53 protein-coding genes (2 of these 53 cut by a window edge) are annotated in these 55,472 nt (G+C 65.5%); 28 read left to right on the forward strand and 25 right to left on the reverse strand.

Annotated elements, in window-relative coordinates; genetic code table 11:
• Positions 1–389: the 5' portion of an SDR family oxidoreductase gene (locus tag B6V73_RS08215; protein WP_088721678.1), read on the reverse strand. 295 nt of this gene lie to the left of the window's left edge; only the first 389 of its 684 coding nucleotides appear in the window; its start codon is at positions 387–389; the stop codon falls past the left edge of the window.
• Positions 390–455: 66 nt separating this feature from the next.
• Complete coding sequence (locus B6V73_RS08220) at positions 456–1,139, reverse strand: type 1 glutamine amidotransferase domain-containing protein (RefSeq protein ID WP_088724993.1); 684 nt, start codon at positions 1,137–1,139, stop codon at positions 456–458.
• A gap of 143 nt (positions 1,140–1,282) precedes the next feature.
• On the opposite strand from B6V73_RS08220, the gene B6V73_RS08225 reads away from it, so the two are divergent.
• Complete coding sequence (locus B6V73_RS08225; RefSeq protein ID WP_088724994.1) at positions 1,283–2,191, forward strand: LysR family transcriptional regulator; 909 nt, start codon at positions 1,283–1,285, stop codon at positions 2,189–2,191.
• A gap of 21 nt (positions 2,192–2,212) precedes the next feature.
• Here B6V73_RS08225 and kynU read toward each other — a convergent pair whose 3' ends face one another.
• Positions 2,213–3,403, reverse strand: a complete 1,191-nt coding sequence (kynU, locus tag B6V73_RS08230) for a kynureninase (protein ID WP_088724995.1) — start codon at positions 3,401–3,403, stop codon at positions 2,213–2,215.
• A gap of 173 nt (positions 3,404–3,576) precedes the next feature.
• Between kynU and B6V73_RS08235 the strand changes: the two genes are divergently transcribed.
• The 4 genes from B6V73_RS08235 to B6V73_RS08250 all read left to right on the forward strand — a co-directional run bounded on the left by B6V73_RS08235 (position 3,577) and on the right by B6V73_RS08250 (position 9,346).
• Positions 3,577–4,389 (forward strand): alpha/beta hydrolase, encoded by an 813-nt coding sequence (locus B6V73_RS08235; RefSeq protein ID WP_088724996.1) that lies wholly within the window; start codon positions 3,577–3,579, stop codon positions 4,387–4,389.
• Between the two features lie 150 nt (positions 4,390–4,539).
• Positions 4,540–5,685, forward strand: a complete 1,146-nt coding sequence (locus tag B6V73_RS08240) for an alpha/beta fold hydrolase (RefSeq protein WP_206185572.1) — start codon at positions 4,540–4,542, stop codon at positions 5,683–5,685.
• Positions 5,666–8,074, forward strand: a complete 2,409-nt coding sequence (locus B6V73_RS08245; protein ID WP_088724997.1) for a plasma-membrane proton-efflux P-type ATPase — start codon at positions 5,666–5,668, stop codon at positions 8,072–8,074. The genes B6V73_RS08240 and B6V73_RS08245 overlap by 20 nt, the downstream gene beginning before the upstream one ends.
• A gap of 27 nt (positions 8,075–8,101) precedes the next feature.
• Positions 8,102–9,346, forward strand: a complete 1,245-nt coding sequence (locus B6V73_RS08250) for an MFS transporter (RefSeq protein WP_088724998.1) — start codon at positions 8,102–8,104, stop codon at positions 9,344–9,346.
• 45 nt (positions 9,347–9,391) lie between these two features.
• Here the strand turns inward: B6V73_RS08250 and B6V73_RS08255 are convergent, their stop codons facing one another.
• Positions 9,392–11,125: an AMP-binding protein gene (locus B6V73_RS08255; RefSeq protein ID WP_088724999.1), complete on the reverse strand. Its 1,734-nt coding sequence runs from the start codon at positions 11,123–11,125 to the stop codon at positions 9,392–9,394.
• Positions 11,126–11,366: 241 nt separating this feature from the next.
• On the opposite strand from B6V73_RS08255, the gene B6V73_RS08260 reads away from it, so the two are divergent.
• The 4 genes from B6V73_RS08260 to B6V73_RS08275 all read left to right on the forward strand — a co-directional run bounded on the left by B6V73_RS08260 (position 11,367) and on the right by B6V73_RS08275 (position 15,065).
• Positions 11,367–11,672 carry a hypothetical protein gene (locus B6V73_RS08260; RefSeq protein ID WP_088719384.1) on the forward strand — a complete coding sequence of 102 codons (306 nt, stop codon included), beginning with the start codon at positions 11,367–11,369 and terminating at the stop codon, positions 11,670–11,672.
• 186 nt (positions 11,673–11,858) lie between these two features.
• Entirely contained in the window at positions 11,859–12,782 is a 924-nt protein-coding gene (locus B6V73_RS08265; RefSeq protein ID WP_075774663.1) for a histone deacetylase family protein, read from the forward strand.
• An 83-nt stretch (positions 12,783–12,865) separates the two neighbouring features.
• On the forward strand, positions 12,866–13,855 hold the full coding sequence (locus B6V73_RS08270; RefSeq protein WP_088725000.1) for an MBL fold metallo-hydrolase: 990 nt from the start codon (positions 12,866–12,868) through the stop codon (positions 13,853–13,855).
• A gap of 115 nt (positions 13,856–13,970) precedes the next feature.
• Entirely contained in the window at positions 13,971–15,065 is a 1,095-nt protein-coding gene (locus B6V73_RS08275; RefSeq protein ID WP_088725001.1) for a site-2 protease family protein, read from the forward strand.
• Positions 15,066–15,086: 21 nt separating this feature from the next.
• Here B6V73_RS08275 and B6V73_RS08280 read toward each other — a convergent pair whose 3' ends face one another.
• Complete coding sequence (locus tag B6V73_RS08280; protein WP_206185573.1) at positions 15,087–15,827, reverse strand: sulfite exporter TauE/SafE family protein; 741 nt, start codon at positions 15,825–15,827, stop codon at positions 15,087–15,089.
• A gap of 4 nt (positions 15,828–15,831) precedes the next feature.
• Complete coding sequence (locus tag B6V73_RS08285) at positions 15,832–16,497, reverse strand: TetR/AcrR family transcriptional regulator (RefSeq protein ID WP_206184175.1); 666 nt, start codon at positions 16,495–16,497, stop codon at positions 15,832–15,834.
• 64 nt (positions 16,498–16,561) lie between these two features.
• Here B6V73_RS08285 and B6V73_RS08290 point away from each other — a divergent pair, with 64 nt between their 5' ends.
• The 6 genes from B6V73_RS08290 (at position 16,562) to B6V73_RS08315 (ending at position 21,954) form a co-directional block, all read left to right on the forward strand.
• Positions 16,562–17,881, forward strand: coding sequence for an NAD(P)-binding domain-containing protein (locus tag B6V73_RS08290; protein ID WP_088725002.1), 1,320 nt, complete (start codon positions 16,562–16,564; stop codon positions 17,879–17,881).
• Positions 17,878–18,780 carry a bile acid:sodium symporter family protein gene (locus B6V73_RS08295; RefSeq protein WP_088725003.1) on the forward strand — a complete coding sequence of 301 codons (903 nt, stop codon included), beginning with the start codon at positions 17,878–17,880 and terminating at the stop codon, positions 18,778–18,780. The genes B6V73_RS08290 and B6V73_RS08295 overlap by 4 nt, the downstream gene beginning before the upstream one ends.
• On the forward strand, positions 18,777–19,715 hold the full coding sequence (locus B6V73_RS08300) for an SDR family oxidoreductase (RefSeq protein WP_088725004.1): 939 nt from the start codon (positions 18,777–18,779) through the stop codon (positions 19,713–19,715). Before B6V73_RS08295 ends, B6V73_RS08300 begins: the two co-directional genes overlap by 4 nt.
• Positions 19,712–20,482, forward strand: a complete 771-nt coding sequence (locus B6V73_RS08305) for an SDR family NAD(P)-dependent oxidoreductase (RefSeq protein ID WP_088725005.1) — start codon at positions 19,712–19,714, stop codon at positions 20,480–20,482. The genes B6V73_RS08300 and B6V73_RS08305 overlap by 4 nt, the downstream gene beginning before the upstream one ends.
• Before the next feature lie 198 nt (positions 20,483–20,680).
• Positions 20,681–21,706, forward strand: a complete 1,026-nt coding sequence (locus B6V73_RS08310) for a permease (RefSeq protein WP_088725006.1) — start codon at positions 20,681–20,683, stop codon at positions 21,704–21,706.
• 11 nt (positions 21,707–21,717) lie between these two features.
• Positions 21,718–21,954 (forward strand): thioredoxin family protein, encoded by a 237-nt coding sequence (locus tag B6V73_RS08315; protein ID WP_088718794.1) that lies wholly within the window; start codon positions 21,718–21,720, stop codon positions 21,952–21,954.
• 84 nt (positions 21,955–22,038) lie between these two features.
• Here the strand turns inward: B6V73_RS08315 and dctP are convergent, their stop codons facing one another.
• The 6 genes from dctP to B6V73_RS08345 all read right to left on the reverse strand — a co-directional run bounded on the left by dctP (position 22,039) and on the right by B6V73_RS08345 (position 27,660).
• A complete protein-coding gene (dctP, locus tag B6V73_RS08320; protein ID WP_088725007.1) occupies positions 22,039–23,109 on the reverse strand; it encodes a TRAP transporter substrate-binding protein DctP in 1,071 nt (356 codons plus the stop codon).
• Positions 23,110–23,139: 30 nt separating this feature from the next.
• Entirely contained in the window at positions 23,140–24,429 is a 1,290-nt protein-coding gene (locus tag B6V73_RS08325) for a TRAP transporter large permease (protein WP_075774653.1), read from the reverse strand.
• A complete protein-coding gene (locus tag B6V73_RS08330; protein ID WP_088725008.1) occupies positions 24,429–25,016 on the reverse strand; it encodes a TRAP transporter small permease subunit in 588 nt (195 codons plus the stop codon). The genes B6V73_RS08325 and B6V73_RS08330 overlap by 1 nt, the downstream gene beginning before the upstream one ends.
• 81 nt (positions 25,017–25,097) lie before the next feature.
• Positions 25,098–25,616: a flavin reductase family protein gene (locus tag B6V73_RS08335; RefSeq protein ID WP_075774753.1), complete on the reverse strand. Its 519-nt coding sequence runs from the start codon at positions 25,614–25,616 to the stop codon at positions 25,098–25,100.
• Complete coding sequence (locus tag B6V73_RS08340) at positions 25,616–26,506, reverse strand: aldo/keto reductase (RefSeq protein WP_088725009.1); 891 nt, start codon at positions 26,504–26,506, stop codon at positions 25,616–25,618. Before B6V73_RS08340 ends, B6V73_RS08335 begins: the two co-directional genes overlap by 1 nt.
• Complete coding sequence (locus B6V73_RS08345) at positions 26,506–27,660, reverse strand: LLM class flavin-dependent oxidoreductase (protein ID WP_075774650.1); 1,155 nt, start codon at positions 27,658–27,660, stop codon at positions 26,506–26,508. Before B6V73_RS08345 ends, B6V73_RS08340 begins: the two co-directional genes overlap by 1 nt.
• A 92-nt stretch (positions 27,661–27,752) precedes the next feature.
• Here B6V73_RS08345 and B6V73_RS08350 point away from each other — a divergent pair, with 92 nt between their 5' ends.
• The 3 genes from B6V73_RS08350 to B6V73_RS08360 all read left to right on the forward strand — a co-directional run bounded on the left by B6V73_RS08350 (position 27,753) and on the right by B6V73_RS08360 (position 30,629).
• Positions 27,753–28,469 (forward strand): GntR family transcriptional regulator, encoded by a 717-nt coding sequence (locus B6V73_RS08350; protein WP_088721693.1) that lies wholly within the window; start codon positions 27,753–27,755, stop codon positions 28,467–28,469.
• Between the two features lie 10 nt (positions 28,470–28,479).
• Positions 28,480–29,604, forward strand: a complete 1,125-nt coding sequence (locus B6V73_RS08355) for a Gfo/Idh/MocA family oxidoreductase (RefSeq protein ID WP_088725010.1) — start codon at positions 28,480–28,482, stop codon at positions 29,602–29,604.
• A gap of 329 nt (positions 29,605–29,933) precedes the next feature.
• Positions 29,934–30,629, forward strand: a complete 696-nt coding sequence (locus tag B6V73_RS08360) for an SDR family NAD(P)-dependent oxidoreductase (protein WP_088721695.1) — start codon at positions 29,934–29,936, stop codon at positions 30,627–30,629.
• Positions 30,630–30,641: 12 nt separating this feature from the next.
• Here B6V73_RS08360 and B6V73_RS08365 read toward each other — a convergent pair whose 3' ends face one another.
• Positions 30,642–32,318 carry a thiamine pyrophosphate-dependent enzyme gene (locus tag B6V73_RS08365; RefSeq protein WP_088725011.1) on the reverse strand — a complete coding sequence of 559 codons (1,677 nt, stop codon included), beginning with the start codon at positions 32,316–32,318 and terminating at the stop codon, positions 30,642–30,644.
• A gap of 110 nt (positions 32,319–32,428) precedes the next feature.
• A complete protein-coding gene (gene yghX / locus B6V73_RS08370) occupies positions 32,429–33,343 on the reverse strand; it encodes a YghX family hydrolase (protein ID WP_075774646.1) in 915 nt (304 codons plus the stop codon).
• A gap of 259 nt (positions 33,344–33,602) precedes the next feature.
• Between yghX and B6V73_RS08375 the strand changes: the two genes are divergently transcribed.
• Positions 33,603–34,742, forward strand: coding sequence for an HlyD family efflux transporter periplasmic adaptor subunit (locus B6V73_RS08375; RefSeq protein ID WP_088725012.1), 1,140 nt, complete (start codon positions 33,603–33,605; stop codon positions 34,740–34,742).
• Between the two features lie 12 nt (positions 34,743–34,754).
• A complete protein-coding gene (locus B6V73_RS08380) occupies positions 34,755–36,743 on the forward strand; it encodes a cellulose synthase catalytic subunit (protein ID WP_075774644.1) in 1,989 nt (662 codons plus the stop codon).
• Between the two features lie 17 nt (positions 36,744–36,760).
• Here B6V73_RS08380 and B6V73_RS08385 read toward each other — a convergent pair whose 3' ends face one another.
• Positions 36,761–37,339: a hypothetical protein gene (locus B6V73_RS08385; protein WP_088725013.1), complete on the reverse strand. Its 579-nt coding sequence runs from the start codon at positions 37,337–37,339 to the stop codon at positions 36,761–36,763.
• Between the two features lie 280 nt (positions 37,340–37,619).
• Between B6V73_RS08385 and B6V73_RS08390 the strand changes: the two genes are divergently transcribed.
• Positions 37,620–38,732, forward strand: coding sequence for a cache domain-containing protein (locus B6V73_RS08390; protein WP_088725014.1), 1,113 nt, complete (start codon positions 37,620–37,622; stop codon positions 38,730–38,732).
• 56 nt (positions 38,733–38,788) lie between these two features.
• Here B6V73_RS08390 and B6V73_RS08395 read toward each other — a convergent pair whose 3' ends face one another.
• A complete protein-coding gene (locus B6V73_RS08395; protein WP_088719385.1) occupies positions 38,789–39,325 on the reverse strand; it encodes a PAS and helix-turn-helix domain-containing protein in 537 nt (178 codons plus the stop codon).
• 124 nt (positions 39,326–39,449) lie between these two features.
• On the opposite strand from B6V73_RS08395, the gene B6V73_RS08400 reads away from it, so the two are divergent.
• Genes B6V73_RS08400 through B6V73_RS08410 form a run of 3 tightly spaced genes read left to right on the forward strand, consistent with a single transcriptional unit; the run spans position 39,450 to position 42,918 of the window.
• Positions 39,450–40,616 carry an acetyl-CoA acetyltransferase gene (locus B6V73_RS08400; RefSeq protein WP_088725015.1) on the forward strand — a complete coding sequence of 389 codons (1,167 nt, stop codon included), beginning with the start codon at positions 39,450–39,452 and terminating at the stop codon, positions 40,614–40,616.
• Positions 40,613–42,115 (forward strand): AMP-binding protein, encoded by a 1,503-nt coding sequence (locus tag B6V73_RS08405; RefSeq protein WP_088725016.1) that lies wholly within the window; start codon positions 40,613–40,615, stop codon positions 42,113–42,115. The genes B6V73_RS08400 and B6V73_RS08405 overlap by 4 nt, the downstream gene beginning before the upstream one ends.
• Complete coding sequence (locus tag B6V73_RS08410) at positions 42,115–42,918, forward strand: 3-hydroxybutyrate dehydrogenase (RefSeq protein WP_088725017.1); 804 nt, start codon at positions 42,115–42,117, stop codon at positions 42,916–42,918. Before B6V73_RS08405 ends, B6V73_RS08410 begins: the two co-directional genes overlap by 1 nt.
• Before the next feature lie 104 nt (positions 42,919–43,022).
• On the opposite strand, the gene B6V73_RS08415 is transcribed toward B6V73_RS08410, so the two are convergent.
• The 3 genes from B6V73_RS08415 to B6V73_RS08425 form a co-directional block, all read right to left on the reverse strand.
• Positions 43,023–44,561, reverse strand: a complete 1,539-nt coding sequence (locus B6V73_RS08415) for a tripartite tricarboxylate transporter permease (RefSeq protein ID WP_075774750.1) — start codon at positions 44,559–44,561, stop codon at positions 43,023–43,025.
• Between the two features lie 9 nt (positions 44,562–44,570).
• The gene (locus tag B6V73_RS08420; RefSeq protein ID WP_075774638.1) at positions 44,571–45,002 is read right to left on the reverse strand and encodes a tripartite tricarboxylate transporter TctB family protein; all 432 of its coding nucleotides are present in this window, start codon (positions 45,000–45,002) and stop codon (positions 44,571–44,573) included.
• A 66-nt stretch (positions 45,003–45,068) separates the two neighbouring features.
• Positions 45,069–46,034 (reverse strand): tripartite tricarboxylate transporter substrate-binding protein, encoded by a 966-nt coding sequence (locus B6V73_RS08425; protein WP_199224664.1) that lies wholly within the window; start codon positions 46,032–46,034, stop codon positions 45,069–45,071.
• A 114-nt stretch (positions 46,035–46,148) separates the two neighbouring features.
• Here B6V73_RS08425 and B6V73_RS08430 point away from each other — a divergent pair, with 114 nt between their 5' ends.
• Genes B6V73_RS08430 through B6V73_RS08440 form a run of 3 tightly spaced genes read left to right on the forward strand, consistent with a single transcriptional unit; the run spans position 46,149 to position 49,283 of the window.
• Entirely contained in the window at positions 46,149–46,829 is a 681-nt protein-coding gene (locus tag B6V73_RS08430; protein WP_075774637.1) for a response regulator transcription factor, read from the forward strand.
• Positions 46,822–48,234: a sensor histidine kinase gene (locus B6V73_RS08435; protein WP_075774636.1), complete on the forward strand. Its 1,413-nt coding sequence runs from the start codon at positions 46,822–46,824 to the stop codon at positions 48,232–48,234. Before B6V73_RS08430 ends, B6V73_RS08435 begins: the two co-directional genes overlap by 8 nt.
• Complete coding sequence (locus B6V73_RS08440) at positions 48,231–49,283, forward strand: ABC transporter substrate-binding protein (RefSeq protein ID WP_088725018.1); 1,053 nt, start codon at positions 48,231–48,233, stop codon at positions 49,281–49,283. The genes B6V73_RS08435 and B6V73_RS08440 overlap by 4 nt, the downstream gene beginning before the upstream one ends.
• A gap of 211 nt (positions 49,284–49,494) precedes the next feature.
• Here the strand turns inward: B6V73_RS08440 and pcaF are convergent, their stop codons facing one another.
• Genes pcaF through B6V73_RS08455 form a run of 3 tightly spaced genes read right to left on the reverse strand, consistent with a single transcriptional unit; the run spans position 49,495 to position 52,095 of the window.
• The gene (pcaF, locus tag B6V73_RS08445) at positions 49,495–50,700 is read right to left on the reverse strand and encodes a 3-oxoadipyl-CoA thiolase (protein ID WP_088725019.1); all 1,206 of its coding nucleotides are present in this window, start codon (positions 50,698–50,700) and stop codon (positions 49,495–49,497) included.
• A complete protein-coding gene (locus B6V73_RS08450) occupies positions 50,693–51,376 on the reverse strand; it encodes a CoA transferase subunit B (RefSeq protein WP_088718810.1) in 684 nt (227 codons plus the stop codon). Before B6V73_RS08450 ends, pcaF begins: the two co-directional genes overlap by 8 nt.
• Complete coding sequence (locus B6V73_RS08455; RefSeq protein WP_075774632.1) at positions 51,373–52,095, reverse strand: 3-oxoacid CoA-transferase subunit A; 723 nt, start codon at positions 52,093–52,095, stop codon at positions 51,373–51,375. The genes B6V73_RS08450 and B6V73_RS08455 overlap by 4 nt, the downstream gene beginning before the upstream one ends.
• Positions 52,096–52,199: 104 nt before the next feature.
• On the opposite strand from B6V73_RS08455, the gene B6V73_RS08460 reads away from it, so the two are divergent.
• Positions 52,200–52,961, forward strand: coding sequence for an IclR family transcriptional regulator C-terminal domain-containing protein (locus B6V73_RS08460; protein WP_088725020.1), 762 nt, complete (start codon positions 52,200–52,202; stop codon positions 52,959–52,961).
• A gap of 3 nt (positions 52,962–52,964) precedes the next feature.
• Here B6V73_RS08460 and B6V73_RS08465 read toward each other — a convergent pair whose 3' ends face one another.
• The 3 genes from B6V73_RS08465 to lipA all read right to left on the reverse strand — a co-directional run.
• Positions 52,965–53,726 carry a DeoR/GlpR family DNA-binding transcription regulator gene (locus B6V73_RS08465; protein ID WP_075774630.1) on the reverse strand — a complete coding sequence of 254 codons (762 nt, stop codon included), beginning with the start codon at positions 53,724–53,726 and terminating at the stop codon, positions 52,965–52,967.
• Between the two features lie 96 nt (positions 53,727–53,822).
• Positions 53,823–54,470 (reverse strand): DUF3047 domain-containing protein, encoded by a 648-nt coding sequence (locus B6V73_RS08470; RefSeq protein WP_075774629.1) that lies wholly within the window; start codon positions 54,468–54,470, stop codon positions 53,823–53,825.
• Between the two features lie 219 nt (positions 54,471–54,689).
• Positions 54,690–55,472, reverse strand: partial view of a lipoyl synthase gene (lipA, locus tag B6V73_RS08475; protein WP_075774628.1) — the 3' portion only. 168 nt of this gene lie beyond the right edge of the window; 783 of the gene's 951 nt are visible here — the last part of the coding sequence; its start codon lies beyond the right edge, outside the window; the stop codon is at positions 54,690–54,692.

Raw genomic sequence — 55,472 nt, forward strand, 5'->3', positions numbered from 1 at the left:
TGCCCCTTGGAGGCGCGCAGATGCGGCAGGGTGAATTTCGCGGTGTAGGTCACGGCGAGACAGTTCACCTCGATCATCTTCTGGAAGCTCTCGACCGATCCGGCCTCGGTGCCGCGCGCCGAGGCGCCGACGCCCGCATTGGCCAGAACCACGTCGAGCCGACCGTAATGCTCCACCGCGCGGGCGACCATGCGCTCCTGCGCATCGGGGTCGGTGACATCGGTGGGCAGCGCGAGGGCGTTTTCTTCGCCCAGATCCTTGACCAGCGCTTCGAGCTTGTCCGCGGAGCGTGCGGCCAACGCCACCTTGTGACCCGCCTCGACCGCATGGCGCGCGCAGCTCTCGCCGATCCCGGTGGAGGCGCCGGTGATGAGAATGATTTTCGACATGTCAGCCTCTCTGAATTTGGTGGGAACGAAGAAGGCGCCACCCGGACCGGGCAGCGCCTCTCGATATCAGCCCAGCAGGGCCAGTACTTCTTTCGCCGCCGCCTCGGACGACGCCGGGTTCTGGCCCGTCACCAGACGACCGTCGGCGACCGCATGGGGCTGCCAGTCGTCGACGCTCTCGAACTTCGCGCCGAGTTCGCGCAGGCGGGTCTCCAGCAGGAAGGGCACGACATCGGCAAGACCAACGCCACGCTCTTCGCTGTCGGTGAAGGCGGAGACCTTGCGGCCTTTCACGATGGAGTCGCCATTCTTGTCCTTCACCTTGTCGAAGGCCGCCGGGCCGTGACAGACCGAGGCGACGATCTTGCCGCCATCCCAGGCGGTGCTGATCGCCTTCGCGGCGATATCACTCTCGGCGAGGTCGTACATCGCGCCGTGGCCGCCGGGAATGTAGAGCGCGTCGTAGGCGGTGATGTCCTCGTCTTCGATGCGCGAAGGGTTTTCCAGAACCGCCTTCGCCTCTGCATCGTCGCGGAAGCGCGTCACCGAGGCCGGCGCGTCGTCGCCGGTCACGTCCGAATTCGGGTCGATCGGGATCGAGCGGCCGCCGATCGTGGCGACTTTCACCTCGTGACCGGCATCGAGGAAGGCGTAATAGGGCGTCGCCAGTTCCTCGTACCAGACACCGGTGGGCTTGCCGGTGTCGCCAAGGGCATCGGCTGCGGTCGAAAGAATAAGAATGCGTGCCATGGGTTTGGCCTCCTTGGTTGTGCGTTTCAGGGCATTTCCGGTCCTGTTCGTCTCGGGCCGTCAACGCGTCCCAGCAGAGATAGGTTGCGTTTACTGATCGAGAAATTGATGCACGCCACGTCAGAAATCGATATTCTGGAGATATGACGCCCGACATATCGCTTTTGCGCGTGTTCCATGCGGTCATGGAAGAACGCAATGTCACCGCCGCGGCCCAACGGCTCGGCCAATCCCAGAGCACGGTGAGCGCTGCGCTGTCACGTCTGCGTGCGGCGCTGGGTGACGAGCTGTTCCTGCGCGCCCGCTACGGCGTGGAGCCGACCGAGAAGGCGCTCGAGATCGCGCCCGACATCGCCGCCGGACTGGAACGGCTGGAACAGGCCTTCCGTGCCGCCGAGCCCTTCGATCCCGCGCGCACCACGCGCCGCTTCCGGCTGTTGCTGGGGCCGTACGCCGAGATCGTGCTGGTGCCGGAGCTCGCTGCCGCCTTTGCGGAGCGGGCCCCGTCGGCCCGGCTGGAGATCGCGCCGATCGGGCCCGATCTGGACCCGCGACAACTCGCCGGTCGGGCCTTCGATCTGGCGGTCGGGCGCTTCGACTCGCCGCCTGAGGATCTCGTGGTCTCGGAGCTGTTCGACGACGGGTTCCGCTGTATCGTCGCGCCGCAAGCCTTGCCGGAAAGCGCGATGCTGGATCGTGACCTCTACGAGAGCCTGCCGCATGTGGTCGTCTCGCCGCCCGGCAATTGGCGCACTGGCGTTCACAAGCGCACGGAAGCGACTGGTCTGCGCCGCAACACGGCCGTCGTGGTCACGCATTTCCTGACCGCTGCACCCGCCGTCGCGCGGCTGGGCGGCATCGCCACGGTGCCTGCCCGTGTGGCCGCAATGACCGCCGGCCCCTACGGCTTGCGCAACGTGCCTGTGCCGGTCGACCTCGGCACCTTTCCCAGCCAGATCGCATGGCACCCACATCTGCGCCGGGATCAGGGCCATGTCTGGTTGCGCGAGCTGATCCGAGAGGTCGTCGCCGAATTCACGTCGCCGGACTGACGGAAGTTCTAATACGTCCGCTCAAGTGACCCGCCCACGCGCCTTGAAAGCGGGGGTATCCCAAGCCCGCTCGGCCATTACCTCGCCGAGGATTTCGGCGGCGCGCGTCACGTCGCCCTCATCGAGGTAAAGGGGCGTGAAGCCGAAACGCATCGCGTCGGGGGCGCGGAAATCCCCGATCACTCCGCGCCCGATAAGGGCCTGAACCACGGCGTAACTGTCAGCGAAACCGAACGAGACCTGGCTGCCGCGCGCCTCCGGGTCGCGCGGGCTGAGCAGCGTCAGTTCGGGGCAGCGCGCCTCGACCTCGCGGATGAACAGCTCCGACAACGCGACGGAGCGCGCCCGCACCTCATCCATCGTCAGCCCGTCCCAGACCTTGAGCGCCTCTTCGAGCGCGGTCATCTGCAGGACCGGCGGCGTGCCGACGCGCATCCGCTCGACCGCGCGGCCGGGCCGATAGTCGAGATCGAAGGCGAAGGGCGCCTCATGGCCAAGCCAGCCGCTGAGTGCAGGGCGCACCGTCTCGGCAATATCGGGGCGGACATAGATGAAGGCCGGGGCGCCGGGGCCGCCATTAAGATATTTGTAGGTGCAGCCGACGGCGAATTCGGCCCCGTTCGCCGTCATGTCCACCGGCACCGCGCCGGCGCTATGGGCGAGATCCCAGATCATCACCGCCCCGACCGCGTGGGCCTTGCGCGTGATTGCCTCGAAGTCGTGCATCCGGCCCGTGCGGTAATCGACCTGCGTCAACATCACCACCGCGACCTCTTCGGTGATCGCGTCCGCCACATTTTCCGGGGCGGGCGTGCGCAGCTCATGCCCGCGACCCAGCGAGCGGATCAGCCCATCCGCCATGTAGAGATCGGTCGGGAAATTTCCCTTGTCGGACAGGATGACCTTGCGGTCGGGCCGCATCTCGAGGGCCGAGGCCAGCGCCTGATAGACCTTGATCGAGAGCGTATCGCCCAGCACGACCGACCCTTCCGGCGCCCCGATCAGCCGACCGATGAGGTTGCCGACGCGGGCGGGCTGATCCATCCATTGCGCCTCGTTCCACCCCCGGATGAGCATCTGCCCCCATTCGTCGCGCGCGCAGCTCTCCAGCCGCTCCGCCACGCCGCGCGGCAGCGGCCCGAGCGAGTTCCCGTCGAGATAAATCACTCCCTCGGGCAGATCGAATAGGTGCTTTCTCGGCAGGTTCGGCATGATGGTCTTCCTCTTGTTGTCGCGGCCCGCGGCGCGGCTCCAAACCCGGCAATCTGCTGATGCATCACGAAAGTTTCGGGTCGGGCGCACGCTACCCGGCGAACCCCGCCCTCGCAATATCCCGCGCGATATGCTCTGTCTCCGTACAGGATGCGAAACGAGCGGGAGAGAACATGGAAGACCTGAGCGGGATCGACTGGGAAGACGCTTTCGAGAATGGCGGCTATATCGAGAATGGCAGCAGCTACCCGGATCTGTGGGCCAAGCGCGCCGCCGAATTCCGGTCGCGCCATGCCGATCGGATGAGCGAGGTGGCCTATGGGGATGCGCCCCGCGAAAGGATCGACATCTTCCGCCCCGCCGGCGCGTCCAAGGGGCTCGTGGTCTTCGTGCATGGCGGCTACTGGCTGAAATTCAGCAAGGACATGTGGTCCCATCTGGCGGAAGGCGCGCTGGCACAGGGCTGGACCGTCGCCCTGCCCGGCTACACGCTCGCCCCGGAAAACAGCATCCCCGGCATCGCGCAGCAGATCGCGCGGGCCATCGATCACGCGGCGGGGCTGGTGGAGGGGCCGATCCATCTCGTCGGCCATTCCGCGGGCGGGCATCTCGTGACGCGGTCGGTGTCTCAGGGGAGCGCGCTGTCCGACGAAACCGCGGCGCGCATCCGGCGGCTGATCTCGGTAAGCGGCGTGCACGACCTGCGTCCGCTGCAGATGCATTCGATGAATGCGCGCCTGGGGATCACGCCCGAGATCGCCGCGAGCGAAAGCCCAGCGCTGCTGAAGCTGCGCCCCGGCGTGAAGGTTACCGTCTGGGTCGGCGCGGCGGAGCGTCCGGAATTCCTGCGCCAGTCGTCCTTGCTGGCCGAGCATTGGCCGGAAGCCGATCTGGTCGCCGCCTACGCGCGGCACCATTTCGACGTGATCGAGGAGCTGTCGGACCCGTCCAGCGCGTTGATCACGGCGCTTCTGAGCACGGATTAAGAAAGCGTCATCCGCCGCCCAAACCGCCTCACCGTTCCACACATCAGTTTCACGTTCGCGCGCTCGGGCTTCGCTGCACTTGCATTCCAACCGGCCTTGGGGTCTCAAAAGAGTGCATCTGTGCACCAAAGCGTCTTGCGAGTGTCGAACATGAGCGATGCCAAGAACACCTACGAACACAGCGTTCCCTTCTTCTGGCCGATGGCGGCGGCGATGGAGTGGCAGAAGATCGGGCTCGACGCGGTCGAGAAAGGTCTGACCTATTTCGACGAGGCGGCCAAGATCACGCACCCGCCCGACCCGGAATGGGCCACGAAGAACGACGTGCTGCTCGATCTCGACACGATGCGGCTGCGCGATTTCGGCGGCACGGGCGGCGGCATTCCGGTGATCGTCGATGCGCCCTATGCCGGGCATTCCTCGACCATCGCGGATTACGCCAAGGGCCAGAGCCTGATCGAGACGCTTTTGGATGCAGGGCTGGGGCGTGTTCTCTGCACCGACTGGAAAAGCGCGACGCCCGAGATGCGCGATTTCGACATCGACAAGTTTCTGGCCGAAATCAATGTCGCGGTCGATGATCTCGGCGGGCGGGTGATGCTGGTGGGGCTGTGTCAGGGCGGCTGTATGTCGGCGATGTATGCCGCGCGCTTCCCCGAGAAGGTCGCGGGTCTCGTGCTGGCGGGCTCTCCCATCGACACCGATGCCGGGCACGGGCCGATCCGCAAGCTCGCCCATGAGATGCCGCTTTCGGCCTATCAGGAGATGGTCGAGGCGGGTGAAGGCCGGATGCCGGGGCGGTTCATGCTCACCGGCTGGAAGAACATGCATGCCGATCAGCAGTATTTCGGCAAGTTCGTCGATCTCTACCAGCATATCGACGACCGGAACTTCATGAAGCGCACCGAGCGGTTCGAGAGCTGGTACGAGAACCCCATCGACCTGCCGGGGCGCTATTACCTGCAGGCGATCGATCTGCTGTTCAAACAGAACCTGTTCGCCAAGGGAGAGTTCGTGGGCCTCGGGCGCAAGCTCGATCTGGGCACGATCACCTGCCCGGCCTTCCTGCTGGCGGGCAAGGCGGACGACATCACCACGCGCGAACAGGTGTTTGCCGCCGAGACGCTGCTCGGCACGCCGCGCAAGGATATCGTGAGCCGCCTCGTCGAAGGCGGGCATATCGGCCTCTTCATGGGCAGCCATACCCTTTCGAATGTCTGGCCGGAAATCGGCCAGTGGCTCGGAAAGCTCGGGGCCAAAGCTGGAGACACGCACAATGGACCAGACCGTCGCTGAACCGATGACGCAGCATGTGCCGAAAACAGACCGCAAGACAGGTCTGAGCGCGGCAGAGGCGGCAGAGAGGCTCGAGCGATACGGTCCGAACGCGCTCAAAAGCGACGAGAAAACCCTGCTACAGCGGATCGCGGGGTATTTCTGGGGGCCGATCCCGTGGCTGATCGAACTTGCAGCGCTTCTGTCGCTCGTGTTGCGCGACTGGTCCGATTTCGGCGTGATCTTCGTGATGCTGCTGCTCAACGCGGCCGTGGGTTTCAAGGAAGAGAGCAAGGCGAGTTCCGCCATCGCGGCGCTCAAGGCGCAGCTGGCGCCGAGTGCGCGGGTCAAACGCGACGGGACATGGCAGGAGATCGCGGCGCGTGATCTGGTGCCCGGCGACATCGTGCGCCTGTCGATCGGCCAGATCGTCCCAGCTGACCTGACACTGTTCGAGGGTAAATATCTCTCCATCGACGAGGCGGCTCTGACGGGCGAGTCCCTTCCTGTCGACAAGTCCGTGGGTGACAGCGCCTATTCCGGCTCGGTCGTGAAGCTGGGCGAGATGACGGGCGAGGTCACCGCGACCGGGATGGAGACGTATTTCGGGCATACCGCCTCGCTCGTGCAGACCACGAATGGCAAATCGCATTTCCAGAAAGCCGTGATGCAGATCGGGAATTTCCTGATCGCAGCGGCGCTGGTTCTGGTGGCGATGATCGTGATCGTCTCGTTTCAGCGGAACAACCCACCGATCGAGGTGATCCAGTTCGCGCTGATCCTGACGGTCGCGGCGATCCCGGTCGCGCTGCCCACGGTTCTGTCGGTGACGATGGCGGTGGGCGCGGAACGGCTCGCGCGGATGAAGGCGATCGTCTCGCGGCTGGTCTCGATCGAGGAGCTGGCGGGCGTCGATGTGCTGTGCTCGGACAAGACCGGGACCCTGACACTCAACGAATTAACCGTCGAGGACCCGCGCCCGGCAGAGGGCATCGCGGTTGAAGACCTGCTGCGCGCATCGGCGCTTGCCTGCGACCGCGACGCGCCCGATGCGATCGACACCGCGGTGCTGGCGGCGGCGGCGGGCATCGCGCTCGACGCTATCGAGACCCTCAGCTTCACGCCCTTCGATCCGGTCAGCAAACGCAGCGAGGCGGAGCTGCGCCACGAGGCCGATCGCTGGCAAGTCGCGAAAGGCGCGCCGCAGGTGATCGTGGAGCTTGCAGCGCTGACAGATGACGCACGCAAGGCGGTGGAGGACGAAGTCGAAACCCTTGCGCAGCAGGGCTACCGCGCGCTCGGGGCCGCACAGAAACGCGCCGGGCAGGACTGGGAATTCCTTGGTCTGCTGCCGATCATCGATCCGCCGCGCCCGGATGCGGCCAGCACCATCGCGGACGCGCGCGACATGGGGATCGATGTCAAAATCATCACCGGCGACCACGAAGCCATCGCGCGCCAGATCGCGGGCAAGCTCGATCTCGGCCAGAAAATCTATCCGGCGGGCGAGTTGCTCGACGGCGACCCGGCCACGGTGGAGGCCAATGTCCGCGCCGCCGACGGCTTCGCGCGCGTCCTGCCCGAACACAAGTTCCGCATCGTCGAGGTGTTGCAGGCGGGGCATTCCATCGTCGCGATGACCGGGGACGGGGTGAACGACGCCCCTGCCCTGCGCAAGGCCGATGCCGGGATCGCTGTGAGCGGCGCGACCGATGCCGCGCGCGCCGCCGCCGATCTGGTGCTGACCGACAAGGGCCTGTCGATCATCACCACGGCAATCGAGGAAGCCCGCCGCATCTTCGAGCGGATGACGAGCTATGCCACCTTCCGCGTCGCCGAGACGATCCGGGTTCTGCTATTCATGACGCTCTCGATTCTCGTCTTCGATTTCTACCCTGTCACTGCGATCATGATCGTGCTGCTGGCGGTGCTGAATGATTTCCCGATCATGATGATCGCCTACGACAATGTCTCGGTCTCGCCACGCCCGGTGCGCTGGGACATGCGGCGCGTGCTGACGGTGGCGGCGACGCTTGGCGTGACCGGGGTGATCGAGACCTTCGTGCTGTTCTGGTTCGTCGATGCCTATCTCGGCCTGCCGCGCGACCAGATCCAGACGATCATCTTCCTCAAGCTTCTCGTCTCGGGGCACATGACGCTGTTCGTCACGCGCCATCAAAGCTGGTTCTGGCGGCGCCCCTTCCCGGCGCTGCGCCTGTTCGCGACGACGGAGGCCACGCAATTGCTGGGCACGCTGATTGCGGTCTATGGGCTGTTCGTGACGCCGATCGGCTGGGGGCCCGCGCTGCTGGTCTGGCTCTATTGCCTCGTCTGGCTGCCCCTCGAGGGGGCGATGGCCTTGCTCATACGCGCGCTTTATGATCGCAGGGCACAAGCGCGCGGGCAGTAAGCCCATCACGGCGCTTGCAGGAGGCACATGACGGACGACACGCAAGAGGCAATGGAAACCCCGACAGGCAAACGCGGGCGCGGATTGCCGATGGGCATCTGGGCGCTGGGGTTCGTGTCGCTTTTCATGGATGTCTCCTCCGAGATGATCCATGCGCTGCTGCCGGTCTACCTGATGACCGGACTTGGCGCGACGGCGCTGGCGGTGGGTGTGATCGAAGGGATCGCGGAAGCCACCGCCGCGATCACCAAGGTCTTTTCGGGGGCGCTGTCGGACCGGATCGGGCGGCGCAAGGAGCTGGCCGCGCTCGGCTACGGGCTGGCGGCTGTGACAAAACCGATCTTTCCGCTCGCGCCGACCTTCGACTGGCTTGTGGCCGCGCGCTTCATCGACCGGGTGGGCAAAGGCATCCGGGGCGCCCCGCGTGACGCGCTGATCGCCGACCTTGCGCCGGGCAAGATGCGCGGCGCGGCCTTCGGGCTTCGGCAATCGCTCGACACGGTGGGCGCCTTCCTCGGGCCGCTCGCCGCGATCGGGCTGATGTGGCTGTTCTCGGACGATTTCCGCTCGGTCTTCTGGGTCGCGGTGATCCCGGCTTTCCTGTCGCTCGGGCTGATCCTGTTCGTTGTGAAAGAGCCCGCCCATCCCCGCGCGCAGCGGCAGGTGCGCAACCCCCTCGCCCGGTCAGAGCTCAAGCTCTTGGGTAACGTGTTCTGGTGGGTCGTTGTCGTCGCGACGCTGTTCACGCTCGCCCGGTTCAGCGAGGCCTTCCTGATCCTGCGCGCCAATGACGACGGCATCCCGGTGATGCTGGTGCCGCTGGTTCTGGTGGGGATGAACGCGGTCTATGCGCTGATCGCCTATCCGGTCGGGGCGCTTTCCGACCGGGTCGGTCGTGTCGGGCTGCTGCTGGTCGGGCTGGGGTTGTTGATCGCAGCGGACCTGACGCTCGCGCTGGTCGGCGGGATCGGCGGTCTTGCGATCGGTGTGCTCCTGTGGGGAATGCATATGGGCTTCACACAGGGGCTGCTGGCCGCGCTGGTGGCCGAAGCCGTCCCGGCAGAGTTGCGCGGCACCGCCTTTGGCATGTTCAACCTCGTCACCGGCGTGGCGCTGCTGATCGCCAGCGTGATCGCAGGGGCGCTGTGGGAGTTCGGCGGCGCGCAATGGACCTTCCTTGCGGGCGCGGGCTTCGCGACGACGGCGGTGCTGGGCCTGCTGCCGCTGCGCAGCCGGCTCAACGGGACGCACAAGCCCAAGAGCGTAGGCTGACGCAGAAATTGCGCCGCGCGGAAGACGCGCGGCGCTTTCGTCAAATCAGGCAGTTTCCTCGACCGCGAGCCCCAGCTCCTCGATCATTGCATCGCGCATGACGAATTTCTGCGGCTTGCCGGAAACCGTCAGCGGCAGGCTCTCCTTGAACCGGATCACCGCCGGAATCTTGAAATGCGCAATCTCGTCGCGGCAGAACTCGCGGATAGCCTCCTCGGTCAACTCGGCGCCATTGCGCGGCACGATCCATGCGGCGACGATCTCGCCCAGCCGGTGATCCGGGATGCCGAAGACCTGCGCCTGACTGATATCGGGATGGGTGTAGAGGAACTCCTCGACCTCCCGCGGATAGACGTTTTCGCCGCCCCGCAGGATCATGTCCTTCACCCGTCCGGTGATGTTGCAATAGCCCTCGCTGTCGATCCGGGCGAGATCGCCCGTATGCATCCAGCCATCCGCATCGAGCGCATCATTCGTACGCTCGGGCTCGCCCCAATAGCCGCACATCACCGAGTAGCCACGCGTCAGCAGCTCGCCCTGCTCGCCCACATTGGCGAGCGAGCCATCCTCGCGCACGATCTTCACCTCGAGATGCGGCTGCACCTGACCCACCGAGGACACACGTTTTTCCAAGGGTGTATCGGTGGCCGACTGGAACGAGACCGGGGCGGTCTCGGTCATCCCGTAGGCGATCGTCACTTCCGACATGTGCATCTTCGATTGCACCTGCTTCATCACCTCGATCGGACAGGGTGCGCCCGCCATGATGCCGGTGCGCAGCGACGAAAGGTCATGGTTCGCGAAATCGGGATGCTCCAGCATCGCGACGAACATGGTCGGCACGCCGTAAAGTGCGGTGCAGCGTTCGGCCGCGACACATGCCAGCGTGACGGGCGCGTCGAAGCCTTCGCTCGGCACGACGATAGCCGCGCCCTTGGTGACGCAGCCCAGCGTGCCCATCACCATCCCGAAGCAATGGTAGAACGGCACCGGGATGCAGACGCGGTCCTGTTCGGTCGCCAGCATCGCGCGGGTCACGAAATGCGCGTTGTTGACGATATTGCGATGCGTCAGGGTCGCGCCTTTCGGCGATCCGGTGGTGCCGGAGGTGAACTGGATGTTGATCGGCTCGTTCGGGTCGAGATGTTCGGTGACAGCGTCGAGCGCGCCTTGGTTCTGCGCCGCGCCCATCGCCTCGACATCCGAGAAGCGATGACAGCCGGGATGCTGGGTCTCTCCCAGAGTGATGATATCGCGCAGATCGGGCAGTTTCATGGTTTCCAGCTGACCGGGCTCACTCTTCGCAAGCTCCGGCAGCAGGCGCTGGATCATCGACAGGTAATCCGAGCTCTTGAAGGTCTCGGCCAGCACCAGCGCCCGGCAGCCGGTCTTGCGCAGCGCAAATTCCAGCTCGTGCAGGCGATAGGCCGGGTTGATGTTCACGAGGATCACCCCGATCCGCGCCGTCGCGAACTGCGTCAGCAGCCATTCCGAACGGTTGGGCGACCAGATACCGAGCCGGTCGCCATGCCGAAGCCCGAGCGCGAGCAGCCCCGAGGCGAGCCGGTCGACCCGCTGCGCGAACTCCGCCCAGGTCCAGCGAATGCCCTCCGAGGTGAAGATGGCGCCGTCGCGATCGGGCCAACGCTCGGCAGTGCGCTTCAGCACGGCCGGGATCGTATCCTCGATCAGCGGGGTATCGGTCGGCCCGGCTACATGGGCCAGACCACGTTTCGGCACCACGCCGAGATCTGAGTGCGGGTTGCTCTCGCTTTGCATGACTTCCTCCTCTGGCTCCCCATCGCCGGCACATTCGGCCGATGATCCTCCTTGGGGCGCTCACATTAAATGAACGATGGTTCATTTAATGCAACCCTAAACCGCAGAAACAAGAAAATCATGCTGCGCTCGCGAAACCGTGTTCGAGGCGATCGCGCCTTCGGAGCCCTGCAAAACCTGACGACTCGCGGCATTTCTGCTATAGTTGAAAGCAGTCTAATCTTCTGAGGGAGGAGCGATGATGCGACCGGAACTCATGACACGCCGCCGCGCATTGCGTCTCGCGTTCGAGCGTTACATCGAGGCGGACAAGGCGTGGCGCGACGCGCTCGTGGGCTTGAACGACTGGTTTCCGCGCAGCGCGAACCGTCGTCCGGGGCTGATCGGAAATCCGGGTTCGCCGATCCGACGGCTTTACGATGCGCGCAGCCGGGCGCTGCTGCGCCTAGAAGTCACGCAGGTCAAACTGGCCACTGCGAAACGGCGACTGGCAGAGCGCCGCGCGCGCGAGCTGCCGCCCGTGTTTCTGATCGGGCCGCCCTGCTGAGCAAGGGCGACGCACTCGCAGATTTCACCCGACAGGACGGCGGCGGCACGTGTCCTCCGTCCGGGGGTGCTTGTCATTTCCAAAACTCTGACGCAGCTTCGCAACGGGCAGCACCGTTCGAGCGACGGCGCGGCGCGGGTCGCGACCCGCCGATAGGCCCCCGATACGACCTTTCTGGAGAGCTTCATGCGCACGTTCGTCACGATCACCCACGAGGATTGCCTCGCTCACGACACCGGGCCCACCCATCGCGAGCGGCCGTGGCGCCTCGAGACGGTGCGCGGCCTGATCGACGAGATGGAGCTGCCGGTCATCGAGGCGCGCGAGGCGAGCGACGAGGATCTCCTGCTGGGCCACGACGCGGCTTATCTTGAAGCGCTCGAAGAGGTCTTCGCACGTGAGGAACATGCAGATCTCGATTCGGACACGCATGTTTCGCCGGGCTCGCGCCGTGCGAGCCGCCTGGGCGCGGGCGGGGCCTTGCAGGCCGTCGATCTCGTTCTCACGGGCGAGGCCGAGCGCGTGTTCGTCGCGACTCGCCCGCCCGGGCACCACGCAACGCGGACGCGGGCGATGGGGTTCTGCATCTACGGCAATACCGGGCTTGCGGCACTGCATGCGCTCGAACGTCACGGCCTGTCGCGCGTCGCGGTGCTCGATTTCGACGTGCATCACGGCAACGGCACGCAGGACATCCTTTGGGACGAGCCGCGCAGCCTGTTCATCTCGTCGCATCAGGAGCCCAAGTCGCTCTGGCCCGGCACCGGGGCGCGGTCGGAGACGGGCGCGCATGACAACGTGCTCAACCTGCCGCTCGCCAGTGGCAGCGGCGCGTCCGAGATGAAGGTCGCCTGGGAGGACGGGCTTGCCCGGTTGGAGGCCTTCAATCCGGATTTGATCATCGTATCCGCCGGGTTCGACGCGCATCGCGAGGACGACATCTCGGGCCTGCTCTGGACCGCCGGGGATTACTGGTGGCTGACGAGCGCGATCCGTGGCGTCGCGCGCCGTTGCTGCGACGGACGCTTGGTTTCCTGCCTGGAAGGCGGCTACAACCCGACCGCGCTCGCGGAAGGCGCAGCCGCGCATCTCGAGGCGCTTGCGCAGTGATCGCCGGGGCGCGCTCATATCAGGGGCGCGACAGGCGATGCCCGGTCCGCTCAGTTTCCGCGAAAACCTGAAGCAGGCACGAAATGGCACGTAACCGCTATTACACCGGCCCGGTCAGCGACCATTTCGACGGCGAGCGTTTTCACCCGCATGGCCAGCCGTCCACGGATCGCTCCTTTCGCGACATCCTCAAATGGCGGCGCGAAGGGCAGCGCGCCCGGTGGCCCAAGCACGTCCCCATTGAGCCGAGCGTGCCGCCCGAGCGCAGCGACGCGGCGCGGCTCACCATGGTCGGCCATGCCTCGGTTCTCATTCAGGTCGCAGGGCTCAACCTGCTGACCGATCCGGTCTGGTCGGACCGCGCGAGCCCGCTGCGCTTTGCCGGGCCTAGGCGCGTCACCGCGCCCGGGATCGCCTTCGACCACCTTCCGCCCATCGACGCGGTCCTGATCAGCCATAACCATTACGACCATCTCGACACCGTCACTTTGCGCAAACTGCACAAACGCCACCGTCCACGGATGGTGATGCCGCTAGGGACCGATGCGACGGTGCGAAAGGCGGTACGCGGGGCGCGGATCGAGACCGGCGATTGGCACGACCGCATCGCGCTGACCCCAGAGATCTCGGTCACGCTGACGCCCGCGAACCACTGGTCGGCACGGGGCCTCGGCGACCGGCGCATGGCTCTCTGGAGCGGCTTCTGGATCGACACGCCGCAGAGCCGGATTTGGTTCGCGGGCGATACCGGCTATGGCGACGGGGCGATTTTTCGCGACATCCGCGCCCGGCACGGTGCGCCAGACATCGCGGTGATCCCGATCGGAGCCTATGAGCCGCGCTGGTTCATGCAGCCCCAGCATGTCGCGCCCGAAGAGGCCGTGCGCATCTTCACCGATATCGGCCCCGCCCAAGCGCTCGGCTGTCACTGGGGCACGTTCCAGCTGACCGACGAGCCGCGCGAGGAGCCGCCCACCCTGCTGGGTCAAAGCCTCGCGGCCTCCGGGATCGCGGCGGACCGGTTCCGAGCCTTCGCGCCCGGCGAGGTCTATCTGGCACCCTCGACAGGGTAACAGCGTCGCACCTTCTTGTGGTGACGCAATCGAGCGGTCAAATTGAGGGCAGCGGGAATTCGGCTGTGCCGTCCCCTTCCCCGGGACGATCACGCGGCGGAAAGAGAGGGTTGAGATGAGCTGGTCCTATTCACTCGGCAAGATCGGCGGCACTGTGCTCAGGGTCCATGTCACCTTCGTTCTGCTGATCATCTGGATCACCGCCACCGCCTGGGCGGCGGAGGGGCCGCAGGCGGCGCTGGTCAACATGCTCTTCATCCTGTCGGTCTTCGCCTGCGTCGTGCTCCATGAATTCGGCCATGCGACGATGGCGGCGCGGTTCGGCGTGCGAACGCCCGACATCACGCTTCTGCCGATCGGCGGCCTCGCGCGGCTGGAGCGGATTCCGGAAAATCCCAAGCAGGAAATCCTGATCGCCGTGGCGGGGCCCGCGGTCAATGTCGTGATCTTCCTGATCCTGACGATCTTCCTCGGCGGTCGCGGCTGGCTCAGCGATCTGCAGTCGCTCGACAATCCCGCGCAAAGTTTCTGGGGCCGGCTTGCGCTGGTCAACGCGCTTCTCGTCGCGTTCAACCTGATCCCGGCCTTCCCGATGGATGGCGGGCGGGTCTTCCGAGCGGCGCTCGCGCTGTTCATGGACCGGGTGAAAGCGACGCGGGTCGCAGCCCGAACCGGGCAGGTCATCGCCGTGCTCTTCGCCTATTGGGGTCTGACGAGCGGCAACCCAATCCTCGTGCTGATCGCGGTATTCATCTTCTTCGCGGCGGGATCGGAAAGCTCCGACGCGGCGATGCGCGGTCTGGCCCATCGGGCGGCGGCGCGCGACGCCGTCATCACCTCCTTCGTGTCGCTGACACCGGAAGATACGATCGACACCGCCGCGCAGGCGATCCTGCACAGCTCGCAATCGGAGTTTCCCGTGCTCTCGCCCGAAGGACAGATCCTCGGCTTCGTCACCCGCGAGAGCGTGCTGGCCCGGCCCGATCCCGAGTTCCGCCAGACACCGGTCTCCGAGATCATGTTCCGCGATGTGCCGGTCGTGTCGCTGAAGACCGGGATGGACGACGTGCTCGACGCCTTCGCGCGGCAGCGCATCCCGGCGGTGGCGGTGGTGGGGGTGAACGGCAATTTCGTGGGCTTCATCAACCGCGAGAATATCGGAGAGTGGTTCATCCTCGCCCGCGCCCCTAGCGTGCGGCGCGGAGGGTAAACCCGAAAGCGGCGCCCTGCTCTAGAGATAGACCGACAAGCCTCGCCAGCCCGCAAGCACAGCCGAAATCGCCATGACCACGATGGCGATCGTCCGGTACTGGGCGTTGTCGAGCCGCGCGAAGGCCGTAGTGCCCGCCCATGTGCCGAGCGCCAGCGCGGGCACCGAAACCAGCGTCAGCCAGAGCGCATCGCCATTCACGGCCCCCGCAAGGATCAGCCCGGGCGTTGCCAACAGCGAGGCCACGAAGAAGAATAGCAGCAACGAGGCCCGCGTCTGCATCGCCGTGGTACCTGCCCCGAGGTAATAGGCCACTGCGGGCGGCCCCGGCATCGCCGCGAGCCCGGAAAACGCGCCCGAGGCGACGCCCGCCAGCAGCGCGAGCCCGCCATGGGGATGCGGGCGCGCAGGCTTGTAGCGCAACAGCAGCGTCAGCCCCGCGAGTACGGCGAGCGCGATCATCACCCGCGCGGCATCGGCGCTGACCGCGCTGAGCGCGAAAATCCCGACCGGCGTGCCCACAATCGCGCCCAGCGACAGCCGCGCAAGCGAGGGTTTGTGCACATGCCCGTGAAGCGTGAAAAGATCGCGGCACCCGACCACGACCTGCAGCAGCACCGCCAGCGTCACCGCCTCGATCGGCGGCACCATCAGCGAGACGATCGGCACCGCGGCCAGCGCGAAACCGAACCCCGCAATGCCGCGCAGGAAGGCCGAGAAGAACACGGCGGTGATGACCAGCAGGGTCGTTGCGCTCAGCATCCGGTCACGTCTCGGCCTGCGCGATCCGCGCTGCACAGCCCGCCGCGCAGAAGGCGACCAGCCCCTCGACCGAGGCTTGCGCATCGGACTGCGAGGCCAGCGCCGCGATCCGCCATTCCGAGGTCAGGAAGGCCAGAAGGGCTGCGACCGAATAGACGAACCCTTCTGCCACCACCGCCCGGCCCACCTTGGGATGCAGCGCGCAGATTTCATCCATGAAACGCTGTGCGGTCGGGTCGAAAAGATCGGTAGAAATATCGGCCCAGGCCGGATCGGCCGAGACCATCGCCACCAGCCGCGCATAGGCCAGCCATTGCGGATCGCTGCCTGCCGCCTTCGCCAGATAGGGCCGGAAGAAGCAGCCGAGGATCGCCGTCAGATCGAGCGCCCCCTGCCCCTTTGCCTGCGCCAGAGCCTCCAGACGCAGACGCGCCAGCTCTTCGGCGCGCCGCTCCACCACTTCGCGAAACAGCGCCTCTTTCGAGCCCCCGTGATGGTTCACCAGCCCCAGCGGCACCTCGGCCAGCGCGGCGATGTCGCGCACCTTCGCGCCCTCGAATCCATCCCGCGCGAACACCGTTTCCGCCGCATCGAGAATCCGTGAACGACTCGCGAGAGAGCGCTTCGACGGCGCTCTAAGCCTTTGTTTCTCAGTCGTCTTTTTCGTCATCAGATCGGGGCTTGCTTATTTTGAACAATGGTTCAATTTAAAAACGTCTGGGAGGAGACGCAAGATGACAGATACGAGGGGCAGGTTCGCCCTGATCGGCGCGGGCCCGATGGGTCTGGCCGCGGCCAAGGTGCTGGGCGAACAAGGGGTAGACTATCAGGGGTTCGAACTGCACAGCGATGTGGGCGGGCTCTGGGATATCGAGGGCGCGCATTCGACGATGTATGAAAGCGCGCATCTGATTTCCTCGAAGCGGATGACAGAATTCACCGATTTCCCGATGCGCGAGGAGGTGGCGGAATATCCCAGCCACCGCGAGATGGCGCAGTATTTCCGCGATTTCGCCGATCATTTCGACATTCGGCGCCATTACCGCTTCACCGCCAAGGTGACGAAGGTTGAACCGCTGGGAGGCGATGGCGAAGGCTGGCGGGTCGGTTGGCGCGATAGCGAGGGCGAGCATTCCGAGATTTATGCGGGCGTGCTGATCGCCAATGGCACGCTCTCCGAACCGAACATGCCGGACTTCCCCGGCCAGTTCGACGGCGAGCTGATCCACTCCTCGGCCTATCGCGACCCGTCGCAATTCACCGGCAAGCGCGTGCTCGTCGTGGGCGCGGGCAATTCGGGCTGCGACATCGCGGTGGACGCGATCCATCACGGCAAAAGCTGCGATCTCTCGATGCGGCGCGGCTATTACTTCGTGCCGAAATACGTCTTCGGCAAACCCGCCGACACGCTGGGCGGGGCGATCAAGCTGCCGATGTGGCTCAAGCGCAAGATCGACGGCGCGCTGCTGAAATGGTTCGTCGGCGATCCGCAGAAATACGGGTTTCCCAAGCCCGATTACAAACTCTACGAGAGCCATCCGATCGTGAACTCGCTGGTGCTGTTCCACGCAGGTCACGGCGATCTGAAAGTGCGCGCGGATATCGAAAGGCTCGACGGCAAAACGGTGCACTTCAAGGATGGCGCGCGGGCCGAGTATGACATGATCCTCGCGGCCACCGGCTACAAGCTGCACTACCCCTTCATCGCGCCGGAGCTGCTGAACTGGCAAGGCGACGCACCGCATCTGTACCTTAACGCGATGCACCCCAAGCGCGACGATCTCTTCGTGCTGGGAATGCTCGAGGCGAGCGGGCTTGGCTGGCAGGGCCGTCACGAACAAGCCGAGATGGTGGCGCGCTACATTCGCGGGCTGCGCGAGGGATCGGAGGCCGCGAAGCGCCTGCAGGCAAAGAAGGCCGAGGGGTTCGAGCGTGCGACCGGCGGCATGGCCTATCTCAAGCTCGCGCGGATGGCCTATTACGTGGACAAGGCGACCTATCGCAAGGCGGTCACCGGCTGGATCAAGGCGCTCGGCGGGAAGGCCCCGGCATGACCGGGCTCGACGCGATCCGGCTGAATTTCAGCCCCGGCGCCCTGCATCTGCTCAACGCGATCCTCGGCATCGTCATGTTCTCGGTCGCGATCGACCTCTCCCCCCGCGATTTCCGCCCGCTGGTGCGCAGGCCCTGGGCGCTGATCGTGGGGTTCACGTCGCAGTTTCTGGTGCTGCCCGCGCTGACCTTCGGGCTGGTGCTGGCGCTGCAGCCCAGCCCGTCGATTGCGCTCGGGCTGATCCTCGTCGCGGCTTGTCCCGGCGGGAATGTCTCGAACTTCTTCACCCATCGGGCGGGCGGGAACACGGCGCTGTCGGTCTCGCTGACCGCCTTCGCCACGGTGGCGGCGATCGTGCTGACGCCGCTCAATATCGCGTTCTGGGGCAGCCTTTACGCCCCGACGCGCGCGCTGCTGCACGAGACCCATATCGACCCGGTGAGCGTGGCGATCACCGTGGGTATCATGCTGCTTTTGCCGCTGATCGCCGGGATCGCGCTGAACCATTACCGCTACGATCTGACGACCCGCATTCGCGATCCGCTGAAATGGGTGTCGATGGCGATTTTCGTGGCTTTCGTGGCGCTCTCGCTCAGCGCCAACTGGTCCTATTTCGTGCAATTCGTCGGGCTGATCGCGGGGATGGTGGTGCTGCACAATGCGCTGGCGTTTGCGGGAGGCTACGGCACCGCGACGCTGGCGCGGCTTTCGCCCTTCGACCGGCGCGCGATCACCATCGAGACGGGGATCCAGAATTCAGGTCTCGGCCTCGTGCTGATATTCGCCTTCTTCGGAGGTTTGGGCGGCATGGCAATCGTCGCGGCTTTCTGGGGCATCTGGCACATCATCGCGGGCTTCGCGATCTCGACAGTCATGAGACGAAAGGAGGCCGCGCGATGACCCGGATCCTGATTACCGGTGCGGGCGGCATGATCGGCCGCGTGCTGACCGCTGAACTCGCCGAAAGTGGCCATGAGGTCATCGCGACCGATCTGGCATCCCCCGAGACCCTGCCTAAAGCCGTGCGCTTCGTGGCGATGGACGTCACCACCGACGCCCCCGGCAAGGTCATCGCGCGCGAACGGCCAGAGGTGATCGTGCATCTCGCCTCCATCGTGACGCCCGGTCCCGGCATGGGGCGTGAGCTAGCCTACCGCGTCGATGTGGAGGGCACGCGCAAGGTGCTCGCGGCTGCGCTTTCGGTCGGCGTGCGGCGACTTGTCGTGACCTCCTCGGGCGCGGCCTATGGCTATCACGCCGACAACCCCGTGCCGCTGCGCGAAAGCGATCCGGTGCGCGGCAATCCCGAGTTCGCCTATGCCGATCACAAGCGGCAGGTCGAGGAGATGCTGGCCGAAGCGCGCGCCACCCACCCTGCCCTCGAGCAGGTAGTGCTGCGGGTCGGAACGGTTCTTGGGAAGGGCACCGACAACCAGATCACCGCGCTGTTTCGCAAGCCGCGCCTGCTCGCGATCCGGGGTTGCGAGAGCCCTTTCGTCTTCATCTGGACCCGCGATCTGGCGCGCATCCTTATACGTGCCGCGACCGATGGCCCTTCTGGCATCTTCAACGTCGCGGGAGACGGCGCACTGGGCGTCACCGACCTCGCAAGACGTCTGGGCAAACCGGTGCGCCGCCTGCCCGCGCTCGGCATCAAGGCCGCGCTCGCCATCGCCCATCCGCTGGGCCTGAGCCGCTACGGGCCCGAACAGGTGCGCTTTCTGCAATACCGCCCCGTCCTTGCGAACGACGCATTGAAGGAAGTCTTCGGCTACACGCCAGAGCTGACCAGCGCCGAAGTCTTTGACCTCTGGGCGCGCGAGGCCGAGCTATGAGCGCGCGCGTCGCGGTAATCTCGGGCGGCGCCGGGGGGCTTGGGCAGGCGCTCTCGGCGGGGCTGCGCGCCGAGGGCTGGCAGGTCGTGCTGCTCGACCGGGATATCTCGGGCCTTACCGCCGCGCCGAATGAAGAGGCCATCGCCTGCGATCTGACCGATCCGGCGCAACTGGAGACAGCCTGCGAGGACATCCGCGCACGTCACCCCCGGATCGAGCTCGCGATCTACAACGCGGGCGTCACCCAGATCGGGCCGTTCTCCGAGCTGAGCGAGGCCGCACATCGCAAGGTCTTCGAAATCAACTATTTCGCGGCAACCGCGATGGCGCGGCATTTCCTCGAACCGCTGCGGGAAAGCCACGGCACGCATCTGGCGATTTCTTCGGTGGCGGGATTCTCGCCGCTCTATCACCGCACCGCCTATGCCGCGTCGAAACATGCGTTGGAAGGGTTCTTCAAATCGTTGCGTTCGGAGGAGGCCCCTCACGGCGTGCGCGTGCAGATCGCAGCCCCCTCCTTCGTGGCGACAAATCTAGACCGGGCCGAGCGGCAATCCGACGGCATCGCACGTCCCGGAGCGGCTGCGGACGGGGTGGATTACATGACGCCCGAGGCTGCCGCGCAGGTGATCCTCGCCGGGCTGAAGCGCAACCGCCCGATGATCCCGGTAGGCCGCGTCGCGCGGCTCGCGTGGTGGATCAACCGCGCCTCGCCCGGGCTGTTCCAGCGGCTCATGGAGCGTAACATCGCGCGCGATCCTTCCTGACTTCCGCAGCCGCGACCTTTCGCAGCAGGACATGAGAAATTGCGCCCAACTTGATCGAGCGCATTGAAGCGACCCGTGCCCCCGGCGCTAATCTGCCCGTGATGAGGCACCGGGTCGCGTTTTGCGGCCCCCTCACCGAACGAGCTTCAAGGGGAACGCGACATGAGTGTGACACAGCATGAAACCCCGCATGGCGGGATGCCCGGCTGGGCGTGGAGCGTGGTCGTCGCGGCAGGCCTCGTCGCGTGGTGGGGGATCTACCGCCAGCTCCCGGCCCTCTCCGAATGGATCGTCTCGTTCCTGCCGGTCACTCGCGACACGCATACTGGCGAGGCGCTGGCCTTCTTCTTCTACGACGTCCCGAAAGTGATGATGCTGCTAACGCTGATCGTCTTCGCGATGGGGGTCGTGCGCAGCTTCTTCAGTCCGGAAAAAACCCGCGCGCTTCTCTCGGGCAAGCGCGAGGGCGTCGGCAATGTGATGGCGGCGGGCTTGGGCGTCTTGACGCCGTTCTGCTCCTGCTCGGCGGTGCCGCTCTTCATCGGCTTCGTCTCCGCGGGCATTCCGCTCGGGGTCACCTTTTCGTTCCTGATCGCAGCCCCGATGGTCAACGAAGTGGCGCTGATCCTGCTCATCGGCCTCGTCGGCTGGCCCGTGGCGATGGTCTATCTCGGCTTCGGCCTCGCCATCGCGATCGTCGCAGGCTGGGTGATCGGCAGGCTCCATGTCGAGGGCTGGCTGCAGGACTGGGTGCGCGACATCCATTCCGGCGCGACCACCCCGGGCGCGGTCGAGAGCGACGATCTGAGCATGACCGACCGCTATCGCCTTGGCCTCGAGGCGGTGCGCGAGATCTTCTCCAGGGTCTGGATCTGGATCATCATCGGTATCGCGATGGGCGCGCTGATCCACGGCTATGTGCCGCAAGACCTGATGGTGCGTATCATGGGTTCGGGCACGTGGTGGTCGGTGCCCGCGGCGGTGCTGATGGGCGTACCGATGTACACCAACGCCGCTGGCGTCATCCCGATCGTCGAGGCGCTTCTGGGCAAGGGCGCGGCGCTCGGCACGGTTCTGGCCTTCATGATGTCGGTGATCGCGCTGTCGATGCCCGAGATGATCATCCTGCGTCAGGTCCTGAAACTGCGCCTGATCGCGGTGTTCATCGGGGTCGTCGCCAGCGGGATCCTTGCCGTCGGCTTCCTGTTCAACGCATTGTTCTAAGGAGAAAAGATATGAAGGACGTCAAGGTTTACGGCCCCGGCTGCAAGCGCTGTGAAAAGACCGAGGAGATGGTCAAGGAAGCGGCCGCCAAGCTCGGCATCGAGGTGTCGGTCGAGAAGGTTACCGACCCCCGCGCGATCGCCATGGCAGGCGTGATGTCGACCCCCGGCGTCTCGGTCGACGGGAAGCTGGTGCATACGGGCGGCCTGCCGGATAGCGGCAAGCTCGAGCGGTGGCTATCGGCCTGAGCGAACCCTACCCCACCGAAAGTTAGCCAAAAAGAAGACCCCGCGCCGGGTGGCGCGGGGTCTCTCATTTCAAAGCGCGAAGGCTCAGTTCAGTTCGCTCGCGCGCTCGGCATCGACGGTCTTCGAAGCCTCGTCGACCGCGGATTGCAGGTCGTCGAACACTTCGCCACCGTTCTGGACGTTGTCCTTGAACCAGCCATAGACCGGCTGCGCCGCATCCTGGAACTGCTGTTTCTGCTCGGGCGTCGGCACGTAGATCTCGCCGCCGTCCTTCTTGAACTCCTCATAGGCGGCGATCGACTTGCGCTTCGGCGAAGCGAAGGTCGCCTGCTGGAGCGCCGCGAACCCGTCCACGATCACGCGCTGCATGTCGGGCGACATGTCCTTGAACTTCTGGTTGTTCATCCACCACAGCGCCGCCATGTAGGCATGCCCGTCGAGCGTGACGTATTTCAGCCCTGCCTCGGGGAATTTCATGTTCATGATGTCGGTGATGCCGTTCTTGGTGCCGTCCACGACGCCGGTCTGCAGCGCGGTGAACAGTTCCGGCCACGGGATCGGGGTCGGCGAGGCACCCATCGCTTTCACCAGTTCCTGCGGCAGGTCGGCGACGATGGTGCGGATCTTCATGCCTTTCAGATCCTCGGGCGTTTTGACCGTGTGCTTGGTGTTGGCGAAGTTGCGCCAGCCGCCGGTGTTTCCGATCGTCATCAGGCGGATCATGTTGTCGCTGTCCGCCAGCGCCATCTTGCGCAGCTGCGAGGTGAAGTCGGTATGGGTCAGCACCTCTTCGGCAACCCGGTCGTTCGGCATCAGATACGGCAGGTCGAGCACCTGCACATAGGGGAAGATCCCCGCAGCCCCGCCCGAAGTCGAGATGTAGATGTCGAGCGAGCCATCCGCGATGCCCTGCAGACACTCTGCCCCGTTCGAGCACAGCTGCGTGCCGATGAAGAGGTCGACCTTGATCTTCCCGTTCGAGGCGTTCTCGACATAGTTCTTGAACACGACGAGACCGTCGTAATCCTCGTCATTCGTGTTCGAGTTGGCGACCGCGCGCAGCGTGATCGTATCGTCCTGAGCCTGCGCGGCCATGCCGAGCCCCGAGGCCAGAACGGCCCCCAGCGCAAGCGATTTCACGAAAGTTCTGAGCATCATTTCCTCCCTATATGCTTCAGTATCGTTTTAGTTGGCGAACCCCGTCAGACGGGGAATGGTCATCGAAATCGCGGGGAAGTAGGTGATCAGGAAGATCACGGCCACTTCGACCGCGAGGAACGGCAGGATCGCACGGGCGATGGTCTCCACCCGTTCCTTCGACACCGCGGCGGCCACGAACAGCACCAGCCCCATCGGCGGCGTGGCGAGCCCCACGGTCAGGTTCACGCTCATGATGATCGCGAAATGAATCGGATCGACCCCGAGCCCGGTGAAGATCGGCGCGAGGATCGGCCCCAGCACGATGATCGCCGGGCCCGCGTCGAGGAACATCCCGACGATGAACAGCAGGATGTTGATCAGGAACAGCAGGATCAGCGGGTTCTGCGACAGGCCGAGGATGAACTCCGCCAGCGCTTCGGGGGCGTGCGACAGGCTGACGACCGTCTTGAACGCCATCGCCGCGCCCACGAGCAGCAGCACCACCGAGGACGTCAGCCCCGCCCGCATCAGGATATGCGGCAGGTCGCTCCAGCGCAGCGTGCGCAGGATGAAGAGGCCGACGATCAGCGCGTAGGCCACGGCGATCGCGGCGGCCTCGGTCGGGGTGAAAACGCCGCCCAAGATACCGCCCAGAATGATGACCGGCGTCATCAGCGGGAAGAAGGCGCGCAAACTCGCCTGTCCCCGCTCGGGCCATGTGTGTTTCTTCGAGGCGGGCGGAAACCCGTGCTTGTTGGCCATGAACTTGACCATCACCATCAGCCCGACACCGACCAGAACGCCAGGCACGATCCCCGCAAGGAAAAGCGCCGCGACCGACTGGCCCATCACATAGGCATAGATGATCATAATGCCCGAAGGCGGGATGATTGGCCCGATCACCGAACTGGCCGCGGTGATCGCAGCGGCGAATTTACGGGTGTAGCCCTGCTGCTCCATCGCCGGAATCAGCATAGAGCCCAGCGCGGACGTATCGGCCACCGCCGAGCCCGAAAGCCCCGCGAACAGCATCGAGGACAGGATATTCACATGCGCGAGGCCGCCGCGCAGATGGCCCATCATCGCCTCGGAGAACTCCACCAGACGGCGCGTGATGCCGCCCGAGTTCATCATCTCGCCGGCGAGCATGAAGAACGGGATGGCAAGCAGCGGGAAGCTGTCCATCCCGTTGTAAAGGTTGCGGTAAAGCAGCGCGAAGTCGCGCTCCTGCCCGTTCAGGAGCAGCATCGCGCCCGGGGCCGCGAGCAGCGCGAAGAAGATCGGGAAGCCGATCAGGATCAGGACGAGGAAAAGCGGAAGGAACCAGACCAGCATCACTCTGCCCCTCCAGCGATCGCGAGTACGGGCGGCAGCGGGTCGTCCCCGGTGCGCAGGGCCAGCAGGTTGCGAAGGATCAGCTCGATATTGACCAACACCAGAAGCGCGAAGCCCACCACGAGCGAGGCCATCATCCAGCTGCGCGGCACACGGATCCAGGCGTCGAAGGCAAGGCTTTCGGGCACCCAGAGAGAGGCGGTCGCGAATTTGCCGCCAAAGCCGGTGATCCCGTCCCAGCCGAGTTTCAGCGCCGCGACCGAGACCATCAGCGAGAACACCAGAAGCACCAGCGTCAGGCCGCGCGCGACCAGCTTCGGCAGCATCGCCGCGAGCATGTCGATCGCCACGAACCCACCCGAGCGGAAGGCCGAGGGCGCCATCAGCCCCCCCATCCAGAGCATGCAGAACCGCGCCGCCTCGTCAGGCCAGGGCAGCGCGTTGTTGAGCACGTAGCGAAACCAGATCTGGATCAGGATCGCGATGACCATCGCCGCCACGGCGACGACGCCCGCCCAGCGTCCGATCGCGAGCAGGATGTCGTTCAGCCGGACCAGCGGCCTGGCCAGGATTGTCAGCAGGGTCATGCGCGCGTTTCCTCCCTCGCGATCCCTTGAAGGCCCGGCGCCGCGCTCCTCCTGCGCGGCCCGGGCCGTATATGTGCCGTCTCAGTTCATCTCGATGCGCCGCACCTGGCCGCGGTAGAAGGCCAGCGCATCGCCATCGTCACGCATCACCGCGCGCTCGACCTGACCCAGCACCAGCAGGTGGTCGCCGCCCTCGTGACAGGCCACGCGGTGACATTCGAACCGCGCGAGGCAACCGTCGATCAGCGGCACGCCGTGATCGTTCAGGTGATAGGCGTGATCGAGCAGCGCGTGGGCGTTCTTCGTAGTCGCAAAGCAGAGATCGTCCTGATCGGCGGCGAGCACGTGGATCGCGTAATGCTCGGCCTTCTCGAAATGCACGAAACGTCGCGAATTGCGATCAGGGGCCCAGATCACCAGCGGCGGATCGAGCGAAACCGAAGAGAAACTGTTCGCCGTGATCGCGACCGGACCATTCTCGCTGGCGGCGGTCACGATGGTGATGCCTGTCGCGAAACGCCCGAAGGCGTCGCGCAGCAGGCGGGTGTTCTCGGGGCCCGGCACGAAGGTGCGCGGGGTAAACTGGCGGGTGGCGTTCATCATGGGACCTCCTGACCGAGTCCGGCCTCGTAGAGGCGGAACCACGTCTCCCTGTCGATCTGAACCTTCAAAGCATCGGAGAGCTTCGCGATGCGCTCGAGATTGTTGGTGCCCATCACCGGGATGATCCGCGCCGGATGGGCGAGCAGGAAAGCGGTCGCGACAGCTGCGCGATCGACGCCCTGCGCCTGCGCGATCTCGTCGAGCACCGCCTGCACAGGGCCCTCGCCTGTCATCAGCGCGCCGCCACCCAGCGGCGACCATGCCATCGGGGGTTGGGACTGACGCTGGTGGAAGGCCAGGTCGCCATTGGTGAAGGGCGCGAGGCAGCCGAGGCTGATCTCGATCTGGTTGGTCACGAGCGGCGTCTTCATCGCCGATTGCAGCAGTTCCCAGTCCCAGGGGCGGAAGTTCGACACGCCCACCGCACGCACCTTGCCCGAGGCTACGAGATCATCGAGCACTGCGCCTGTCTCGCGATGATCCATCAGCGGATCGGGGCGGTGGATCAGCAGCAGATCGATCCGGTCGGTGGCAAGCTCCCGCAGCGAGGTCTCGACCGAGGCTTCGATATGCGCGCGCGAGGTATCGTAATGCTTCACCTTGCGGTGGGAATGACGCCCCGCCGAGACGATGATGTCGCATTTCGTGACGATTTCCATCTGATCGCGCAGCGACGGGTCCTCGCGCATCGCCGCGCCGAAGATGCCCTCCGCCGTGTAGCCGCCATAGATGTCGGCATGGTCGAAGGTGGTGATCCCCTGCTCCAGACAGGCGTCGATCTTGGCGCGCACATGGGCGGGCGAGGTATCGGTGTCGTCGCCGAGGCGCCACATACCATAGACGATCCGGCTGAGCGCCACGTCGGAGGTGAGGTCGATCTTTTCCATTAACGGCGTTCCCCTTCTGCGAGCGGTGTTGCGGGCGGTCCCATCGGGACGCGGCCATAGACTTCGGGCAGCGAGACCGTGTCGAGATGCGGCATCACGAGACGGCCGAACTGGCGGGCCTCGTCGATATGCGGATAGCCCGAGAGGATGAAGGCGCGAATGCCCATCTTGCGATATTCCTCGAGCTTCGTGAGCACCTGATCGGCCGAGCCCACCAGCGCCGCACCGCAGCCAGAGCGCGCGCGCCCGACCCCGGTCCAGAGGTTCGGCTCGACATAGCCGCTCTCATCCGCGATCTCGCGGTTGCGCGCCTGTTTCGACACGCCAAGCGAGCTTGCATCATGCGCCCGCTCGCGGATCTTGCGACCTTCCTCGTCATCGAGCTTGGACACCAGCTCCTGCGCGTATTCCTTCGCCTCTGCCTCGGTGTCGCGCACGATCACATGGACCCGCAGCCCGTAATCGAGCACACGGCCATGACGCTCGGCGGCCTCGTTGACGACCTTCATCCGGCCTTCCAGCTCTTCCTTGGTCTCGGGCCACATCAGGTAGACGTCGCAATGCTCTGCGCAAAGCTCGACCGCCGCCGGGGAATAGCCCCCGAAATAAAGGAGCGGGCCGCCCTGCTGATAAGGCTTCGCCGGGTCGGTGGTGAGGCCTTTGAAATTGTAGATCTGACCTTCGTAATTGATCTCGTCGCGGGTCCAGGCCTGCTTGAGGATCTCCACAACCTCGCGCGAGCGCTGGTAGCGGAATTCGCTCTCTTCCTTCTCGCCCGGGAAATCGGATGAGATGATGTTCACCGTCAGACGCCCCTCGAGCATGTGGTCGAGCGTGGCGATGGTCCGCGCCAGCATGATCGGTTGCATCTCCCCGCAGCGCACGGCGGCGAGGAAATTCATCCGGTTCGTGATCTGGCTGGCACCCGCGACGAAGCTCAGCGTGTCTTGGCCCACCTGATAGCTCGACGGGCACAGGATGTTGCGGAACCCCTGCCGCTCGGCTTCGCGCACGATGTCGGAGCAATGCGCCCAGCTGGAGCGCAGATCGCCTTCGGGCTGGCCCAGATAGCGATAATCATCCGAGCAAAGCGCCGAGAACCAGGACACCTCCGCGGCATCGAGATCGGCCGATCTTACCGGCACAACAGTCATGCGTTCCTCCCTCGCGATTCCCGTTCGATTTCCCTTCACTTAGCAGCCGCCTTGATATAGATCAATACTGTATCAATTTTTGGGGCGACCAAGTGACACAGGCAAATCAAGGGTCAGAGCGCACCGGACTGCCGATCTATCAGCAGATTTCCGAGATGCTGATTCGAGATATCGCGGCGGGACGACTCACCGACGGGGAGCGCCTGCCCCCGGAACGGACGATGTCCGCGCAGCTGAAGATCGCGGTGGGGACGTTGCGGCGCGCGCTGGAGGATCTCGAGGAGAAAGGCCTGCTGGAGCGTGTGCAAGGCTCGGGCAATTACATCCGCACCCGCAACCTGCGCGACCATTTCTACTCCATGCTGCGGATCGAACTGCTCTCGGGCGGCGGCTTCCCGAATGCCCGCATCCTCTCGGTCGACGTGATGGACAAGCCCGCCGACCTGCCTGCCTTCGGCACAGCCTTGCGTGCGAGCCGGGTGCGCCGCCTGCGTTTCCTCGATGAGACGCCAGTCGCGGCGGAGGAAATCTGGCTCGACGCCTCGAAGGGCGAGGTGAAAGCCGAGGATCTGGAGGACTCGCTTTACGCCTACTATCAACGCGCGCTCGGTTTCTGGATCGCGAGCGCCGAAGACCGGGTCAGCTTCGCCCCGATGCCGGACTGGGGGCCGTCGGAGCTCGACTGCCGCCCCGGTGAGACCGCTGGCTATATCGAGCGCTTCAGCTGGGCCGACGGGTCTGCCCCGGTCGAATTTTCGCGCACATGGTTCGACACCAGCCGCGCGCATTACGTTCAACGCATGAGATGAGGAGGCTCGGATGAGCGCCACCAAGACGGAACCCGTTCGCTACGGCATGATCGGCTGCGGCATGATGGGGCAGGAACACCTGCGTAATATCGCACTGCTCGACGGGGCGGAGGTCGCGGCGATCTTCGAGCCCGACGCGGAGATGGCGCAGGCCGCGCAGACGCTCGCCCCGGGGGCGCAGATGGTGGCCTCGGTGGCGGAGCTTCTGGCGGTGGAGGCGCTCGACTGCCTCGTCATCACCAGCCCGAATTTCCGCCATCTCGAACAGCTCGAAGAGATCGCATCGACACGCCCGCTGCCGGTGCTCGTGGAAAAGCCGCTCTTCACCGACCCGACCCATGCCGAGCGGCTGCAAGCCTTCCGCGACAACTACCCCGCCCCGGTCTGGGTCGCGATGGAATATCGCTACATGCCGCCGATCGCCGCCTTCCTTGAGGAGGCCGAGGCAGCGACGGGCGGGATCACTATGCTCACGGTCCGCGAACACCGCTTCCCCTTCCTGTTCAAGGTCGGCAACTGGAACCGCTTCAATCGCTATACCGGCGGCACCTTCGTCGAGAAATGCTGCCACTTCTTCGACCTGATGCGCCTCGCGCTGAAGTCCGAGCCGGTGCGCGTCATGGCCTCGGCTCCTGCGCCGGTGAACCACGTCTCCGAGGACGGCGCACCCGACATCCTCGACGCGGGCTTCGCGATCGTCGAATTCGAGAACGGCGCGCGGGCGATGCTGGAACTGTGCATGTATGCCGAGGGCGCGCGCTATCAGGAGGAGGTCACCGCCGTCGGGCCCAACGGCAAGATCGAGGCACTGGTGCCCGGCCCGACCCGCTTCTGGCCCGAGCATCTGGGTCTGCCGCCGGTACCGAAGCTAGTGATCTCGCCGCGCGATCCGAAGGGCCCGGTGGAGCGCGAGTTGCCCGTGCCCGAGGAATTGCTCGCCGCTGGCGATCACAACGGCTCCACCTATCACCAGCATGTCGGCTTCCTCGCTCTCGTGCGCGGGGAGCGCGCAGCACCCGAGGTCACGCTGGAAGATGGTTGGGCCGCGGTCGCGATCGGTCAGGCCGTGCAACGCTCGATCGAGACCGGCGAGGCCGTGCACTTCCCTGCGCAGCCTTGGCGCCGCGTGACCTGAAGACAGAACGGTCAGCCGGGCCTGTACGCAGGGCGTGGGCGTGGCGCTGCTGACGGCGCGCCCGCGACCCCGCTGCAGGCAATCCTGCTGACCGATCATCTGACGGTCGCCGCCACTGGCCGGGCCGGCTGCTGATCTGGTCGATAACCGGGCTCGCCGATTTCGGGGCCGTCTGCCCGATCGTGATCTGGCGCTCGCATCTTAAACTTTTCGGGTAAGCTGTGGCTGGCGCGGACGCGAGGCCCGGTTTGGGCCACTGTCGCACCGGACTATGTCATAGGGCATCCGCGGCGCGCGCGGGGACCGAAACCGAGCAAGGAGGAAAGGCCATGAGCAAGGCACAGGCGGTGATCATCGGGGTGGGCGACGGGCTTTCCGCCGCCGTGGCGCGGGAGCTTGCGCCCGATTATGACCTGACTCTCGCGGCCCGCAGCACCGTACGGATGCAGGCGCTGGCCGAGGAAATCGGTGCGCGCACGGTGCAGCTGGACGCGACCGACGAGGCCGCCATCGCGGCGCTGTTCGACGCTCTGCCAGAGCCGCCGCGCGTCGTGGTCTACAACCCCTCGGGACGGGTGCGCGGCCCGGTTGCGGAGCTCGACGCCGAAGAGGTCCGCGCCGCCGTCGAGATCACTGCGATCGGGGCGTTTCTCACCGGCAAACACGCCGCGCGCCGGATGCTGACGGCGGAGCCCGCCGACGGCACTCGCGGCACGATCCTGTTCACCGGAGCCTCCGCCGGGGTGAAAGGCTTCGCACGCTCCGCCCCCTTCGCGATGGGCAAATTCGCGCAACGCGGGCTGGCGGAGAGCATGGCGCGAGAGTTGCACCCCAAGGGTATCCATGTCGCCTGGGTGAATATCGACGGAATGATCCTCAACCCCGGTCGCAACGAGGCGCCGGACGAGCCCGGCTCGATGCTGCGCCCCGAGGCGATCGCGAAGACCTACCGCCAACTGATCGAGCAGGATCGCAGCGCCTGGACAAACGAGATCACGCTGCGCCCCTGGGTCGAGACGTTCTGAGGCGGCAGGCGCTCAGCGCCCCTTGCCCGCCTCCAGTGCCGCCGAACGCATCGCCGAGAGCGACTGGCGCGGGGTCAGCGCCTCGGGCGAGATCACGAGGTCCAGCACCGCGCCGGTCTCGGAGGCCCGCGCACGTTCAAAGGCGGCGGCGAAATCCTCCGTCCGCTCGACCCGCTCGCCGTGGAAGCCATAGGCCTTCGCCAAGGCCGCGAAATCCGGGTTCACCGCCATCGTCGTGCCCGACACACGGGTCGGATAATTGCGCTCCTGATGGGCGCGGATCGTGCCGTAAATCCCGTTATTGAGGATCAGAATGATCGGCTGTGCGCCCGCCTGCGCGGCGGTGGCAAGCTCCTGCGAGGTCATCTGGAAATCGCCGTCGCCCGCGAAGCAGACCACGGTCCGCTCGGGCTGCGCCACCTTGGCGGCAATCGCGGCGGGCACCCCATAGCCCATCGCGCCCGATTGCGGCGCAAGCAGCGTGGCCTTCGGCCCGAAGCGGAAGAACCGCCCCGGCCAGACCGCGAAATTGCCCGCCCCGTTGGTCAGGATCATGTCCTCGGGCAGTTCCTCGCGCAGATAGGCGCAGACCTTGCCCATATCGACCGGCGAGGGCAGCTCCGGCAGATCGAAGCCAGCGTCATAGGCCGCCCGTCCCTCGGCGCGCCAATCGGCCCAGCCGCCTTTGACCGGGTCCATTGCGCCAAGTGCGGCGGCAAAGGCGTTCGGTCCGGCATGGATGCCAAGTTCGGGACGGTAAATCTTGCCGATCTCCAGATCGGAGCCGTGGACATGGATCAGCCGCTGCGCGGGCTGCGGCACGTCGAGAAGCGTGTAGCCGTCGGTCGTATTCTCGCCAAAGCGTGCATTGATCGCGAGGATCACGTCGGCCTCGCGCATCAGACGCTTCACATGCGGCGCCATCCCGACGCCCGCATCGCCACAGAAAACGGGTGAATTATTGTCGAACTGGTCTTGATAGCGAAAGACCGAAAGCACAGGGATATCAGAAGCTTCCGCGAAGAACTTAATGGGCGACGTGCCATCCCCGCGCCAGTTGCACCCACCGTAGAGGATCAAGGGACGCTCGGCCCCGGCGAGCATCTCGCCCAGTTCGCCCATCGCCGTCGGATCGGGCTGCGGCTCGGTGATCCGGACGGGCGCACCAAGCGGCGCGGCCTCGGTCATCGCGGTCAGCATGTCCTCGGGCAGCGCAACCACGACAGGGCCGGGCCGCCCGCTCACAGCCATCGTCCAGGCCCGCGACAGAATTTCGGGGATACGTTCGACCCGGTCGATCTCGACCGCCCATTTCGCCATCGTCCCGAAAACCGCCTTGTAATCGAGCTCCTGAAACGCCTCGCGGCCCTTCATATCGGTGCCGACCTGCCCCACGAAGAGGATCATCGGTGCGGAATCCTGCATCGCGGTATGCACCCCGATCGAGGCATTGGTCGCCCCGGGGCCGCGCGTCACCATGCAGATGCCCGGCTCCCCGGTCAGCTTACCATATGCGGCGGCCATGAAGCTCGCCCCGCCTTCCTGACGGCACAGCACGAAATCGAGCGTGCCTTGCGTGTCGTGCAGCGCATCGAGCACCGCGAGATAGCTTTCGCCCGGCACCCCGAACGCCTTGCGCGCACCGAGCCCTACGAGGCTTTCGACCAGAAGTTGACCACCGTTTCTCATGCGCGCGCCTCTCTCCCTCTTGTGCCGCTCCGCGCTTCGGCGCGGATCTGCGAGAGGCGTAGCACGCGCCAAATCCGAGCGCACCCCCGGCACGTCGCAAGCGCGGCAGATCACCCGGCGAGGTAGGTCCGGAACCACGCGATCATGCGCTCCTCTGCCAGCTTAGCGGCGGCCTCGTCGTAGCGCGGCGTCGTGTCGTTGTGGAACCCGTGGTTCACGCCCGGATAGATATAAGCCTCGTAGCGCTTGTCGTTTTCCTCGAGCGCCTTTTGATACTCGGGCCACATCGCATTGATGCGCTGATCGAGCGCGGCGAGTTGGATCAGTAGCGGCGCCTCGATCATTGCGACCTGTGCGCTGTCGGGCGCGGCCCCGTAGAACGGCACGCCCGCGCCCATTTCCGGGTAGGCGACAGCGAGCTTGTTCACCACGCCCCCGCCATAGCAGAATCCGGTCGCGCCGACCTTGCCGTTGGTGCCGTCGAGCGTCTGGAGATACTCGAATCCCGCGAAGAAATCATTGAGCAGCGCCCCCTGATCGAGACTGCGCTGCATCTCGCGCCCCTCGTCGTCATTGCCCGGATAGCCGCCGAGAGAGGACAACCCATCGGGCCCCATCGCCACGAACCCCGCCTTGGCGAGCCTGCGAACGACGTCGCGGATATAGGGATTGAGGCCGCGGTTCTCGTGCACGACGAGGATCGCGGCCGGCGGATTGTCCGGGTCGATCTGCGTCGGGCGCACCAGATAGGCGGTGATCTCGCCGGTGCCGTTCGGGCTGGGATAGGTTATGTCCTCGCCCTGAATGTCGGGATCGTCCTCGGCCACCTGCTGGGCGAGCGCGTAATTCGGCGCGAGCGCCCCGAGAATCGCGACGGCGGTCAGGCCACCCACCGCCCATTTCCCCGCGCGGTCGAGAAATTCCCGTTTCGAGATTTTGCCATGGACATAATAGTCATAAAGATCGAGAAGTTCCTGGTCGAAATCGGCCGCCGTCAAGCGACGCGCATTGGCTGGGTCGGTCATGGATGAATCCTCCTCCTGAGAGGAAGAAGCATATCACGGACGCGTGAATTGCCCTCATCTTATCGACGGATAGTTCAGGCAAGGCGCCCGCCCAACGCCGCCGCTGCCGCCACCGCCAGCCGCATGGGCATAGCGCATAGATCACAGATCAAATTTCCCTGTCGGCCTTGGGTTGCATCTTGCAATTACGTTACGTTTATAAGTTGTCTGGCGTCATCGCCCCGCCCCGCTGAAACGCGCATTCTCGAGGAGCCTCGAATTGAAAACGCTACGCCCCGTCATCGGCCTTGTCCTCGTCGCGGGCGCTCTTTGGGTCATCGTCGGAGAGCAGATGTCGGGCGTCAGTGCCGACGCCGTCGTCAATGCGCCCGTCGTCACCGTACGCACTAGCACTGCGGGCAAGCTTTCGATGCCGAAGCGCCCGCTCGGCGCGGATGTCGCCAAGGGCGAACGACTTGCCACTGTAGATGACAGCCTGCCCGACAGGACGCGGCTCGACGACCTGCGGATGGAGGTCGCGAACGCGCAGGCAACCGTCGATCGTATCGAGAGCGATCTCGGCGCAAAACGGGCGCAACGCAAATCCTATGGCGAGCGCACCAAGATTTATCGCGAACATCGCATTGCCGAGATCGAGACCAAGCTGAAATTCGCCCGCGCGCGGCTCGACCGGCTCCAGCCGAAGGCGCAAGGCTCGGAGACGAGCGCGACCAAGGTTGCGCAGACCGCCCCGCCCGCCACCACGGACACCGCTCCTCTGATGCAGGCGCGCGAAGACGTGGCGCTGCTCGAAATTTCGCTCGACGCGGCCAAGTCGGGCGTCTTTCTCGGCGACGGCTATAACGACGCGCCGAGCTCCGAACAGCGCGGTGCCGATCTGGACGGGGCGATCGCCTCGCTCGAAGCGAACCTCACGGAGGCCCAGACCCGCCTCAAGACGCTGGAAGACCGACGCGCGCAAGAACAGACGCGGGTGGCCACGATGTCCTCCAGCCATGTGACCTCGCCTGCGAACGGAATCTACTGGGAGACACTGCAGGCGGATGGCGTGACGGTGCAGCGGGGCGATCCGATCATGGAGCTTGTGGATTGCGACGTCCCGCTGGTGACCGCCTCGGTGAGCGAAGGGGTCTATAACAGCCTTAAGGTGGGCGATTCCGCGACGTTCAAACTGGCTTCGCGCGACAGGATTTACGACGCGACGGTCGCCCGGCTCGCAGGGAGTGGCGCGGCGGATGTCTACCAGCATCTCGCGATCGCGCCGAACAAGGAACATCTCGAGCGTTACGACGTGACCCTTCTCGTCCCGGAACTGAAATCGGATCCCGATCTCGACTGTCCCGTGGGGCGGACCGGGCGGGTATTCTTCGAGCGCCGCCCCCTCGACTTCCTGCGCTGAGGGCGGGACGGCATGTTCTTCTATCCGCAACTGGGAGAGCTTGGCTCGGCGGCGATGCAGCTCATCCTCGTGGTGGGCATCACGGCCATCCTGCCGAGCTTCGTCAACACGCGGCGCAACTGGCACCGCGCGGTCTTGCTGGGGATCAGCGCCGTTCTGGCGCTGCGCTATATCTGGTGGCGCGGGACCGAGACCCTCGCCCCGCCCGGCCTGACGCTGGACGCGCTGGCGAGCTGGTCGCTCTATGCACTCGAAGGTCTCACCATGATCGGCTCGCTCAGCGCCTTTCTGGTCCTGTCGCGGATCAAGCTGCGCAGCGAGGACGCGGATCGATACGTCAATCTCCCGACCGAGCGAGAGCCGCTCGTCGCGATCCTGATCGCCACCTACAACGAGGATCGCGACGTTCTCGAACGCACCATCGTGGGCGCGAAGTTCCTGCGTCACCGCAACAAGACGATCATCGTCTGCGACGACAGCCGCCGCGACTGGCTGCGCGATTTCTGCGAGGCCAAGGGCGTGCGCTACATGCGCCGGGCCGACAACGAAGGGCAGAAGGCGGGCAATATCAACCACGCGCTGGACCGGCTGGCCGAAGAAGAGGTGCAGCCCGACTTCGTCGCAATCCTCGATGCGGATTTCGTGCCCCATCGCGGCTTCATCTCACGCACACTGGCGCTGTTTCACGACCCCGAAGTGGGGCTCGTGCAGACGCCGCAACACTTCTTCAACTCCGACCCGATCCAGCACAATTTTCGCCTCGACAGCTCCTATCCCGACGAGCAGCGTTTCTTCTTCGATCAGATGCAGCCGTCGCGCGACGGCTGGGGGATCGCCTTTTGTTGCGGCACCTCCTCGGTCTGCCGCTGGAGCGCGCTGCGCGAGATCGGCGGCTTCAACACCGAGAGCGTGACCGAGGATTTCATGCTGACGCTGGCGTTGCAGAACGCGGGCTGGCGCACCGTCTATCTGGCCGAGCCGCTGACCGAGGGGCTCGCCCCGGAAGGGCTCAAGGAATACATCACCCAGCGCGCCCGCTGGTGCCTCGGCCTGATGCAGATCGCGCGCTCCTCGCTCGGACCGTTCTCGAAGAGCAACCTGCGCCTGCGCGACCGCTGGAGCGTGATCGACTCGATCCTCTACTGGACCACGACCTTCCCCTTCCGGATCGCGGCGATCTGCTATCCGCTGCTCTACTGGTATTTCAACATCACGGTGGTGAATGCGGGCCTCGCGGACGTACTGAGCTATTTCGGTGTCTACTACCTGTGGAGCCTGATGACGCTCAACATGCTCAGCCGCGGTATGGTCGTGCCGATCCTGAACGATGTCAGCCAATTGATCGGCGCTATCCCGATCGCTCGCGCCGCTTTCACAGGTCTGCTGCGCCCCCATGGCCACCCGTTCTCGGTGACCGCGAAAGGCGGGGATCGGTCGAAAGTCGTCGTGCAGTGGCGGATCATGATGCCGTTCCTGATCCTGCTTTTCCTGACGCTGGGCGGCCTTCTGATCGGGATCATCTGGGATCGCTTCGCCTATTTCGACGCGGGGGACGGTAAATGGGTGATCCTGTTCTGGACCATCTACAATCTGTTCCTGCTCGCCGCGACCTGTCGCGCCTGTGTGGAGCTGCCCCGGCGGGAAATCCATGTCGCGGACAAGCCCGAGCGGATTTCCTTCGACTCCGACGGCGTGGAATACTGGGTCTGGATGACCTCCTTCACGATGGACACGGTGCGCCTTCGCGGCCTGACCTTACCGGAACAGACCCGCGGCAAACTGACGATCGACCAGATCACCGGCCCGATCGAGTGCTACGTCATTGCGAAGACGCGGGACGGCGCGCGGTTGCAGCTGCTCCCGACCGAGGAGCAGCGCGAACAGCTCTTCGTGCGCTTCTACGCGGAAGGTGACGAGCCCGGCGTCAGCCATGTCCGCCCGGGCGCCCTCCTGCACGACATCTACCGCCGTTTCCTGCCGAAATACTCGTCGGACGAGTGACCCTGCGACGGCAGGCATCAATAGGTGTTGATGGAAAGACCCACGAAGGCTTCCTTGGCGAAGGCCCGCCAGCCAGCCCTGATCGAGACCGGCCCGTCGCCGATTTTCTGGGTCACCGCAATCGTCCGCTCGGAATAAGTGTCGCTTCCCCCCGCCGAAAGCTCGAGCCCCAGACCGGAGCGATTCCCTGCCTGAAACAGCGCGAACCAATCCTGATCGATCGTGTTGTACTGGGCCAGCAGGAAGACATGCCCGAATCGGGTGGGCGAATAGCGCTCCAGTCCCGCCCGCACCCCGAGTCGCCAGTTATCGTCCGACAGCGTCCGCCCGATGCTGGGCCCGACCTTCAGCGTTCCGATTCCCCCAAGCGCGAAGTCACGCGTCACCACGGCCCCGGTCGACCAGCCGCCCTCGTAATCAGAGAAATTCGCGCCGAAACTCACCTTGCCGCGCGATATCGCAAACACCGCATCGGAGGTGTTCGTCCCGAGATCGGCCTGCAAGAACGTCCCGTCTGCACGGGCGGGCGAGACCGGCCCCAGCGCCTGTGTCAGCGACGTCGCGACCGCGACGCTCAGCCAGTGAATCTTGTGCATTCTGCGAATCCTGTATAGCTCTGCCTGAGACCTTGGCGGCCTCCTCTGATTCCCCTTAACCTTAGGGAAACTCTTGTTTTTCAGCGCCGTCCAATACGGGAACAACGCGTATCCTTCGATGGCGAGTGTTCGGCGTCGATTTGCGCTTTGCAAGCGGCCTGACCCCGGTCCCGCAAAAAGGTTCACAACAACAACCCGACACCACTTTCTCGCCGTAATTAACCATTAACTATGACTTATAGGCGTTCCCTCCTGTACATAACTTAGGATTGAAACGAGGATGACCATGCGTCGAAATCACAATCTCGGGGGCATTTTCCTGCGTACCGCTATGGCGATGGTACTTGTCGTGGCCGCGACTGCAGTCTTCGTCGCAAAGATCGTCTCGGACCGGGCCCACGAGTACCAGGTAGCTATCGAGCACAAATTGGTCCTCCGAGGTTCGGACGCGATCGCGCTCAGCTTCAACACGGCTTTGACGCGGGAATGGGACAGTATGCACGCCGTGGCGCGGGCCCTCGGTTCTGCAACGCAAGACGACATCGACAGGTTCATGGACGCCGTCTCGCGGACCGGCGGTCAGGTCGCTTGGGCAGGCTTCGCCGCGCCCGATGGCACGATCATCTCCGGCTCGAACGGCTATGACGTCGGAAAGAATGTCAGCTCCAAGCGGTGGTTCCGCGACGGCATACGCGTGCCGTCGATCGATTCCATCACCGAGGTGATCACCAATGCGCAGACCGGCGAGCCGGAGCGTTACCTGAACCTCTCGACCCCGGTGAAAGGCGCGAACGGACAGAAGGCCGGTGTGCTGGTCTACCGCGTGCGGATCGCGTGGGTGCGCAGTTTCCTGTTCGAAGCCAGCAAGGAGCTTGGCATCGACGTGGTCGTGCAGGACATCAACGGCGATACCGTGATCGACACCCGTCACCACGGCACCCCCCTCCCCGACAATCTGACATCGGGCGCGAGCCTGCGCAGCAAGTCCTCCGGCGTCTTCCACATCGTGGACGACAAGAACGGGGAAACCTATGCTTTCGCACCGAATTTCGTCGAGGACGAGCTGCCCAACTTCGGCTGGCGGGTCTTCGCGGTCCTGCGCCGCGACAACGTTTCGACCGATCTTCCGATGCTGACGCAGGTGACGCTGGCGACGGTCGCGGCGGCGGCGCTGTGCATGCTGATCGTGACGCTGGTCTTCCTCAAGCTGCTGCTGCGCCCGGTCGAGCGGCTCGCACGGGATGCCAAGAGCATCGCGGACGGCAATTACGTCTTCCCCGAAGAGGCGACAAGCTCGCGTGAGGCCGCCTCGTTGTCGAGCGCTCTCGCGATCATCCAGAGCAAACTGTCGCCCAAGAACGGCGTCCCGCGGAAACCCGAACCCAATCCCTGACGAGGGAGCGAACTCGAAGGGGCGCTCGGGCGCCCCTTTTTCATCTGGAATAAGCCTTACAGCGGCAGCCCCGTCAGCCGCGCCACCAATTCGGCAGTGTTGCGCGCGCCGAGCTTGGCCTGCAGCCGCGCGCGATGTGCCTCTGCCGTGCGCGGCGACAACTCCAGCACCCGCGCGATTTCCTTGTTGGTCTGCCCCTCGGCCAGAAGGGCTGCCACCTGCCGCTCTCGCGCCGTCAGATCGGCGACGGGGCGCGATTCTGAGAGATCCGCAAAGCTCCAGACCGCGCGCGCGAAAGGATCGTCCGGCGTCAGGGATTGCCCGCGCACCCGGCACCAGAACAGTGCCCCGTTACGGCGCTGCATGATCCGCTCATCGGCATAGCGCCCGGTCTCACGCATCCGCCGCAACCCGATCTCGCCGATGCGCAGAAACTCCTCCTGCGACGGGTAGAGCACCGCGAGCGAGCGCTGCGGCAACTCGTCTTCGGCATAGCCGAAGGTTTCGCAAAACCGCGCGTTGCACCGCTCGATCACCCGATTGCGGGTGACCGCCAGCCCGACCGGCGCATGATCGAAGGCCAGCACCGCCATGTCATCGCTGTCCAGCAGGTCCTGCTCCATCCTCTTCTCCCGATAGCGTAGTTCTACGAATAGAGGTCGTGCCGCCCCTGCGCTAGTCTCCGCCGCAACGGAGAACCATTGGGAGGAGAGCCGCATGGACGCGAAGATCGTCGGCTGGGGCCATACGAAATTCGGCAAGCTGGAGGGGCGCACGCTCGAGGATCTGGTTCTCGAAGCGGGCGGCGGCGCGTTGGAGCACGCCGGGATCGACCCGGCAGAGATCGACGGCATCTGGCTGGGGCATTTCAACTCCGGGCTGGTGCCGGACGGGTTCGCAAGCTCGCTGGCGCTGGGGATCGACGACAAGCTGCGCTTCACGCCTGCGACCCGCGTCGAGAACGCCTGCGCGTCGGGCTCGGCTGCGATCTATGCCGCGCGCGATGCGATCCGCTCGGGCCGGGTGAAGGCCGCGCTGGTCATCGGGGCCGAGAAGATGACCGCGAAGGACACCGCAGGCGTCACCGAGGCGCTCGCCGGAGCGTCTTACCAGATGGAGGAGGCGGGCGTTTCGTTCCCGCAGATTTTCGCGCGCTTCGCTCAGGCCTATTATCAGGCGCATGGCGACCGTTCCGCGGCACTCGCCCGGATCGCGGCGAAGAACCACCACAATGCGCTCGCCAACCCGCTGGCGCAGATGCGCAAGGATGTGGGGTTCGAGTTCTGCAACACGGTGAGCGACAAGAACCCGATGATCGCCCCGCCGCTGCGGATGACCGATTGCTCGCTGATCTCCGACGGGGCGGCGGCGCTGGTCATGGTCGCGGACGACCGCGCGGGCGATTTCGCCAATTCCATAGGTTTCCGCGCCGCCGAGCAGGTCAATGACTATCTGCCGATGTCGCGCCGCGATCTGCTGGCCTTCGAGGGCCCGGCGGAGGCTTTCCGCCGTGCCTATGCTTCGGCGGGCGTGAGGGTCGGTGATCTCTCCTTCGCTGAGGTCCATGACTGTTTCACCATCGCGGAATTGCTCGTCTACGAGGCGATGGGGCTGGTGCCGCAAGGCGCCGGCGCGCGCGCCATCGACGACGGGCTCGTGCTGCGCGACGGGAAGCTTCCGGTGAACCTCTCGGGCGGGCTGAAGGCCAAGGGTCATCCCGTCGGCGCGACCGGCGTGTCGATGCATGTGCTGGCCGCGATGCAGCTCACCGGTCAGGCGGGCGAGATGCAACTGCCCGGCGCGGAACTGGGTTGCGTCTTCAATATGGGCGGCTCGGGCGTCGCGAATTACTGCTCGATCCTCGAAGCGGAGCGCGCGGCATGAACCCGGCGGAGTGGCTGATCCGCAGCGCGATCCGCACCCCCGACGCCCCCGCGCTGCTGCAGGGCGAGGAGCTGCGCGCCACCTATGCGGAATTCGCCGATCGCGCTGCCCGGATCGGGGCTGCGCTGGTCTCGAAAGGGATCGCCCCGGGCGACCGCGTCGCGCTGTTTGCCAAGAACTGCCCGGAATATCTCGAGGCGATGTATGGCGCGTGGTTCGCAGGCGCAGTGGCGGTGCCGATCAACGGCAAGCTGCACCCGCGCGAGGCCGCATGGATCATCGAGGCTTCAGAGGCGAAGCTTGCCTTCACCGGGGGTCCGGAAAGCGATCTGGGCGTCGAGACGGTGGACCTGAGAGGCCCGGCCTATGCCGATCTCCTGCACCATGTCCCGATGCTCGCCCCGGTCGAGATCGCCGCCGACCAAACGGTTTGGCTGTTCTACACCTCCGGCACGACCGGGCGGCCCAAGGGCGTGTGCATCACCTCGGCCAATGTGCAGGCGATGTGTCTTGGGTATTTCTCGGACGTCGACAGCGTCGAGCCGCAGGACGCGATCCTCTACGCCGCGCCGATGTCGCATGGCGCGGGGCTTTACAACTTCGTCCATGTGATGCGCGGCGCGCGCCATGTGGTGCCGCGCTCGGGCGGGTTCGAGGCCGACGAAATTCTCGACCTCGCGCCGAAGCTGCAACATGTCTCGATGTTCGCCGCCCCCACCATGATCCGTCGTCTGGTGGACCGCGCCCGCGCCGCGGGGCAGACTGGCGAGGGCATCAAGACCATCGTCTATGGCGGTGGACCGATGTATGTCGCCGATATCATCGAGGCAGTCGAGGTGATGGGGCCGCGCTTCGTGCAGATCTACGGCCAGGGCGAGAGCCCGATGACGATCACCGCCCTGTCGCGCGAGCTGGTGGCGGATCGCACCCACCCGCGCTGGCGCGAACGACTGGCCTCGGTCGGGCTCGCGCATAGCCCGGTCTCGGTGCGGATCGCTGATCCCGATGGCCGCCCCCTGCCCGCTGGCGAGACCGGCGAGATCCTCGTGCGCGGCGCGGCGGTGATGTCGGGCTACTGGCAGAACCCGGAGGCGAGTGCGAAAGCGCTTCGCGACGGCTGGCTCTGGACCGGCGATCTGGGCACGATGGATGCGGACGGCTTCGTCACGCTGCAGGATCGCTCCAAGGATGTCATCATTTCGGGCGGCACCAACATCTATCCCCGCGAGGTCGAGGAGGTTCTGCTGCTGCACCCTTCCGTCCACGAGGTCGCGGTGGTCGGAAAACCCGACCCGGAATGGGGCGAGAGCGTCGTGGCCTTCGTCACGCCCGCGCCGGGAGCCGAGATCGACCCGGCCGCCCTCGATCAACACTGCTGCGAGCAGATCGCACGCTTCAAGCGCCCCAAGACGTATCGCGTGATCGCGCAGCTACCCAAGAACAATTACGGCAAGGTTCTGAAAACCGAGCTGCGCAAAATGGTGACGGAGGAGGATTGATGTCGCAACTGGAGGGAAAGACCGCACTGGTGACAGGCTCGGTGCAGGGGATCGGGCTCGCCATCGCGAAGTCGCTGGCCGAGGCGGGCGCGCGTATCGCGCTGCACGGGCTGGCCGATGAGGCGCAGATCGCCAAGGCGACGGCGGTGCTGGAAAAGGCGGGTTCGCCCGAGGTGAAGTTCTTCGACGCCGACATGGCCGATCCCACGCAAATCGACGCGATGATGGACGCGGTCGCGAAGTGGGGCGGCGCGGATATACTCGTGAACAACGCAGGCATCCAGCGCACCACCAGCCTTGCCGACGCCACGCCCGAGATCTGGAACGCGGTGCTCGCGGTGAACCTCTCGGGTGCATTCCATACGATGCGTCGCGCGATGCCGGACATGGCCGAGCGCGGCTACGGGCGGGTGATCAATATCGCCTCGGTGCATGGGCTTGTGGCCTCGGCCAACAAGGCGCCCTATGTCGCCTCGAAATTCGGCCTCGTCGGCATGAGCCGCGTCGCGGCGCTGGAATATGCGCAGGCGGGCACGCGTGAAGCGGGCGGCGTGACGGTGAACTGCATCTGCCCGGGCTGGACCGAAACCGACATCCTCGGGCCGCAGATCGCGGAACGCGCAGCGGCCCATGGCGGCGACCGGGCCGCGGGGATCGCGGATCTTCTGGCGGAGAAGCAGCCGACGCGACGTCTCTCGGACCCGTCCGAGATCGGGGCGCTCGCGCTTTGGCTCTGTGCGCCGATCGCCCACAACGTGACCGGTACGTCCATTCCGGTCGATGGTGGTTGGACCACGCAGTAACGGATCGGAGGCAAAAAGGGGCGGCGGATTGACCACCGCCGCCCCTGCCTTCAATCCGGCGCAGGCACCGCGGGGGAGGTGCGGTGCTGGGCTTGGGGGTGCGATCAGTCTTCGATCGCACCCTCGTCATCGCGGCGCTCATGCATCCGCGCTTTCACGAAGCGCCCGAGGAACAGCGGCAGGATGAAGCCGACAATCGCCACCGTCCACAGGCCGATTGCCAGCGGGCTGCCGACCAGCGTTCCGTAATCGCCATTCGAGATCGTGACCGCCCGGCGCAGGTTGTTCTCCATCGTGTTGCCCAGAAGGGTGCCGAGAATGATCGGCACCAGCGGCACGTCGAGCTTGCGCAGTACCCAGCCCATCACGCCGAAGCCGATCATCACCAGCAGATCGAAGCTGGAGCCGGAAATCCCGTAGATCCCCACGAAGGACACCATCGCGACGATCGGCATCAGGATGCGCGGCGGGATCATCAGGACGCGGGTGAAGATGCCCACCATCGGGATGTTCATCGCAAGCAGCATGAAGTTGGCGATGAAGAGCGCCGCGATCAGGCCCCAGACGACATCGGGGTTGTTCTGGAACAGCAAGGGGCCGGGCGTGATGTTGAGCGACAGAAGCACTGCCAGCAGCACCGCCGTCGTCCCCGAGCCCGGCACGCCGAGCGCCAGCATCGGCACAAGCGCACCGCCGGCTGCGGCGTTGTTGCCCGCCTCGGGGGCCGCGACACCGCGCGGGTCGCCCGTGCCGAAGGTGTTCTTGCGGTCCACCAGCTTCTTCTCCATCGAGTAGGAGATGAAGGAGCCCAGCGACGCCCCTGCCCCCGGCAGCACGCCCGCGACGAAGCCCAAGAGCGACGAGCGCAGCATGGTCGGCGTCGTCTCTTTCACCATCTTCCACGGGGGTGTGATGCGCCCGACCGAGACCTTGTGACCCGCGCCGGTGGCCGAACCGTGGCGGTGCTCGAGGAAGATGAACACTTCCGACAGCGCGAAAAGACCGACGATGGCGACGAGGAAATCGAGCCCGTCATAGAGGTGCACCTCGCCGAAGGTCAGACGCGGCACGCCGGTCTGGGTGTCCACCCCGATCACCGACAGGCCGAGGCCCAGCATCGCGGCGAAGGCCGATTTCGCCTGATTGGTCGAGGAGACCCCGCCCAGCGTGGCAAAGGCCAGCGCGAACAGCGCGAAATATTCCGCCGGACCGAACAGCAGCGCGAATTTCACCAGCTGCGGTGCCAGCAGGATCAGGCCCCAGGTGGCGATGAAAGCACCCACGAAGCTTGCGATACCCGAGAGCGACAGCGCCTCGCCCGCAAGCCCCTTCTTAGCCATCGGATAGCCGTCGAGACAGGTCATCATCGCGGGTTCGTCGCCCGGAATATTCAGCAGGATCGAACTGATCCGCCCGCCATACATCGCCCCGTAATAGACGCTCGTGAGCAAGATCAGCGAGGGCGTGGCTCCCAGCCCCAGGGTGAAGGCAAGGGGGATCAGGATCGCGACGCCGTTGGACGGGCCGAGGCCGGGCAGCGCGCCCATCATGGTGCCGAGGAACGTGCCCAAAAGCGCGAGCAGCAGGTTTTCGAAGGTCAGAGCGGTGTGAAAACCGTCTGCGAGTGACATCAGGGTGTCCATCATTTCACCTCAGAAACCGAAGGGGCCGCTGGCGAGCGACAGCCCCAGCACCAGCTTGAAAATTACGTAGATACCGATCGAGGTGGCGACGCCGACGACGACGGATTGCAGCGGCCGCGTGCCCAGCCGCCATGTCAGGTAGGCGCTGGCAAAAGCTGTCGCGATCAGGAAGCCCGCGATGGGCAGGAATTCCGCATAGAGGATCATCACCACGACGGCGGCGAGGATTTCAGCGAGCCGCGAGAGGCTCGGCCAGACCGGGTCGGGATCGGGCTTGAGCAGGATCGCGAGCGAAGCCAGCCCGAGGATCACCGCGATCACCAGCGGAAAGGTTTTCGGCCCCACCGCATCCGACAGGAAACTTTCTTGGATTTGCAGCGTCGCCCAGCCGTAGAACAGCGCGAGGCACAGGCCGACGGCGCCGAAGATGCGATCACTCATGATCCCCTCCCTTGAAATGAAGGCGCGGCGGCGCCCTTGGGCCCGCCGCGCGCATGGGTGTCTCGCTTACTTGATGATGCCGATCTGGCGCGAGATGTCCTGGATCTGCTGGACCGACTTCTCGACGAAGGCCTCGAATTCGGCGCCCTGCAGGTCGAGCGGGGCCAGACCGTTGGCCGCCATCACCTGCTTCCACTCGTCCGAAGCGTAGAGCTTGCCGACCTTGTCGACCCAAGCCTGATAGGCTTCGTCGGACATGCCGCCCGGTGCGTAGAAGCCGCGCCAGTTGGCGCCGATCGCATCGATGCCCTGCTCTTTCGCGGTCGGGAATTTCGAGAATTCACCGTCCAGACGCTCGGGTGCCAACACCGCAATCACGCGGATATCGCCGGAATCGACGAAGCCCTTGGCTTCCGACAGATCGCCGGTAAAGGCTTGGACCGAACCCGCGAGAAGCTGGGTCACCGCTTCGCCGCCGCCGTCGAAGGCGATGTACTTGACCTTGCGCACATCGTCGATGCCGTAAGCGTCAGCCGCGATCAGAACCTTGAGGTGGTCCCAGCCACCCACGGCCGAGCCGCCCGCGACGGAGACCGAGTTCGGGTCGGCCTTGATCTTGTCGAGCAGTTCCGGAAGCGTCTGGATGTCGCTGTCGGCAGCCACGGCGATCACGCCGTAATCCGCGCCGATCGACCCGACCCACCGGACCTGATCCATCGAGTTGCCCGGATAGGCGCCCTGCGCCAGACGGGTCGCGGTGGCCGAGGAGGCCGCGACGATCAGGTTATCGTCGTCGTTGCGCTTGTTCACCACTTCGGCGAAGGCCACGCCACCGCCGCCGCCGGCGAGGTTCACGACCTGCATGGTCGAGTCGATCAGACCCAGATCCTGCATGGTCTTGCCGACCTGACGGCAAGTGAAGTCCCAGCCGCCGCCGGGGTTCGCCGGTGCGATGCATTCCTGTGCCGACGCGCCGGTCGCGACGGTGAGCGCCGCGGCAGCAATCGCCGCGCGCATGAGTTTAAAAGCCATGGTATATCCTCCACTGTCCGCCCGTTGCCTCCCGCAGCGGGCTATGGGACGGGTTTTACCGCTTGAACCTGTCACGAACCTGTCACAGGTTCGGAGCCGAAACGGGGAGGATGGATGCGGCTTCTGCTAGTGGAGGATGCCGAGGAACTGGCCGAGGCCACGCAGCGTCGGCTTGCGCGGTCCGGCATGGCCTGCGATCTCGCCGCCACCGTAGAGGAGGCGCGCGATTTTCTGGCGGTGCAGGCCTATGACGCGGTGATCCTCGACATCAACCTCCCCGATGGCAGCGGCACCGACCTCTTGCGCGAGATGCGCGCGCAGGCCGCGATGATGCCGGTGCTGATGCTGACCGCGCAATTCTCGGTCGACGACAAGATCTCCGCCTTCCAGCTCGGGGCGGACGACTACCTCGTAAAACCCTTTGATCACCGTGAGTTGGAAGCAAGACTTCATGCGATCGGGCGACGTCAGGCGACCGACCGCTCCGCCGATCTCGAACTCGGACATCTGCGCTACAACGCGACGGCGGGCAGCGCCTCGGTCGGAGATCAGGCGCTGAAACTGACGGGCCGCGAATTCGCGCTGCTGGGAATTCTGATGCGCAATGCGGGGCAAGTGATGTCGAAGGACCGGCTGCACGAGGGGCTTTACGCCTTCGACGACGCCGTGCCGGGCGACAACGCGATCGAGCTTTATATAGCTCGGCTGCGCAAGAAGCTTACCGGCAGCGGGGTCGAGATCGAGACCCTGCGCGGACGCGGCTACCGTCTGGCGGCGCGCGACGGCGATGTCTGACGGCGCGCGCTCCCACGACACCGGCCTCGCCGCCACGCGATCCCTGACCGCGCGGCTGGTGACCGGGCTGTCGGGGCTGATGATCGTCGGCGGACTGATCCTCGCGCTCGCAGCCTTCGCCTATGGGCGCACGGCGGCCCGCGACGCCTTCGACCGGTTGCTGGTGGGGGCCGCCAATGACATCGCCGCTTCGATCTCGATCCGCGACGGCGCGCCGGTGGTCGATCTTCCGGTCTCTGCCTTCGAACTCTTGGCCCTCGCCCCCGACGACCGCATCGCCTATCAGGTCAGCGGGCCTAAAGGCGCGGTGCTCACAGGCTACAAGGACCTTCCCCGCCCGAACACGACGGCACAGGACTCGGAGCTTTACGATGCGCGCTTCAAGGGAGAGCCCGCGCGCTACATCCGGGTCACGCGCCGTTTCGCGGAACGCCAGTTCTCCGGCACGGTGGAGGTGATCGTGGGGCAAACCCTGCGGGCGCGCACCCAGCTTGCGCTCAGCATCACTCGCAACGCGCTTGGCGGGCTGGCGGTCGGCGGCATCGCCATGCTCGCTTTCGCGATCATCATCGTGCATAGCGCGCTGCGCCCGCTGGAGCGGCTGGCTCATGGCATCTCGGAACGCGATCCGCAGGACCTGACCCCGATCCGCGCCGCCGTCCCGCGCGAGGTCGATGTGCTGGTGCAGGCCACGAACGGGTTCATGGGGCGGCTCGACCGGCAGTTCGCCACGATGAAAAGCCTGATCTCGGACACCGCGCATCAGTTGCGGACACCCGTCGCCGCCCTGCGCGCGCAATCCGACCTCGCCGCCGAGGAAGACGACCCGGCGCGGCGCGACCAGATCGTCGCGAAGATGCATTCCGGAACGGTGCGGCTGAGCCGCCTGCTCGATCAGATGCTGTCGCGCGCGCTTGTGATCCACCGCGCCGACAGTGCGCGGCGCGAGCGGGTCGATCTGCGCAACATCGCCTTGGATATCTTCGAGGAAGGCGATCATGCGGCTCTCGCGCCGGGCAGCGACATCCGGCTGGAGATCGCCGAGGCGGAGGTGCCCGTGCTGGCCGATGAGCTCTCGCTGTCGGAGGCAGCTAAGAACCTGCTCGGCAACGCATTGGCGCATGGCGAGGCCCCCGTCACCATCGGCGCGGAGCTACGCGACGGGCGCGCCCGGCTCTGGGTGCGCGATGCGGGGCCCGGCCCCTCCCCCGAACTGCGCGCGCGCCTGGGCGAGCGTTTCGCGCCTGGGCGCACGGACACGCGGCGGCGCGGCGCGAGCAGCGGGCTGGGTCTCGCCATTGCGCAATCGGTGGCCGAGACCTATGGCGGCACGCTGGAGATGGAGAGCGATGCGGCAGGCTTCACCATCGCGATCACCCTGCCCCGAGCCGAGGAGGCACCATGATCCGCACGCTCTTGTCCCTGACGCTCTGGCTGTGCCTGAGCTTCCCCCTTTTGGCCGCAGAGCCCGAGGCCGTCCGCACCTTCGGCCCAGATCGGCCCGCCCGCAAGATCACCCTGCGCACCACGACCGACGTCAATATCCTCGCCCCCGCGATCAAGGCGTTTCTCGACACCCAGCCCGGCCTCGCGATCCGGTTCGAGCAATGGGGCTCGAACGACCTCTACGATATCTCCGAGGCCGATTGCGCGAAGGGCAAGCCCGGCGCCGAACTGGTGATCAGCTCGGGCGTGCAACATGTGGTCAAGCTGGTGAACGACAATTGCGCCGCCACATGGATCTCGCCCGAGACGACGGCACTGCCGAAGGATCTGCGCTGGCGCGATCAGGTCTGGGGCATCTCGCGCGAACCCGCGGTGATGATCTACAACCGCGCGCTGGTTCCGCCCGAGGACGTGCCGCGCACGCGTTTCGATCTGGTCGACCTGCTGCGGCCCGCGCAATCGCCCTATACCGGCAAGATCGCGACCTATGACATAGCGGATTCCGGGCTGGGGTTCCTCTTCGCTTTTCTCGACAGTCAGGAGGCCAGCACCTTCGGCGGCTTGATGGAAGCCTTTGCGCGCTCCGGCGCGGTCGCGACCTGCTGCTCGGCCGAGATCATCGACGGTGTCGCGGGCGGCCGCTACCTGATCGCCTACAACATCCTCGGCTCCTACGCGGCGCAGGCGGCGCGCGACAATCCCGATCTGGGGATCATCTCGCCCGCCGATTACACGCTGGTGCTCTCGCGCGCGGCCTACCTTCCGGGGCCCGAGCCAGATCCGACCGCCGCCAAACTGCTGGATTTTCTGCTCTCACCTGCGGGCCAACGGGCGCTGGCGCAGACCAAGCTGATCGACCCGATCGCGAATGACGGGGGCGGCAGCGACAGCGACGAGACGCTGACCTTGCAACGCCTCATCGCACTGGGCCCGCCGCTGCTGGTTGCGACCGACACGATGAAAGCCGCGCGGTTTCTGGAGCGCTGGCGCGATACCTTTGCGCAATGAGTGGCGGAGGGGCGGCTCAAGCGGAGACGCGCTCCATCTGAAAGGGTGTGCGCCGGTCCGTGGGATGGCGCACGCGACCCTGGGGCTGGGCGGTCAATCCCCGCCACGCCCCTCCATTCGCCGAGCGGCGCGCGAATGGCAGATGCGCCAGCCCGCCGGGACGGACTGGCGCACGCCCTGCGCCTTCGGCACGTAGCGGGCGCAGTCTCGGTTACACCGCCTCCAGCGCCACGGCGATGCCCTGACCCACGCCGATGCACATCGTGGCCAGCGCCCGTTGGCCCTTGCGGCGCACCAGCTCCAGCGCCGCGGTGCCGGTGATCCGCGCGCCCGACATGCCCAGAGGATGCCCCAGAGCGATCGCCCCGCCATTGGGGTTCACGCGCGCATCGTCATCCGCAATGCCGAGATCGCGCAGCGTGGCCAGACCTTGGCTGGCAAAGGCCTCGTTCAGCTCGATCACGTCGAAGGCTTCTTGCGTCAGCCCCAGCCGCGCCATCAGCTTCTTGCTGGCAGGCGCAGGCCCGAAACCCATGATCCGCGGCGGCACGCCGGCCGCGGCCCCGCCCGAGATCTTCACCAGCGGCGTCAGCCCATGTTTGCGCACGGCGTCCTCGGAGGCGATGATCAGCGCCGCCGCGCCATCGTTCACGCCGGATGCATTGCCCGCCGTGACCGTGCCGTCGGGGCGCACGATGGGCCGCAGCTTGGCCAGCGCCTCAAGCGTGGTGCCGGGGCGCGGGTGCTCGTCAGTGTCGACCACGAGCGGATCGCCCTTGCGCTGCGGGATCGTGACCGGGGTAATCTCCTCGGCCAGACGGCCCGCTTCCATCGCCTTGGCAGCAGCCTCCTGCGAGCGGACCGCGAAGGCGTCCTGATCTTCGCGGCTCACGCCGAAATCATCGGCCACGTTCTCCGCCGTCTCGGGCATCGAGTCGACGCCATGGGCTTCTTTCATCAGCTTGTTCACGAAGCGCCAGCCGATGGTCGTGTCATAGACCGCATTGGCGCGGCTAAAGGCGGCCTCGGCTTTCGGCATCACGAAGGGCGCGCGCGACATGCTCTCGACACCGCCCGCGATCATCAGATCGGCCTCGCCCGCCTTGATCGCACGGGCTGCGGTAATGATCGCATCCATCCCCGAACCGCAGAGCCGGTTGATCGTGGTCCCCGGCACGTTCACCGGAAGACCCGCGAGGAGCGCCGACATCCGCGCCACGTTGCGGTTGTCCTCGCCCGCCTGATTGGCGCAACCGAAGATCACGTCTTCGACCGCTTCCCAATCGACGCCCGTGTTGCGCGCCATCAGAGCTTTCAGCGGGATCGCCCCCAGATCGTCGGCGCGGACAGGTGCCAGAGCGCCGCCGAAACGGCCGATCGGGGTTCGGATATAATCGCAGATATAAACGTCACGCATCGGCCAACTCCTCGGGACAGATCAGGTCACCCACCTCGCCCTCGACATGGAGGGTCGCGCCGGTGACGGATTGCAGCTCCTCCATCGAGATCGCGGGGAGCTTTTCACGCAGGACGAAGCGGCTATCGACCACGTCCACGACGGCGAGCGACGTATAGACGCGGGTCACGCAGCCCACGCCGGTCAGCGGGAAGGTGCAGCTTTCCACCAGCTTCGGCTGGCCCTTCTTGGTGACGTGGTCGGTGATGACAGCCACGCGTTTCGCGCCATGCACGAGGTCCATCGCCCCGCCCACGGCCGGCACGCCTTTCGGCCCGGTCGACCAGTTCGCCAGATCGCCCGTTTCGGCCACCTGATAAGCGCCGAGGATCGCCACGTCGAGATGCCCGCCGCGCACCATTGCGAAGCTGTCGGCATGGTGGAAAAACGCGGTGCCGGGCTTCAGCGTGATCGCCTTTTTCCCGGCATTGATGAGGTCCCAGTCCTCCTGACCGGGTTCGGGCGCACGACCGAAGCCCAACACGCCGTTTTCCGTATGGAAGATCGCCTCGCGGCCTTCAGGCTGGAAGCGCGCGACCATCTCGGGAAAGCCGATCCCGAGGTTCACATAGGCGCCGTCCTCGATGTCCTGCGCGGCGCGCCAGGCGATCTGTGCATTGCTCAGTTTCTGGGTCATGGGTGATGGGCTCCGGCGCGGTTCAACTCTTCTTCCTGGGCGGGATTGGCGACCTCGACGATCGCATCCACGAAGATGCCCGGGGTGACGATGACTTCCGGGTCGATCTCGCCCGGCTCGACCGCCTTGCTCACCTGAACGACGACCTTGTCTGCCGCCGTCGCCATCAGCGGCGAGAAGTTCCGCGCGGCCATCCGGTAGGTCAGGTTGCCAAGAGCGTCGCCCTGCTCGGCCTTGATCAGCGCGTGATCGGCCTTGAGCCAGCGCTCCATCACGTAGTCGCGGCCGTCGAATTGCTGCACCGGCTTGCCCTCGGCCAGATCGGTGCCCACGGAGGTCGGCGTGAAGAAGGCCGGAATGCCCGCGCCGCCTGCGCGGATACGTTCGGCGAGCGTGCCCTGGGGCACCAGTTCCAGCTCGATCTCGCCCGCCAGATAGCGTTCGGTAAACACCGTCGGATCGGCCGAGCGCGGGAAAGAGCAGATCATCTTCTTGACCATACCCTGCTCGATCATCGCGGCGATGCCGACATGGCCGTTGCCTGCGTTGTTGTTGATCACGGTCAGCCCCTTGGGCGATCCGGTCTCCAGATAGCGGTCGATCAGGGCGTGGATCAGTTCGATCGGCGCGCCCGAGCCGCCGAAACCGCCGACCATCACCGTGGCGCCGTCTTGAATATCGGCCACGGCCTCGGTCAGCGAGGAAAGTCTCTTGTCCATTTGCGGTCCTCCTGAGGGCTTGGATTTAGACCTGCGTGGGACGGCTTTCCACGGATTTCGTGCGCATCTTGACATTTGTTCGCATCGCGCGAAAACCTGTTCGCATGTTGAACAAACCGACCGATTTCATCGCCTCTTTCGCCAAGGGGCTACGCGTCATCGAATGTTTCGGGGCCGAGACGCCGCGGCTCTCGATTGCCGAGGTGGCGCAGGCGACGGGCTTCGACCGGGCTACGGCGCGGCGCTGTCTGCTGACGCTGAATGCGGAAGGCTACGCGGAATACGACGGCAAGTTCTTCACGCTGACGCCGAAGGTTCTGCGGCTCGGGATGGGGGCGCTGGCCTCGCTGCCGCTGGCGCAGATCGTGCAGCCGTGGCTCGATCAGCTGACCGATCGGATCGGGCAAAGCTGCTCGGTCTCGATCCTCGACGGCACCGAAATCGTCTATCTCGCGCGGGCGGCGCAGAGGCGGGTGATGTCGATCGGGTTGATGCCGGGCTCGCGCCTTCCGGCGCATTGTACCTCGATGGGGCGCGTGTTGCTGGCCGCCCTGCCCCCGGAGGACGCCCGCGCAGCCGTGGAGGCCTCGGACCTGACGCCGCGCACGGCCTATAGCCTCACCGATCCGGGCGAAATCCTCGCGCGCATCGATCAGGTGCGCCGCGACGGCTATGCGGTGATCGATCAGGAGGTGGAGATTGGGCTGCGCTCCATCGCGGTGCCGCTTTACGACATCCATGGGCGGGTCGTGGCCGCGCTCAATACCGGGATGGCGGCGAGCGCCGATCCGGCGGAGACGCTGATCGAGACCTATCTGCCGGAACTCACGCGGGTGCAGACGGGGCTGCGGCGCGTGCTGCGCTGAGCCTCACCCCGCCACGGTAATCTCGGTGTCCCATTGCGCGCAAAGCGCCATGAGCGCATCCGGCAAGGGCTTGTCGATGAAAACCCGGTCGATGTCGGAGAGCGAAGCAAGCCGCACCGGCGCGGAGCGTTCCAGCTTCGACGCGTCGGTCACCAGAAAGCTCTGCCGCGCCTGCCGCAAGATCCGGCGGCTGACGCGCACTTCGGCGAGATCGTAATCGAGCATGTCGCCGTCGGAATCGAGCGCGGAGGTCCCGATCACCGCGAAATCGGCTTTGAATTCGCCCATGAAATCCGCCGTCAGGTCACCCACCAGCCCGCCATCCGAGCGGCGCAGATTGCCGCCCGCGACGAGGATATCGCAGCTCTCATTGGCCAGCAGGATATTGGCGACATTGATGTTATTCGTGACCACGGTGATGTTGCGGTGATGCAGAAGCTCTCGCGCGACTGCCTCGGTCGTGGTGCCCAGCGTCAGCACGATGGAGCTGTTGTCGGGGATCGCCTGCGCACAGGCCCGCCCGATCGCCGCCTTCGCCGCCTCGTTCATCCGGCGGCGCTCTTCATAGGCGAAATTCACAACGCCAGTGCGGATCACCGCCCCGCCATGCACGCGTTCCAGATGCCCCGCCTCGGAGAGCTCCGTCAGGTCGCGCCGGATCGTCTGGACTGACACATTGAAGCGTTCGGCCAAGGCTTCGACCACCACACGGCCCTCGTCGCGCGCGATCTCGAGAATTTCGGACTGTCGGAAATTGAGCGCCATCCTGCCCCCCTTTTGGGTCTTGCTGCCACAGGTTACCGACAAAGTCATGTCTTGGCAGTGTTTTTGTGTGAAATCACCGGAGGCCGTGTGGCGCGGTCAGTTCAGCTTCAGCCCCGAGATCCGGGCACGGATCGCGCTGTCGGTGTCGTCGCTGTCTCCTGACAGCGCCAGCCCCACGAGCTGCGTCGGCTGGCCCCCGAAGGCGCGCTGATAGTCGCGCGCCAGATCGACGCTCTCGGAATGCGATCCGGTGCCCGCCGGGCGCAGCACCACCGTTTTGCCGCGCGCACCCAGATAGGGCGACGGCAAGAGCGCCCCGCGCCCATGCGCGCCACCCCAGACATACATCAGCACCCGCGCTTCCTTCACCGCCAGAAGCTTGCGGATGCCCGCCCCCTGATTGGCCCGGGCGACCGCCTCTGGCATGAAGACGAAATAGAGCGAGAGGTCGCGATCGTCGCCGCCCTTTCGGTCGAGCTTCGTCGGCGGGACGCTTTGGCTGACCGACCATTGCCACGCGGCCTTGCGCGCGCCCCAATCTGCCTGAGGCAGCGCACGCCAGATCAACGACACCGCCCCGTCCGAGCGCATCTCCACGCCGTTTGGCGATTGTTCCCAGTCATTCGAGGAAAACAGCGAGAACCGCTGCTCGGTCCAGCCACCGAAGATCGAGGCCGGGGCTAGGCCCGGCATCAGCCCCACGCAGAAGCTTGATGCGAGAAAGGCGATCGACAGGCGGCGCATGACACTCTCCTCTTGCTTGGCTGACAGGGCTACGCAGGCAATCGGCGCGCCGGATCACTTGGCCCGGATGATGCCCGCAGGTCGCAGACCGTCAAGACAGGGCGCGCGCGATGCGCTGCAGTTTCGCGACCTGTTCGGCTTGGAGAAAAACTCACCCGACTTGCGAAATGAAAAACCCGGCCACCGGGGCCGGGTTCTTTCAAATCGCTTCTGGCGCGCTCAGCTCAGGCCGAGCTTCTTCAGCCGGTTCTCGCGCAGCCGCGCAAAGTCGTCGCCCGCGTGATAGCTCGAGCGGGTCAGCGGCGTCGCGGAGACCATCAGGAAGCCCTTGCCGTAGGCCGCTTTCTCATAGTCGCGGAACTCTTCCGGCGTGACAAAACGCATCACCGCGTGGTGCTTCGGCGTCGGCTGCAGATATTGCCCGATGGTCAGGAAATCGACATCGGCCGAGCGCATGTCATCCATCACCTGACGGACCTGCGGCGCCTCTTCACCCAGACCCACCATGATGCCCGATTTGGTGAACATCGACGGATCCAGCTCTTTCACGCGCTGCAACAGGCGCAGCGAGTGGAAGTAGCGCGCGCCGGGGCGCACGCCGGGATAGAGGCCCGGCACGGTTTCGAGATTGTGGTTGAACACGTCGGGGCGCGCCTCGACAACCTTCTCCAGCGCGGCGGGCTCGCATTTGAGGAAGTCCGGCGTCAGGATCTCGATCGTGGTGTCGGGCGAGCGGTGACGGATCGCGCGGATCGTCTGTGCGAAATGCTCCGCCCCGCCATCGTCCAGATCGTCGCGGTCGACCGAGGTGATCACGACGTGGTTCAGGCCCAGCGTCTCGACCGCGTGGGCGACGCGGCCCGGCTCGAACACGTCGAGCGCGTCGGGGCGACCGGTGGCCACGTTGCAGAAGGAACAGCCACGGGTACAGATTTCACCCATGATCATCATGGTGGCGTGGCCCTGGCTCCAGCATTCGCCGACATTCGGGCAGCCCGCCTC

Origin of the sequence: Thioclava sp. JM3 (genome assembly GCF_002213185.1) — a bacterium.
Taxonomy (GTDB): Bacteria; Pseudomonadota; Alphaproteobacteria; order Rhodobacterales; family Rhodobacteraceae; genus Thioclava; species Thioclava nitratireducens.

What these genes read in the sequence shown, in the direction of transcription:
- B6V73_RS08220 (WP_088724993.1), bottom strand. Translation starts at nt 1,139, where the DNA reads ATGGCACGCATTCTTATTCTTTCGACCGCAGCCGATGCCCTTGGCGAC.
- B6V73_RS08225 (WP_088724994.1), top strand. Translation starts at nt 1,283, where the DNA reads ATGACGCCCGACATATCGCTTTTGCGCGTGTTCCATGCGGTCATGGAA.
- kynU (WP_088724995.1), bottom strand. Translation starts at nt 3,403, where the DNA reads ATGCCGAACCTGCCGAGAAAGCACCTATTCGATCTGCCCGAGGGAGTG.
- B6V73_RS08235 (WP_088724996.1), top strand. Translation starts at nt 3,577, where the DNA reads ATGGAAGACCTGAGCGGGATCGACTGGGAAGACGCTTTCGAGAATGGC.
- B6V73_RS08240 (WP_206185572.1), top strand. Translation starts at nt 4,540, where the DNA reads ATGAGCGATGCCAAGAACACCTACGAACACAGCGTTCCCTTCTTCTGG.
- B6V73_RS08245 (WP_088724997.1), top strand. Translation starts at nt 5,666, where the DNA reads ATGGACCAGACCGTCGCTGAACCGATGACGCAGCATGTGCCGAAAACA.
- B6V73_RS08250 (WP_088724998.1), top strand. Translation starts at nt 8,102, where the DNA reads ATGACGGACGACACGCAAGAGGCAATGGAAACCCCGACAGGCAAACGC.
- B6V73_RS08255 (WP_088724999.1), bottom strand. Translation starts at nt 11,125, where the DNA reads ATGCAAAGCGAGAGCAACCCGCACTCAGATCTCGGCGTGGTGCCGAAA.
- B6V73_RS08260 (WP_088719384.1), top strand. Translation starts at nt 11,367, where the DNA reads ATGCGACCGGAACTCATGACACGCCGCCGCGCATTGCGTCTCGCGTTC.
- B6V73_RS08265 (WP_075774663.1), top strand. Translation starts at nt 11,859, where the DNA reads ATGCGCACGTTCGTCACGATCACCCACGAGGATTGCCTCGCTCACGAC.
- B6V73_RS08270 (WP_088725000.1), top strand. Translation starts at nt 12,866, where the DNA reads ATGGCACGTAACCGCTATTACACCGGCCCGGTCAGCGACCATTTCGAC.
- B6V73_RS08275 (WP_088725001.1), top strand. Translation starts at nt 13,971, where the DNA reads ATGAGCTGGTCCTATTCACTCGGCAAGATCGGCGGCACTGTGCTCAGG.
- B6V73_RS08280 (WP_206185573.1), bottom strand. Translation starts at nt 15,827, where the DNA reads ATGCTGAGCGCAACGACCCTGCTGGTCATCACCGCCGTGTTCTTCTCG.
- B6V73_RS08285 (WP_206184175.1), bottom strand. Translation starts at nt 16,497, where the DNA reads ATGACGAAAAAGACGACTGAGAAACAAAGGCTTAGAGCGCCGTCGAAG.
- B6V73_RS08290 (WP_088725002.1), top strand. Translation starts at nt 16,562, where the DNA reads ATGACAGATACGAGGGGCAGGTTCGCCCTGATCGGCGCGGGCCCGATG.
- B6V73_RS08295 (WP_088725003.1), top strand. Translation starts at nt 17,878, where the DNA reads ATGACCGGGCTCGACGCGATCCGGCTGAATTTCAGCCCCGGCGCCCTG.
- B6V73_RS08300 (WP_088725004.1), top strand. Translation starts at nt 18,777, where the DNA reads ATGACCCGGATCCTGATTACCGGTGCGGGCGGCATGATCGGCCGCGTG.
- B6V73_RS08305 (WP_088725005.1), top strand. Translation starts at nt 19,712, where the DNA reads ATGAGCGCGCGCGTCGCGGTAATCTCGGGCGGCGCCGGGGGGCTTGGG.
- B6V73_RS08310 (WP_088725006.1), top strand. Translation starts at nt 20,681, where the DNA reads ATGCCCGGCTGGGCGTGGAGCGTGGTCGTCGCGGCAGGCCTCGTCGCG.
- B6V73_RS08315 (WP_088718794.1), top strand. Translation starts at nt 21,718, where the DNA reads ATGAAGGACGTCAAGGTTTACGGCCCCGGCTGCAAGCGCTGTGAAAAG.
- dctP (WP_088725007.1), bottom strand. Translation starts at nt 23,109, where the DNA reads ATGCTCAGAACTTTCGTGAAATCGCTTGCGCTGGGGGCCGTTCTGGCC.
- B6V73_RS08325 (WP_075774653.1), bottom strand. Translation starts at nt 24,429, where the DNA reads ATGCTGGTCTGGTTCCTTCCGCTTTTCCTCGTCCTGATCCTGATCGGC.
- B6V73_RS08330 (WP_088725008.1), bottom strand. Translation starts at nt 25,016, where the DNA reads ATGACCCTGCTGACAATCCTGGCCAGGCCGCTGGTCCGGCTGAACGAC.
- B6V73_RS08335 (WP_075774753.1), bottom strand. Translation starts at nt 25,616, where the DNA reads ATGAACGCCACCCGCCAGTTTACCCCGCGCACCTTCGTGCCGGGCCCC.
- B6V73_RS08340 (WP_088725009.1), bottom strand. Translation starts at nt 26,506, where the DNA reads ATGGAAAAGATCGACCTCACCTCCGACGTGGCGCTCAGCCGGATCGTC.
- B6V73_RS08345 (WP_075774650.1), bottom strand. Translation starts at nt 27,660, where the DNA reads ATGACTGTTGTGCCGGTAAGATCGGCCGATCTCGATGCCGCGGAGGTG.
- B6V73_RS08355 (WP_088725010.1), top strand. Translation starts at nt 28,480, where the DNA reads ATGAGCGCCACCAAGACGGAACCCGTTCGCTACGGCATGATCGGCTGC.
- B6V73_RS08360 (WP_088721695.1), top strand. Translation starts at nt 29,934, where the DNA reads ATGAGCAAGGCACAGGCGGTGATCATCGGGGTGGGCGACGGGCTTTCC.
- B6V73_RS08365 (WP_088725011.1), bottom strand. Translation starts at nt 32,318, where the DNA reads ATGAGAAACGGTGGTCAACTTCTGGTCGAAAGCCTCGTAGGGCTCGGT.
- yghX (WP_075774646.1), bottom strand. Translation starts at nt 33,343, where the DNA reads ATGACCGACCCAGCCAATGCGCGTCGCTTGACGGCGGCCGATTTCGAC.
- B6V73_RS08380 (WP_075774644.1), top strand. Translation starts at nt 34,755, where the DNA reads ATGTTCTTCTATCCGCAACTGGGAGAGCTTGGCTCGGCGGCGATGCAG.
- B6V73_RS08385 (WP_088725013.1), bottom strand. Translation starts at nt 37,339, where the DNA reads ATGCACAAGATTCACTGGCTGAGCGTCGCGGTCGCGACGTCGCTGACA.
- B6V73_RS08390 (WP_088725014.1), top strand. Translation starts at nt 37,620, where the DNA reads ATGACCATGCGTCGAAATCACAATCTCGGGGGCATTTTCCTGCGTACC.
- B6V73_RS08395 (WP_088719385.1), bottom strand. Translation starts at nt 39,325, where the DNA reads ATGGCGGTGCTGGCCTTCGATCATGCGCCGGTCGGGCTGGCGGTCACC.
- B6V73_RS08400 (WP_088725015.1), top strand. Translation starts at nt 39,450, where the DNA reads ATGGACGCGAAGATCGTCGGCTGGGGCCATACGAAATTCGGCAAGCTG.
- B6V73_RS08405 (WP_088725016.1), top strand. Translation starts at nt 40,613, where the DNA reads ATGAACCCGGCGGAGTGGCTGATCCGCAGCGCGATCCGCACCCCCGAC.
- B6V73_RS08410 (WP_088725017.1), top strand. Translation starts at nt 42,115, where the DNA reads ATGTCGCAACTGGAGGGAAAGACCGCACTGGTGACAGGCTCGGTGCAG.
- B6V73_RS08415 (WP_075774750.1), bottom strand. Translation starts at nt 44,561, where the DNA reads ATGGACACCCTGATGTCACTCGCAGACGGTTTTCACACCGCTCTGACC.
- B6V73_RS08420 (WP_075774638.1), bottom strand. Translation starts at nt 45,002, where the DNA reads ATGAGTGATCGCATCTTCGGCGCCGTCGGCCTGTGCCTCGCGCTGTTC.
- B6V73_RS08425 (WP_199224664.1), bottom strand. Translation starts at nt 46,034, where the DNA reads ATGGCTTTTAAACTCATGCGCGCGGCGATTGCTGCCGCGGCGCTCACC.
- B6V73_RS08430 (WP_075774637.1), top strand. Translation starts at nt 46,149, where the DNA reads ATGCGGCTTCTGCTAGTGGAGGATGCCGAGGAACTGGCCGAGGCCACG.
- B6V73_RS08435 (WP_075774636.1), top strand. Translation starts at nt 46,822, where the DNA reads ATGTCTGACGGCGCGCGCTCCCACGACACCGGCCTCGCCGCCACGCGA.
- B6V73_RS08440 (WP_088725018.1), top strand. Translation starts at nt 48,231, where the DNA reads ATGATCCGCACGCTCTTGTCCCTGACGCTCTGGCTGTGCCTGAGCTTC.
- pcaF (WP_088725019.1), bottom strand. Translation starts at nt 50,700, where the DNA reads ATGCGTGACGTTTATATCTGCGATTATATCCGAACCCCGATCGGCCGT.
- B6V73_RS08450 (WP_088718810.1), bottom strand. Translation starts at nt 51,376, where the DNA reads ATGACCCAGAAACTGAGCAATGCACAGATCGCCTGGCGCGCCGCGCAG.
- B6V73_RS08455 (WP_075774632.1), bottom strand. Translation starts at nt 52,095, where the DNA reads ATGGACAAGAGACTTTCCTCGCTGACCGAGGCCGTGGCCGATATTCAA.
- B6V73_RS08460 (WP_088725020.1), top strand. Translation starts at nt 52,200, where the DNA reads ATGTTGAACAAACCGACCGATTTCATCGCCTCTTTCGCCAAGGGGCTA.
- B6V73_RS08465 (WP_075774630.1), bottom strand. Translation starts at nt 53,726, where the DNA reads ATGGCGCTCAATTTCCGACAGTCCGAAATTCTCGAGATCGCGCGCGAC.
- B6V73_RS08470 (WP_075774629.1), bottom strand. Translation starts at nt 54,470, where the DNA reads ATGCGCCGCCTGTCGATCGCCTTTCTCGCATCAAGCTTCTGCGTGGGG.